General features: G+C 68.2%; 40 protein-coding genes (1 of these 40 running past the window's edge). 11 read left to right on the top strand and 29 right to left on the bottom strand.

The annotated features are described in order from the left end of the window. The 8 genes in view from ABN028_RS26405 to ABN028_RS26370 are tightly spaced (at most 55 nt apart) and all read right to left on the bottom strand, a layout consistent with a single transcriptional unit that may run on beyond the window. Nucleotides 1–1,063 carry the 5' portion of a DUF7402 domain-containing protein gene (locus tag ABN028_RS26405; RefSeq protein WP_349698482.1) on the bottom strand. Its footprint begins 632 nt before the window's first position, so the window shows 1,063 of its 1,695 coding nt (coding positions 1–1,063); the start codon lies at nucleotides 1,061–1,063; its stop codon lies off the left edge, out of view. Between the two features lie 26 nt (nucleotides 1,064–1,089). Beyond that, nucleotides 1,090–5,880, bottom strand: coding sequence for a glycoside hydrolase domain-containing protein (locus ABN028_RS26400; RefSeq protein ID WP_349698481.1), 4,791 nt, complete (start codon nucleotides 5,878–5,880; stop codon nucleotides 1,090–1,092). Next, complete coding sequence (locus tag ABN028_RS26395) at nucleotides 5,877–9,707, bottom strand: glycoside hydrolase domain-containing protein (protein ID WP_349698480.1); 3,831 nt, start codon at nucleotides 9,705–9,707, stop codon at nucleotides 5,877–5,879. Before ABN028_RS26395 ends, ABN028_RS26400 begins: the two co-directional genes overlap by 4 nt. A 10-nt stretch (nucleotides 9,708–9,717) precedes the next feature. Further along, nucleotides 9,718–13,500 (bottom strand): glycoside hydrolase domain-containing protein, encoded by a 3,783-nt coding sequence (locus tag ABN028_RS26390; protein ID WP_349698479.1) that lies wholly within the window; start codon nucleotides 13,498–13,500, stop codon nucleotides 9,718–9,720. 55 nt (nucleotides 13,501–13,555) lie between these two features. After that, nucleotides 13,556–17,488 carry a glycoside hydrolase domain-containing protein gene (locus tag ABN028_RS26385; protein WP_349698478.1) on the bottom strand — a complete coding sequence of 1,311 codons (3,933 nt, stop codon included), beginning with the start codon at nucleotides 17,486–17,488 and terminating at the stop codon, nucleotides 13,556–13,558. 21 nt (nucleotides 17,489–17,509) lie between these two features. Beyond that, nucleotides 17,510–18,319 (bottom strand): carbohydrate ABC transporter permease, encoded by an 810-nt coding sequence (locus tag ABN028_RS26380; RefSeq protein WP_349330510.1) that lies wholly within the window; start codon nucleotides 18,317–18,319, stop codon nucleotides 17,510–17,512. Between the two features lie 11 nt (nucleotides 18,320–18,330). Continuing rightward, complete coding sequence (locus ABN028_RS26375; protein ID WP_349698477.1) at nucleotides 18,331–19,281, bottom strand: carbohydrate ABC transporter permease; 951 nt, start codon at nucleotides 19,279–19,281, stop codon at nucleotides 18,331–18,333. Between the two features lie 5 nt (nucleotides 19,282–19,286). Continuing rightward, nucleotides 19,287–20,585, bottom strand: coding sequence for an ABC transporter substrate-binding protein (locus ABN028_RS26370; protein ID WP_349330508.1), 1,299 nt, complete (start codon nucleotides 20,583–20,585; stop codon nucleotides 19,287–19,289). Nucleotides 20,586–20,889: 304 nt separating this feature from the next. Here ABN028_RS26370 and ABN028_RS26365 point away from each other — a divergent pair, with 304 nt between their 5' ends. From ABN028_RS26365 to ABN028_RS26355, 3 genes are read left to right on the top strand one after another with little or no spacing between them, the layout of a single operon-like run. After that, on the top strand, nucleotides 20,890–22,629 hold the full coding sequence (locus ABN028_RS26365) for a class I mannose-6-phosphate isomerase (protein ID WP_349698476.1): 1,740 nt from the start codon (nucleotides 20,890–20,892) through the stop codon (nucleotides 22,627–22,629). Continuing rightward, a complete protein-coding gene (locus ABN028_RS26360; protein ID WP_349330506.1) occupies nucleotides 22,626–23,564 on the top strand; it encodes an ROK family protein in 939 nt (312 codons plus the stop codon). The genes ABN028_RS26365 and ABN028_RS26360 overlap by 4 nt, the downstream gene beginning before the upstream one ends. Continuing rightward, nucleotides 23,561–24,583, top strand: coding sequence for a LacI family DNA-binding transcriptional regulator (locus ABN028_RS26355; RefSeq protein WP_349330505.1), 1,023 nt, complete (start codon nucleotides 23,561–23,563; stop codon nucleotides 24,581–24,583). The genes ABN028_RS26360 and ABN028_RS26355 overlap by 4 nt, the downstream gene beginning before the upstream one ends. Nucleotides 24,584–24,676: 93 nt before the next feature. Here the strand turns inward: ABN028_RS26355 and ABN028_RS26350 are convergent, their stop codons facing one another. After that, a complete protein-coding gene (locus tag ABN028_RS26350; protein ID WP_349698475.1) occupies nucleotides 24,677–25,906 on the bottom strand; it encodes an APC family permease in 1,230 nt (409 codons plus the stop codon). Then, nucleotides 25,906–26,289, bottom strand: a complete 384-nt coding sequence (locus ABN028_RS26345) for a VOC family protein (protein ID WP_349330503.1) — start codon at nucleotides 26,287–26,289, stop codon at nucleotides 25,906–25,908. The genes ABN028_RS26350 and ABN028_RS26345 overlap by 1 nt, the downstream gene beginning before the upstream one ends. A 61-nt stretch (nucleotides 26,290–26,350) precedes the next feature. Here ABN028_RS26345 and ABN028_RS26340 point away from each other — a divergent pair, with 61 nt between their 5' ends. Continuing rightward, nucleotides 26,351–27,142, top strand: coding sequence for an arsenate reductase/protein-tyrosine-phosphatase family protein (locus ABN028_RS26340; protein ID WP_349330502.1), 792 nt, complete (start codon nucleotides 26,351–26,353; stop codon nucleotides 27,140–27,142). A gap of 45 nt (nucleotides 27,143–27,187) precedes the next feature. After that, on the top strand, nucleotides 27,188–28,237 hold the full coding sequence (gene add / locus ABN028_RS26335; protein WP_349698474.1) for an adenosine deaminase: 1,050 nt from the start codon (nucleotides 27,188–27,190) through the stop codon (nucleotides 28,235–28,237). A 63-nt stretch (nucleotides 28,238–28,300) separates the two neighbouring features. Here add and ABN028_RS26330 read toward each other — a convergent pair whose 3' ends face one another. The 11 genes from ABN028_RS26330 to ABN028_RS26280 form a co-directional block, all read right to left on the bottom strand. Next, entirely contained in the window at nucleotides 28,301–29,224 is a 924-nt protein-coding gene (locus ABN028_RS26330) for a DUF3152 domain-containing protein (protein ID WP_349330500.1), read from the bottom strand. Nucleotides 29,225–29,594: 370 nt separating this feature from the next. Next, on the bottom strand, nucleotides 29,595–30,332 hold the full coding sequence (gene pyrH, locus ABN028_RS26325; RefSeq protein ID WP_349694113.1) for a UMP kinase: 738 nt from the start codon (nucleotides 30,330–30,332) through the stop codon (nucleotides 29,595–29,597). Between the two features lie 158 nt (nucleotides 30,333–30,490). Further along, nucleotides 30,491–30,919: an SHOCT-like domain-containing protein gene (locus ABN028_RS26320; protein WP_349330498.1), complete on the bottom strand. Its 429-nt coding sequence runs from the start codon at nucleotides 30,917–30,919 to the stop codon at nucleotides 30,491–30,493. Nucleotides 30,920–31,001: 82 nt separating this feature from the next. After that, on the bottom strand, nucleotides 31,002–31,262 hold the full coding sequence (locus tag ABN028_RS26315) for a hypothetical protein (RefSeq protein ID WP_349330497.1): 261 nt from the start codon (nucleotides 31,260–31,262) through the stop codon (nucleotides 31,002–31,004). Next, nucleotides 31,259–31,618 carry a DUF2089 domain-containing protein gene (locus ABN028_RS26310; protein ID WP_349330496.1) on the bottom strand — a complete coding sequence of 120 codons (360 nt, stop codon included), beginning with the start codon at nucleotides 31,616–31,618 and terminating at the stop codon, nucleotides 31,259–31,261. The genes ABN028_RS26315 and ABN028_RS26310 overlap by 4 nt, the downstream gene beginning before the upstream one ends. 229 nt (nucleotides 31,619–31,847) lie before the next feature. Continuing rightward, nucleotides 31,848–33,230, bottom strand: a complete 1,383-nt coding sequence (locus tag ABN028_RS26305) for a phosphotransferase (RefSeq protein ID WP_349698473.1) — start codon at nucleotides 33,228–33,230, stop codon at nucleotides 31,848–31,850. Further along, a complete protein-coding gene (locus ABN028_RS26300) occupies nucleotides 33,230–34,261 on the bottom strand; it encodes an RsmD family RNA methyltransferase (protein WP_349698472.1) in 1,032 nt (343 codons plus the stop codon). The genes ABN028_RS26305 and ABN028_RS26300 overlap by 1 nt, the downstream gene beginning before the upstream one ends. Before the next feature lie 95 nt (nucleotides 34,262–34,356). Continuing rightward, nucleotides 34,357–35,187, bottom strand: a complete 831-nt coding sequence (locus ABN028_RS26295; protein WP_349330493.1) for an ABC transporter ATP-binding protein — start codon at nucleotides 35,185–35,187, stop codon at nucleotides 34,357–34,359. After that, entirely contained in the window at nucleotides 35,187–38,204 is a 3,018-nt protein-coding gene (locus ABN028_RS26290; protein WP_349698471.1) for a hypothetical protein, read from the bottom strand. The genes ABN028_RS26295 and ABN028_RS26290 overlap by 1 nt, the downstream gene beginning before the upstream one ends. A gap of 8 nt (nucleotides 38,205–38,212) precedes the next feature. Next, entirely contained in the window at nucleotides 38,213–41,290 is a 3,078-nt protein-coding gene (locus ABN028_RS26285; RefSeq protein ID WP_349698470.1) for a hypothetical protein, read from the bottom strand. 9 nt (nucleotides 41,291–41,299) lie between these two features. Beyond that, nucleotides 41,300–42,019: an ATP-binding cassette domain-containing protein gene (locus tag ABN028_RS26280; protein WP_349330490.1), complete on the bottom strand. Its 720-nt coding sequence runs from the start codon at nucleotides 42,017–42,019 to the stop codon at nucleotides 41,300–41,302. A gap of 298 nt (nucleotides 42,020–42,317) precedes the next feature. Between ABN028_RS26280 and ABN028_RS26275 the strand changes: the two genes are divergently transcribed. After that, nucleotides 42,318–43,229 (top strand): hypothetical protein, encoded by a 912-nt coding sequence (locus ABN028_RS26275; RefSeq protein WP_349698469.1) that lies wholly within the window; start codon nucleotides 42,318–42,320, stop codon nucleotides 43,227–43,229. Nucleotides 43,230–43,370: 141 nt separating this feature from the next. On the opposite strand, the gene ABN028_RS26270 is transcribed toward ABN028_RS26275, so the two are convergent. After that, nucleotides 43,371–44,330 (bottom strand): ATP-dependent DNA ligase, encoded by a 960-nt coding sequence (locus ABN028_RS26270; protein ID WP_349330488.1) that lies wholly within the window; start codon nucleotides 44,328–44,330, stop codon nucleotides 43,371–43,373. 583 nt (nucleotides 44,331–44,913) lie between these two features. On the opposite strand from ABN028_RS26270, the gene ABN028_RS26265 reads away from it, so the two are divergent. Continuing rightward, nucleotides 44,914–45,960: a glucose 1-dehydrogenase gene (locus ABN028_RS26265; protein ID WP_349330487.1), complete on the top strand. Its 1,047-nt coding sequence runs from the start codon at nucleotides 44,914–44,916 to the stop codon at nucleotides 45,958–45,960. Nucleotides 45,961–46,014: 54 nt separating this feature from the next. On the opposite strand, the gene ABN028_RS26260 is transcribed toward ABN028_RS26265, so the two are convergent. The 3 genes from ABN028_RS26260 to ABN028_RS26250 all read right to left on the bottom strand — a co-directional run bounded on the left by ABN028_RS26260 (nucleotide 46,015) and on the right by ABN028_RS26250 (nucleotide 48,549). Beyond that, nucleotides 46,015–46,539, bottom strand: coding sequence for a Dps family protein (locus tag ABN028_RS26260; RefSeq protein ID WP_349330486.1), 525 nt, complete (start codon nucleotides 46,537–46,539; stop codon nucleotides 46,015–46,017). A 159-nt stretch (nucleotides 46,540–46,698) separates the two neighbouring features. Continuing rightward, on the bottom strand, nucleotides 46,699–47,853 hold the full coding sequence (locus ABN028_RS26255) for a phosphotransferase (protein ID WP_349330485.1): 1,155 nt from the start codon (nucleotides 47,851–47,853) through the stop codon (nucleotides 46,699–46,701). Nucleotides 47,854–48,129: 276 nt separating this feature from the next. Further along, the gene (locus tag ABN028_RS26250; RefSeq protein ID WP_349698468.1) at nucleotides 48,130–48,549 is read right to left on the bottom strand and encodes a YciI family protein; all 420 of its coding nucleotides are present in this window, start codon (nucleotides 48,547–48,549) and stop codon (nucleotides 48,130–48,132) included. Nucleotides 48,550–48,705: 156 nt separating this feature from the next. Here ABN028_RS26250 and ABN028_RS26245 point away from each other — a divergent pair, with 156 nt between their 5' ends. Together ABN028_RS26245 and ABN028_RS26240 are read left to right on the top strand one after the other, a co-directional pair. Then, nucleotides 48,706–49,182, top strand: a complete 477-nt coding sequence (locus tag ABN028_RS26245; protein WP_349330483.1) for a nitroreductase family deazaflavin-dependent oxidoreductase — start codon at nucleotides 48,706–48,708, stop codon at nucleotides 49,180–49,182. A gap of 53 nt (nucleotides 49,183–49,235) precedes the next feature. Next, nucleotides 49,236–50,249: a hypothetical protein gene (locus tag ABN028_RS26240; RefSeq protein WP_349698467.1), complete on the top strand. Its 1,014-nt coding sequence runs from the start codon at nucleotides 49,236–49,238 to the stop codon at nucleotides 50,247–50,249. Nucleotides 50,250–50,283: 34 nt separating this feature from the next. Here ABN028_RS26240 and ABN028_RS26235 read toward each other — a convergent pair whose 3' ends face one another. The 3 genes from ABN028_RS26235 to ABN028_RS26225 form a co-directional block, all read right to left on the bottom strand. Then, complete coding sequence (locus ABN028_RS26235) at nucleotides 50,284–51,126, bottom strand: sugar phosphate isomerase/epimerase family protein (protein ID WP_349698465.1); 843 nt, start codon at nucleotides 51,124–51,126, stop codon at nucleotides 50,284–50,286. Nucleotides 51,127–51,164: 38 nt separating this feature from the next. Next, the gene (locus ABN028_RS26230) at nucleotides 51,165–51,704 is read right to left on the bottom strand and encodes a P-loop nucleotide/nucleoside kinase family protein (RefSeq protein WP_349698464.1); all 540 of its coding nucleotides are present in this window, start codon (nucleotides 51,702–51,704) and stop codon (nucleotides 51,165–51,167) included. A 93-nt stretch (nucleotides 51,705–51,797) separates the two neighbouring features. Beyond that, nucleotides 51,798–52,841 (bottom strand): helix-turn-helix transcriptional regulator, encoded by a 1,044-nt coding sequence (locus ABN028_RS26225; protein WP_349698463.1) that lies wholly within the window; start codon nucleotides 52,839–52,841, stop codon nucleotides 51,798–51,800. 66 nt (nucleotides 52,842–52,907) lie between these two features. Between ABN028_RS26225 and ABN028_RS26220 the strand changes: the two genes are divergently transcribed. Further along, entirely contained in the window at nucleotides 52,908–54,746 is a 1,839-nt protein-coding gene (locus ABN028_RS26220; protein WP_349698462.1) for an ABC transporter ATP-binding protein, read from the top strand. After that, nucleotides 54,739–56,523, top strand: coding sequence for an ABC transporter ATP-binding protein (locus ABN028_RS26215; RefSeq protein ID WP_349698461.1), 1,785 nt, complete (start codon nucleotides 54,739–54,741; stop codon nucleotides 56,521–56,523). The genes ABN028_RS26220 and ABN028_RS26215 overlap by 8 nt, the downstream gene beginning before the upstream one ends. Before the next feature lie 41 nt (nucleotides 56,524–56,564). Here ABN028_RS26215 and ABN028_RS26210 read toward each other — a convergent pair whose 3' ends face one another. Further along, a complete protein-coding gene (locus ABN028_RS26210) occupies nucleotides 56,565–57,260 on the bottom strand; it encodes a class I SAM-dependent methyltransferase (RefSeq protein WP_349698460.1) in 696 nt (231 codons plus the stop codon). Nucleotides 57,261–57,671 lie beyond the last annotated feature (411 nt).

Here is a 57,671-nt window from a genome sequence, read left to right as displayed (position 1 = left end):
TGTTGTACGCCGACGACGCGGTCACGCTCGAGCCCGGCCACCGCGCGGCATTGCCACGAAGCAGCGCGGTGTCGAGGGCGATCTGCACCAGCACGCTGGCCTGTGCTCCGGCGCCGTCGGCCGCGGTGGCGGTGACCAGCACGTCACCGTCGCGATGGTTGACGGTCAGGATCCCGTCCTCGTCGATCGTCGCCTTGTCGGTCGGTGTGCCGTCGGGTTCGGTGACAGACCACACGACCTGATGGAGGGACCTCTCCGGCGTGAACGATGCCGTGAACGACACCGACGCGTAGGGTGCGTCGACGAGATCCGGGCCGTCGATGTCGATCGTTTCCACCTGCTGGCACCGGCCGAGGCCGCCGGCGCGCAGGGCATCCTCGACCGCACCAGCGACGAGGGCGTGCCCGGCATCGTTGGGGTGGACGCCGTCCACGGCGATATGTGCCTCGGACCACTCGGAGCGGACGTCCACCACGGTGACGTTCGTGAACTCCGCCGCGATGCTCTCCAGCTTCTGGGCGTAGGCGTCCGCGATCTCCTGGGTGCCCTTGTCGTACGGCGGATACTTCGCCCACGCGGCGTCCGCGATACCCGGATCGGCCACCAATACCACGGGGACTCGGCTACCCGTTTCCATGGCACGTACGAACGACACCATCTCGGTGAGGTGTTGGCCGTACCGATGCAGCAGATCCGCGTCCGGGCCGAACAGCCGGACGTCGTTGATGCCGGTCTCGATGACAACGACATCGCTGGGGCGGAGTGTGCTCGCCGCCATCAACAGCTGGTTCTCGGTCTCGGCGGAGAGATCCCCGGATCTTGCCTTGTTGACGAGCGGCCGGCACGTTCTGGCAGCGACGATCGATGGCCAGGCCTTGCTGGCCTTGGATGCGCCGAGTCCTGCGACATAGGAGTGCCCGAACGTGAGAACTCTCCCGGTCCCAGCTTCCTGGGGCGTCGACATGGCCTCGGCCGCGGCGGTGGGCGAGGCACCGCCCGCGCTGTGCCCAGCGAGCAGAAGTGCGATGCCCGCCACGAAGGGACCCACCCTGAATCGCCTCATGCGCTTCCTCTCGACCTCCGTACCGGTCATGACGGAACCACCGGGTCAGTTCGCGCGGACTCCGGTCCCGATCCGATGATGTTCGTGGCAGCGACGCTGAACTCGTACGCCTGACCGGCCGTGAGTCCTGGCACCATCACGCTGGTGACGCCGCCCGCATCGACGGCAACGGGGTCCAGCGCGACGCCTTCCTGGTAAGGCGTGACGACGTAACCGGTCACCGGCGCCCCGCCATCGAATGCCGGCGGGCTCCACGTCACCACGGCCCCACCCTCCTCAGGAGCGGCCGCCACGTCGGTCGGCGCCCGTGGCGCGGACGGCACGGCGTGGACCTCGAACTCCGCGAGGCCCACGTTCGGTCCCGATCCGCCCTCGACCTGGAATCGCACCCAGGTGAAGGCCCTCTCCTCGAAGGTCACCGTCTTCGCAGCACCGCCGGAAGGTATCCCGTCGACTCCCACACTGCTGCCGTCACTGAAGCTCAACGTGCCGCCCGTCGCATCGTCGACTCCCGGCCGGTCGTACAGCATGATCTTGTCCGCCCGGACGGGCTCGTTCCACTCCAGGCGTACCCACGGGTTCTGCTCTCCCGCGGATGCCCACTCACCGGACGATGCGCCGAACCCGTCATGCACCTTCGCCGGACGATAGTCGTCGTTGAACTGCGACGAGGCGGTCGCGCTCACGCCCGGCCAGCGGGAGGCATTGGACCGGAACAGGCTCGGGTCGAGCGCGAGGGTCACCGTCGTGCTCGCACTGACCTTCCCGGCGTCGGCGGCGGTCGCCGTGACAAGCACCGGACCGTCGCGATGGTTGACCGTGAGCACGCCGTCGTCGTTGATCCTCGCCTTGTCCGTCGGCGCACCGTCAGGTTCGGTCACCGACCACGTAGCCTTCTTCAGCGTCGTGTCGGCCGGCGTGAACTCCGCGTCGAACCGCACGGAACCGTAGGGTTCCACGACTTCCGATGGCCCCACGATGGTGATATCGGTCGCCAGGATGGGCTCCCCGCGTTCCGGACCGGTCCCGATGAGATTCCGCGCGGCCACCGTGAAGTCGTACGCCTCGGCCCCGGACAGGTTCCCGACCACCGCCTCCGTGGTGTTCTCGTCGACCTCGACCGTCGTCTCGGCCGCGCCGTCGCGATAGGCCGTCACGACGTAACCGGTCAGCGGCGCACCCCCGTCGAACGCCGGCGGCTCCCAGGACACGAGAGCCTCGGTACCCTCCCGGACCACGGAGACGTCCGTCGGGGCATCCGGTGCGGATGGCACGGCGTAGACCTCGAACTCCGACAGGCCCGGGTTGAGCCCGGTGCCCCCCTCGACCTGGAACCGCACCCGGTCGAAGGTCTTCATCGGGAAGGTCAACGTCTTCGCCGAACCGTTGCGCGGAAGGTCGGTCACATCGACGGTGCTGCCGTCGCTGAAGCTCAGCGTGCCACCGTTCGAGTCATCATCGCCGGGCCGGTCGTACAACGCGATCCGGTCGGCTTTGATCGGCTTTTCGAAGTCCAGCTGGACCCACGGCGCCCGCTCGCCACGGGAGGCCCAGTCACCGCCGTCCTTCGACCCGATCACCCCGTCGTGCACCTTGGCGGCGCGGTAGCCGTCGCTGTACTCCGACGACGCCGTAGCTGTCACCCCCGGCCAGCGGGCGGCATTCCCCCGCAACAGCGCGACGTCGAGGTCGAGCGTCACGGTCTTGCTCGCGCGCACCGTGGGACCGCTGTCGGAGTTCGTCGCCGTCACCACCACGTCACCGTCGCGCCGGTTGACCTTCAAAACGCCGTCGTCGTCGATGACCGCCTTGTCGGTCGGCGAGCCGTCCGGCTCCGTCACCGACCAGAACGCCCGCTGCCAGGTGGTGTTCTCCGGCGCGAACTCCGCCTCGAACCGCACGGAACCATAGGGCTCCTCCACCCGGTCGGGACCGTTGATGGCGATGTCGGTCGCGTAGACCGGCTGCCCACCCTCCGATGCCGACTCCGAGGGTGGCAACTCGCCGACTCCCCAACTCCGGTTGGGCTTGTCGCCCATCCACAGCTCCAGCGTGCCACCATCGGACAGCTGGTCGTGCCGGAACCACGACCGGTCCAGGGCCTTGCCGTCGAGGTTCGCCCGCTGAATGTACATGTTCTGCACGGAGTTGTTGTGCGTCACGATCCGGAACTGCTTGCCCGGGTAGTAGTCCTGGTTCAACGTGATGGTGATCTCGTCGAATATCGGCGACGTGATGTCCCAGACGGGACGCTCGTGACCGCCGCCGGTGACCTCGAAGAGTCCCATGGCCATCAGGGCACTGGTCGCCCCCATCTGGCCTTGGTCCTCGTCGTGGTGGCCGTATCCGTCGGTGGTCGAGATCGAGCCGTACGTCTTCTCCTTGACCTGGCGTACCCAGTACTGCGTCAACCATGGCTTGCCGACGTAGTTGAACAGGTGCGCGACCTGCAGGCCGGGCTGGTTGCCGTAGCTCACATAGCCCTGACCGTAGACGCCGATGAAGTTCGAGTCTTTCGCACGTTCGAACGCGTAGTTGAGCCGGTCGGCGTACGCGGCCTCCCCGCCCATCAGGTTGGCCAGTCCCATGACGTCGTGGGAGGTGAACCACGTGGCCTGCCAGGAGTTGGCCTCGACGAAGTCGCTCGGGCTCAACGGGTCGAAGTCCTCCAGGAACGTCCCGTCCGCATGCCTCGGTCGGATGAACCCGGTCGCCGGGTCGTAGAGGTTCCGCCAGTTGCGGGATCGGTCGCGTAGGTATCTCGCGGTGTTGGTGTCATCCCAGACCTCGATCTCGTTGAGCCCGACATTGGCCCCGGCGCCTCCGGTCGCCTCGAACCTGACCCAGGAGACGTCCTTGCTGCCGATATTGACGACTCTGTTCGTGCCGTCGGCGGGGATACCACTGACGTTGACCGAGGAGCCGTCGCTGAAGGTCAGCCGGCCGGAGTTGACGTTGGACGTCGGGTCGGCCCGGTCGCTCAGCACGATCTTCCTGATCGTCTTCTGCTCGTCCCAGCTGAGCGTGATCCACGGCTTCTGCTCACCCGCGGAAGCCCACTCGACGTCCTCACCGGCAACGCCGCCGGACCGGACCGGCCGGCCGTCGACGGCACGCTCCGCCGCCCACTGCGAGCCGCTCGCCTGGGACGACGCCTCCACGCGGGCGATCTGCGAGACGTTCATGCCTTCCTTGTCCAGCTCCCTGGCGAGCTGGGCGAGCGTCCAGTCCTGGAAGGCGTACTCGAGGGTCTGGCCGGCGGCGCCGTTGAGCCCGCCACCCGGCCGGTAGGCCACGTAGCCGTTGTCGAGATAGCTGCGGATCCCGCCGGCTCCGGTCCACCCCTTGTACTCCAGGGCTCCCTTGTCGAACAGGCCACCCACCGAGTGCGCGTCCAGCATCGCGTCGTAGGCGAGATCGGGATCGAAGTCGCGGATTCCCTTGTTCCACGCGCCGGTGATGAACGAGGTGACCGGCGATCCGGTCATGATCAGCGAGTCGTTTCCGGCGATCGGTCCGCGCGGGAGCAGACCGCCGTCTTCGTACATCTGCAGCTGCGACTGGACGAAACTGCTGTAGATTTCCGGGTACGCGAGGCCGAGCACGGAGTTGACGTTCCACTGGGTGAGCCAGAGCGCGTCGTAGTTGTACATCGCGAATCTCGGCTTGCCCTGCCTGTCCAGCGGGATCTGCTTGACCTGGTTGTGGTTCCACGTGTCGTCCATGTACTTGCCGTCGACGTCGCTGACGACACTGCGCCCGCACAACACGTGGAAGAGGTCGGTGTAGAACTTCACCTGCTGCTGGTGGGTTCCACCGCGCACGTCGATGCGTCCGAGCATGTCGTTCCAGTGGCGTTGCGAAGCCTCCTTCACCTCGTCGAACGACCAACCAGGCAGCTCGGCGTCGAGGTTCTTCCGCGCACCCTGTGTACCGGTCAGCGACAGGCCGACCTTCGTCTGCACCACTTCGCCGGCGTCGAGGTGGTTGTAGCGGACGTAGACGCCCATGTTGTCGCCGTCGAGGCCGTCGATCGCCGCGCCGCCGCGCGCCAGGCTGCCGTCGGCCCAGCCGTGCAAGGAACTGAAGGGCTTGTCGAACCGCATCACGAAGAAGAGCCTCGTGTCGTGGTCGGCGTAGGCGCCGCCGCGCTGGTTGACGTATCCCTCGATCTCCGTGCCGCTGACCTTCGTCACCTTGGCGTCCTTCATCACCGCCTCGCCAAGGGTCCCGCCGAGGTTGAGGATGATCTCGCTCTGTCCGGCGCGGCCGTAGGTGTAGCGATGGAGCCCGACGCGGTCGGTGACGGTCAGCTCCGCGGTGATGTCATAGCGGTCGAGGTGGACCTTGTGGTAGCCGGGTTCGGCGACCTCGCTGTCGTCGTGCTCCACGTGCGACTGCCACCCGGTGTCGCCCTCGGTCTTGGGGACGCTCGCTCCGGAGGTCGGCATCACCTGGATGCCCGAGAACTGCCATTCGTGAATGTGGCTGAACCCTTTGACGTTGTTCTCGGTCGTCCGGTAGCCCGTGCCCCCGCTGGAATGCGTAGACGTGTCGGGGCGCAGTTTCACGAAGCCGAACGGGTTGCTCGCCGACTGGAAGAAGAAGTAACGCGCGATGTCGGCTTCGACCCATGGGTTCACCAGGCTCACGTAGTCGCGCCCAGCACCGGGCTCGGCGGCCCGCGCCACCGTCGCCGTGGACCCACCGGGAATCACTCCGCCGATCAGGGTGGCGCCGATCATGGCGATCAGGGCCGCGGTCGTGACAAACAGCCGCCGCATTGTTGGCGATGTGGACTTCACGATGCCAGTCATCGGGGTCGAACCTCCAAGCTCGGTTGGCTTTCCGGACCCGCACCAGCCATGTTCTTCGCCGTGACGGTGAAGGTGTACGGCTCACCAGCGGTCAGGTCGCTGACCACGACGGATCTGGCGTCGCCGGCCACCTCGATCGGGTCGAGCGCGGTGCCGTTGTGGTAGGGCGTGATGACGTACGCAGTGATTGGCGCGCCGCCGTCGAAGGCAGGTGGTCTCCACGACACGGTCGCCGATCCGTCGCCGGCCTCAGCCGTCACCTCTTGTGCTGCCTCAGGGGCGGATGGCACGGCGTAGACCTCGAACTCCAGCAGGCCGTTGTTCCAACCGGTGCCGCCCTCGATCTGGAACCGGACCCACGTGAAGGTCTTCAGGTCGAAGGTCACGGTCTTGGGATCGGTGTCGGTCGGGATGTCACTGACCGGAATCGAGCTACCGTCGGAGAAGGTGAGAACGCCGCCGTTGACATTGTCGCCGCCGACCCGGTCGCGGAGCACGATCTTGTCTGCCTGGATCGGCTTGCTCCACTCCAATTGCATCCACGGATCAAGCTCGGCCTTGGAGGCCCAGTCGCGAGTGCCGCCGTCGCAGCCGTCGAAGACGTTCTCGACGAGATAGGCGTCGCTGAACTCCGACGACGCTGTGGCGGTGACGTCCGGCCAGCAGGCGGCGTTGCCCCGCAGCAAGCTGGCATCCGGCGCGATGGTGACGGTCTTGGAGGAAGCGACGCCACCACTGTCGGCAGCCGTCGCGGTGACCAGGACCTCGCCGGCCCGGTGGTTGATCGTCAGTACGCCGTCCTGGTCGATCGTGGCCTTCTCCGTCGGCGAGCCATCGGGCTCGGTCACGGACCAGAAGACCTCCTTGAGTGTCGTGTCGTCAGGAACGACCTCAGCGTCGTAGTCGACCGAGCCGTACGGCTCGACCGCCCGATCCGGGCCGGTGATAGCGATGTCGGTCGCGAAGACCGGATCGTTGCCGGCGGACTCGGACTCCGAAGGGGGAAGCTCGTCGACACCCCAACGCTTGTTGGGCTCCGGACCGAGCCAGAGTTCGAGCGTGCCACCGTCGGCGAATTGGTCGTGGTGGAACCAGGCGTTGTCCCAGTCGCGACCATCGAGCTCGGCCTTTTGGATGTAGGTGTTCTGCGCCGAGTTGTTGTGGGTGACGATCCGGAACTGCTTGCCGGAGTAGTAGTTCTGGTTAAGTTCAATGGTGATCTCGTCGAAGATCGGCGAGGTGATGTCGTACACCGGTCGTTCGAGCCCGGCGCCGGTGACCTCGAAGAGCCCGATCGCCATCAGGGCGCTGAGCGACCCCATCTGCCCCTGGTCCTCGTCGTGGCCGCCGTAGCCCTTGGTGGTCGACGTGCCGCCGTAGGTCTTCTCCTTCACCTGCCGGACCCAGTACTGACTCAGCCACGGATAGCCCACGTAGTTGAACAGGTGCGCCATCTGCAGGCCCGGCTGGTTGCCATAGTTGACGAACGCGTTCTCGTCGCCGTTCTGGCCGATTCCGGTGAACTCCGCGGGTTCAGAACGGACGAAGGCGTAGTTGAGCTTGTCGGCGTACGCCGTCTCGCCGCCCATCAGGTTGGCCAGGCCCATCACGTCGTGCGAGGTGAACCAGGTCGCCTGCCACGAGCTGGCCTCGACGAAGTCGTTTGGCGACAGCGGGTCGAACGGTTCCATCCACTGGCCGTCGGAGCCCTTGGGCCGGATGAAGCGGGTCTCGTCGTCGTAGAGCTTGCGCCAGTTGCGTGAACGCTCCATGAGGAAGTCGTACGTGTCGGTGTCGTCCCAGACCTCGATCTCGTTGAGCCCGACGTTGTCGCCCTCACCGCCGGTGACGGTGAAGCGCACTGAATCAACTTTGCGTGGCGGGAACCTGACGGTCTTGCTGCTGCCATCGGCCGGGATGTCCTCGACCGCGATCGAGCTGCCGTCACTGAACGACAACCGACCGGCTTGTGCGTTGGACGACGGACTGAGCCGGTCATTGAGCACGATCCGATGGAGGGTCTGCGGCTCGTCCCAGCTCATCTCGATCCAGGGATTCGGCTCGGCGGCCGATGCCCACTCGACGTTCTCGTTCGGTCGGATGCTCGACCGTGGTGGGCGCCCGTCGACAGCCCGGGCGCCGGCGTGGCTTTGGTTGTCGAGCTGCGACGACACCGTGACGTCGGCGAACTGGGCCGCATTGATACCCCGCTTGTCGAGCTGCCGTGCCAGCTGAGCCAGGGTCCAGTCCTGGAAGGCGTACTCCATCGTCTCGCCAGCGCCACGCGACCGCCATTCGTTGTGCAGGTCGTACGGCACGTAACCCTTGTCGAGGTAGGCGCGACCACCGCCATAGTTCTCGCCCCACGTCGCGTACTCGTACGGCGCCTTGTCGAACAACCCGCCGAGGGAGTGCGCGTCGAGCATCGCGTCGTAGGCGAGATCGACGTCGAAGTCGCGGATTCCCTTGTTGTAGGCGCCCGCGATGAACGACGTCGCAGGCGAGCTGGTCATCACGAACGAGTAGTTGCCGGCGACCGGCCCGCGGGGCAGGAGACCGCCATCGCGATACATCTGCAACTGTGATTTGACGAAACTGCTGTAGATCTCCGGATACGCCAGCCCGAGCAGGGTGTTGAGGTTCCACTGGGTCAGCCACAGCGCGTCGTAGTTGTACATCGCGAACGTCGGTTTGCCATTTCGGTCGAGCGGAATCTGGCCGATCTGCTCGCGGCCCCAGGTGTCGTCGAGGTATCGGCCGTCGACATCGCTCACGACGCTGCGGCCGCAGAGTGCGTGAAAGAGGTCGGTGTAGAACTTCACCTGCTGCTCGTGAGTGCCGCCCTGGACGTCGATCCGGCCGAGCAGGTCGCTCCACCGCTGCTGAGAGGCAGCCTTGACGGCATCGAAGTCCCAGCCGGGCAGCTCAGCCGCGAGATTGCGCCTGGCGCCGTCCACACTGGTGAACGACAGTCCGACCTTCATCGCAAGCCGCTCGCCAGCATCGACCTGGTTGTAACGGAGATAGACGCCGGCATTGTCTCCCTCGACCTGCTGGACCGCCGCTCCGCCGTCGACCAGCTCGCCGCCCGCCCAGCCGTGCATCGAGTCGAACGGCCGGTCCAAGTGGATCGTGAAGTAGAGCTCGGTGCGCTTGCCGTCGCTCTGGCCGTAGTAGTGGCCGTCGGCCAGCATGCCGGCCTGCACGACGTAGCCCTCGATCACCCGGTCGCTCACCCGCGTGATGTGAGCGTCCTTCATGGCCGCCTCGCCCAGCACGCCTCCGAGGTTGACGATGATCTCGCTGGGCCCGGACCGGTCGTAGGTGTAGCGGTGGAGTCCTACCCGGTCGGTGACGGTGAGCTCGGCATCGATGGCGTACCGGTCCAAATGCAGCTTGTGATAACCCGGCTCGACGATCTCGCTGTCGTCGTGCTCGACGTGCGACTGCCAGCCCGTGTCACCTCGCAGCTTTGGCACATCGGTGCCGGTCGTGGGCATCACCTGGACACCGGAGATCTGCCAGTCGTGAAGATGGCTGAAACCCTTCACGTTCGACTCACTCTTGCGATAACCCGTGCCCCAGACTGAGTTCGTGCTGGTGTCGGGACGCAGCTTGACCATGCCGAACGGATTGCTGGCCGACTGGAAGAAGAAGTACCTCCCGACGTCGGCCTCGATCCAGGGGTCGACGAGTGCGACGTAGTCGCGGTTCGTCGGAGGTGCCGCCGCCTGACTGGAGTGGCTGGCGCCTGCGACCAGCAGAGCGGCGACCAGACCGACGCACACGGGCAGGCCGAGGAAGCGCCGGAGAACGCGATAGGGCATGGCAGGCTCCTCAGTGTGGGGTGACCACGTTGCTTGGCGGGGATTCCGGCCCTGGTCCGGTCATGTTCTTTGCCGTGACGGTGAAGGTGTACGGCTGGCCGGCGGTCAGGTCGGGCACGACGAGTGACGTGACGTCCTCGTCGACGTTGATCGGATCGAGTGCCGTGCCGTCGCGGTACGGCGTGACGACGTAACCCGTGAGTGGCACGCCTCCGGTGAACTCCGGCGCTGTCCAGGACACCGCCACGGAGCCGTCCTCCGCCCTCGCCGTCACATCGCGCGGCACGCCGGGCGCTCGGGGAACGCCGTAGACCTCGAACTCGAGGAGGCCGACGTTGGGTCCAATGCCGCCCTCGACCTGGAAGCGCACCCACGCGAAGGTCTTGGGATCGAAGGTGACGGTCTTCGGATCGGTCGGCGGGATGCCGGTGACCTTGATCGAGCTGCCGTCGCTGAAGGTCAGCGTGCCGCTGTTGGCGTCATCGCGGCTGGTGCGGTCGTAAAGCACGATGCGATCGGCCTGGATCGGATCGGCCCAATCCAGCTGCACCCACGGATTCTGCTCACCGGCGGAGGCCCAGTCCCCCGTGCCGTCGCCGAAGCCGTCGTGCACGCGCACTACACCGAAAGCGTTGCTGAACTCCGACGACGCCGTCGCCGTGGCGTCTGGCCAGCGGGCGGCGTTGCTCCGGAGCAGGGTTGGATCGAGCTGGATGTCGACGGTGGCTGTCGCCCGCGCACCGCCGCTGTCGCCGGCCACGGCGGTGACGAGGACCTCGCCGTCGCGGTGGTTGACGGTGAGCACACCATCGTTGGTGATCGTGGCCTTCTTGGTTGGCGAGCCGTCGAGCTCGGTGACAGACCAGTACGCCTTCTTCAAGCTGGTGTCGTGGGGAACGAACTCGGCGCCCAGCCGGATCGAGCCGTACGGCTCCCGCACCTGGTTCGGTCCGCTGATGGTGATGTCGGTGGCGAGGACGGGCGTGTTGCCCGCGGATTCAGACTCTGACGGCGGGAGCTTCTCCGCACCCCATTGCTTGTTGGGCTCAGCACCGAGCCATAGTTCGAGGGTGCCGCCGTCGGCGAGTTGGTCGTGGTGGAACCAGGCGTTGTCCCAGTCACGGCCGTCGAGTTCGGCTCGCTGGATGTAGGCGTTCTGTGTCGAATTGTTCTGTGTGATGATGCGAAACTGCTTGCCTGAGTAGTAGTCCTGGTTCAGCTTGATGGTGATCTCGTCGAAGATCGGCGAGGTGATGTCGTACACCGGTCGTTCGAGCCCGCCGCCGGTCACCTCGAAAAGGCCCATCGCCATGAGCGCGCTGATCCCACCCATCTGACCCTGGTCCTCGTCATGGCGTCCGTAGCCGTCGGTCGTCGAGATCGAGCCGAAGGTCTTCTCCTTGACCTGACGGACCCGGTGCTGGGTCAACCAGGGGTAGCCGACGTAGTTGAACAGGTGCGCCACCTGGACGCCCGGCTGGTTGCCGTAGCTGACATATCCCTTGCCGTAGCTACCGATGAAGTTGTCAGGCTCGGCGCTGACGAAGGCGTAGTTGAGCCGGTCCTTGTACGCCGCCTCGCCTCCCATGAGGTTGGCGAGCCCCATCACGTCGTGGGAGGTGAACCAGGTCGACTGCCACGAGTTGGCCTCCACGAAGTCCTTCGGGGAGAGCGGGTCGAACGGTTCGAGCCAGGTGCCGTCGGCATTGCGTGGGCGGATGAAGCCCGTCTCCCGGTCGAACAGGTTGCGCCAGTTGCCGGACCGCTTCATCAGGTAGTCCGCGACATCGCGGTCGTCCCAGACCTCGACATCGTTGAGGCCGACGTTGGGCCCGGTGCCTCCGGTGACGTCGAATCTCACCCAGGTCACGGTCTTGGGTGCGAACCGCACGACCTTGGCCGTGCCGTTCACAGGAATGCCGCTCACATCGATGGTGGTGCCGTCGCTGAAGGTGAGGCGGCCGGAGTTCGCGTTGTCGACAAGGTTGGTGCGATCACGCACGACTACCTTGCGGATCTGCTGCGGCTCGTCCCACGTCAAGGTGATCCACGGATTTTGCTCGCCGGCCGACGCCCATTCGGTGGACGTAGGCGCCCGTTCGGGACGGCCGTCGATCGCCCGCGCGGCCGCATGGCCGGCATCGAACTGCGACGAGACGGCTACGTCGGCGAACTGGGCGATGTTGATCCCCCTCTTGTCGAGTCGCCGGGCCAGGTGGGCCAGTGCCCAGTCCTGATGGGCGTACTCCAGCGTCTGCCCGGCGCCCTGCCCGGTCGTGCCGGTCGGCACGTATCCGAGGTCGAGGTAGTCTCGGCCGCCGCCGGTCCCCCAGTTGGCGTAGTCGAACCACGCCTTGTCGAACAGGCCGCCGATCGAATGCGCGTCCAGCATGGCGTCATGGGCCAGGTCGATGTCGAAGTCGCGGATGCCCTTGTTGTAGGCACCGATGATGAACGACGTGATCGGCGAACCGGTCATCACCATCGAGTAGTTGCCGACGATCGGGCCTCGGGGCAGGATGCCGCCGTTGCGATACATCTGCAGGGCCGACCGGATGAACTCGCTCGAGATCTCTGGGTACGCGAGGCCGAAGACCGTGTTGATGTTCCACTGCGTCAACCAGAGTGCGTCATGGGTGTAGACCGCGAACTCCGGCTTGCCATGGTCGTCCAGTGGCACCTGCCTGACGCGACCTTGGTTCCAGGTGTCGTCGATGTAGGTCCCGTCGACGTCTGAAACCTTGCCCCGGCCGCAGAGAATGTGGAACAGGTCGGTGTAGAACTTCACCCGTTGCTGATGCGTGCCACCCTGGACGTCGATCCGGCCGAGCATGTCGTTCCACCGCTGCCGTGAGGCGGCCCTCACCGCGTTGAAATCCCATCCCGGCAGCTCCGCTTCGAGGTTGCTGCGCGCCCCCTCCAGCCCGGTCAGAGAGAGACCGACCTTCATCTGGACCTGGTCGCCGGCATCGATGTCGTGGTAGCGGACGTACACACCCATGTCGTCACCGACAACCTCATCGACCCCGGCACCGCCATCGACCAGGCTGCCGTCGGCCCAACCGTGGAACGAGTCGAACGGCCGGTCGAAGCGGATGGTGAAGTACAGCTTCGTGTCGTGGAAGGCGGCATAGCCGGCGCCGTACTGGACCACGTAGCCTTCGAGCTCCCGATCGCCCACCTTGGTGACATGGGAGTTCTTCATGGTCGCCTCGCCCAGGACGCCGCCCAGGTTGACGATGATCTCGCTCGGCCCGGACCGGTCGTAAGTGTAGCGGTGAAGCCCCACCCGATCCGTCGCCGTCAGCTCGGCTGTAATGCCGTACCGATCCAGGTGGAGCCGGTGATAGCCGGGTTCGGCGACCTCGCTGTCATCGTGCTCGACATACGACTGCCAGCCGGTGTCGCCTTCGAGCTTCGGCGCCGGATCGCCCGAAGTCGGCATCACCTGGATGCCGGAGAACTTCCAATCGTGCACATGGCTGAATCCCTTGACGAAGTGCTCGTTGCGCCGGTAGCCGGTGTCGAAGGGGCTGTGGGTGCTGGTGTCAGGTCGCAGCTTGACGAGGCTGAACGGGTTGCTGGCCGACTGAAAGAAATAGAACCGCGCGATGTCGGCCTCGACCCAAGGATTGACCAGACTCACGTAATCCGGCTCGGCCGGTGCCGCCTCAGCTGCTGCCTCGGCCGCCGGCACGGGACTGGCGGGTAAGCCAGCCCCGGCCAGCAGCGCTGCAACGAGGCCGGCGACGACCGGCACGGCGAGCAGGCAACGGATGCCTCGTCGGGACATGTGGGTCGCTCCTCGGGTCAGCCAGGCATGACCGCGTCGCCGGCCGTGGTACCTGTCATGACGGTCCCCGGATTCCGAAGGCGTCGTACACCATCCACGAGCCGCCCGTGCTGGTGATCGTGACGGTGTTCTCGCCTGCCGCAAGCTGGCTCGCGGGAAGCCTGACGTCGAGCACCGTGGGCCGGATGCTGCTGCCGCTGGTGGATCCGCCGTCGCCCCAGTGGTAGCCCTCACCGCCACCCCGAGGCAGCCCGAACGTCGTGGACGCTCCACCGTTGAGAGACAGCTGCAGGGTGGGAGGCCCGGCGTTGTGGGTGTCGATCAGCCAAAGGGTGAACGCCAGATCTCGGTCAGGCACGGCATCGAGGTCGAACCGCACCGTGAAGGTGTGCGACCTGGTGCCCGCCCATCCGTCGTTTGGACCCGGGTGGATGTAGCTCCAGTCAGTGGCCGGATCGTCGACGCCTACGGTGAAGTCGACGTCGTCGGGGAACGTCGACGGGTAGGCCCCGAATCGGTTCGGGGACAACGCGAACTCGGCTGTGCTCAGGTCGATGGCGCCGACCAGTGCCACCTTCGGGCTCACGTTCGCCTCGATCTCGCGGCTGGAGCTGCCCCAGTCGCCGCTGCTGTTGAGCGTGAGCGACGCCGTTCCTGACGCGTCGGCCGGCGGAGTGACCCTGAATGTCGTCGTGGTCGTCGCGCCCGCCGGCACGTCCACCGACCGGCTCGCGAGCTCGACCGTCCAGCCGTCCGGGGCCTGGACGCTGACCTCGGCGGCGTGGGCCTTGTCCGCGTCGTTGTTGGCCAGTCGCACCTGGAAGTCCGCAGGTGTTCCCTGCAGCAGACTCAGCCGTCCGGGTGCTGTGGTCGCCGACACCGCCGGCGCTACTCGTACGTACGCGATCGCCTCGGGTAGTCGGGTGCCGTTCGCGGTTTGCGCGGTGAACACGACGCGGTGGACACCCTCCGGCGTACCGTCGGGCACCCGGACTGTCACGTCTTGGGACGCCGAGCCGTTCGGCGCCACCTCGACGCTGCCGCTGCCAGGGCTGAACTGCAGCCCGCTCGTCGCCGTGGCCTGCCAGCCGACCGTCACCGGCTGGTCGGTGAGGTTCTGGGCACCAAGACTCACCGTGGTGCTACCGCCTGGATCGACTCGCGTGTTGTCGGGTGTGACGTACGGGACGGCCGGCGCCCGCGTGGACTCCGACGGTGGCAGTTGGTCGACGCCCCATTGCGTGTTGGGCTCAGGGCCCAACCAGAGCTCGAGGGTGCCGCCATCGACCAGTTGGTCGTGGTGGAACCAGGCGTTGTTCAGTGTGCGCCCGTCCAGCGTGGCGCGCTGGATGTAGGTGTTCTCCGCGGAGTTGTCGTGGGTGACGATGCGGAACTGCTTGCCAGAGTAGTAGTCCTGGTTCAGCTCGATGATGATCTCGTCGAAGATCGGCGACGTGATGTCCCAGACAGGGCGCTCCAGACCACCGCCGGTAACCTCGAAGAGTCCCATCGCCATGAGGGCGCTGATCGCGCCCATCTGGCCCTGGTCCTCGTCGTGGTGGCCGTAGCCGTCGGTGGTCGAGATCGAGCCGAAGGTCTTCTCCTTGACCTGGCGTACCCAGTACTGCGTCAACCACGGCTTGCCGACATAGTTGAACAGGTGCGCAACCTCCAGGCCCGGCTGGTTGCCGTAGCTGACATAGCCGTGGCCGTACTCGCCGATGAAGTTCGCGTCCACCGACTGCTCGAAGGCGTGGTTGAGCTTGTCGGCGTACGCGTCGGTGCCGCCGAGCACGTTGGCCAGCCCCATCACGTCGTGCACGGTGAACCACGTCGCCTGCCAGGAGTTGGCCTCGACGAAGTCGTTCGGCGCGAGGGGGTCGAACGGGTCACGCCAGCTGCCGTCGGCGTTGCGTGGGCGGATGAATCCGGTCTCCCGGTCGAACAGGTTGCGCCAGTTGCGCGAACGCTCGAGCAGGTAGCTGTCGGTGTCGGTGTCGTCCCACACCTCGATCTCGTTGAGGCCGACGTCCTGGCCCGAGCCGCCAGTCGCCTGGAACTTCACCCAGTCGACCCGACGCCACGGGAATGCCACGACCTTCTCAGCACCGGTTGTCGGAATGTTGTCGACGGTGATCCGACTGCCATCGCTGAACGTCAGAACGCCAGAGTTGACATTGGACGTGGAATCGACCCGGTCGCTCAGCACGACCTTGTGGATCCGTCGAGGCCGATCCCAGGACAGCTTGATCCAGGGGTTCTGCTCGCCAGACGACATCCATTCGTGCGGCGCCGGTGCTCTCAGCGGCCGCCCGTCGACAGCGCGCTCGCCGGACGAGCCCGTGTCGTTCAGCTGCGACGTCACCGAGACGTCGGCGAACTGTGAGGCGTTGAGACCGGCCTTGCCGAGCTGACGTGCCAGCTGGGCGAGCGCCCAGTCCTGGTTGGCGTACTCCAGCGTCTGGCCGGCGCCTTGAGCGGTGAGGTTGTTCGGGACGTAGCCGAGGTCGAGGTACTCGTGGTTGCCTCCCGTACCCCATCCGGCATAGTCGAACCACGCCTTGTCATAAAGGCCGCCCAGAGACTGGGCGTCGAGCATGGCGTCGTAGGCGAGATTGACGTCGAAGTCGCGGATGCCCTTGTTGTAGGCGCCAGTGATGAACGACGTGACGGGCGAACCGGTCATCACCATGGAGTAGTTGCCGGCGACCGGCCCACGCGGCAGGAGTCCACCGTCTTTGTACATCTGCAGCTGTGACTGCACGAAGCTCGAGTAGATCTCGGGATACGCCAAACCCAGAACGGAGTTGACGTTCCACTGGGTCAGCCACAGCGCGTCGTAGTTGTACATCGCGAACGTCGGCTTGCCGTCCTTTCCCAGCGGGATCTGCTTGACCTTGTTGTGGTTCCAGGTGTCGTCGATGTATTTCCCATCGACATCGCTGACCAAGCTCCGCCCGCAGAGCACATGGAACAGGTCGGTGTAGAACTTCACCTGCTGCTGGTGCGTCCCGCCGCGGACGTCGATCCGGCCGAGCATGTCGTTCCACCGCTGCTGCGACGCAGCCTTCACCGCGTCGAAGTCCCACCCAGGCAGCTCCGTCTCGAGGTTCTTGCGTGCACCGTCCAGGCTCGTGAGGGAGAGCCCGACCTTCATCTGCACCTGGTCGCCGGTGTCGACGTTGTCGTAGCGGACGTACGCGCCGCTGTTGTCGCCGGCTACCTTGCCGACCGCGGCCCCGCCGTCCACAAGCTCACCGTCGGCCCAGCCGTGCAGCGAGTCGAAGGGCCGGTCGAAGCGGATGTTGAAGAACAGCTTCGTCTCGTGCATGCCGCCGTAGCCCTCGCCGTGCTGGACGACGAAGCCCTCGAGCTCGCGATCGTTGACCCTGGTGACGTGGGCGTTCTCCATCTCGGCCTCGCCGAGCTTGCCGCCGAGGTTGACGATGATCTCGCTGGGCCCGGACCGGTCGTAGGTGTAGCGGTGGAGTCCTACCCGGTCGGTGACGGTGAGCTCGGCGTCGATGGCGTACCGGTCCAGATGCAGTTTGTGGTAGCCAGGCTGGGCGATCTCGCTGTCGTCGTGCTCGACGTGCGACTGCCAACCGGACGAGCCCTCCAGCTTCGACACGCTGTCACCCGAGGTCGGCATCACCTGGATGCCGGACAGCCGCCACTCGTGCAGATGGCTGAAACCTTGGACCATGTCTTCGTTCTTGCGGTAACCGGTGCCCCACGACGCGTGGGTGCTCGTGTCAGGACGCAGCTTGACGAAGCCGAACGGGTTGCTGGCCGACTGGAAGAAGAAGAACCGGCCGATGTCAGCCTCCACCCACGGGTTGACCAGGCTCACGTAGTCGCGACTGGTCTGGACGGCCGCGACGGCCGGACTGGACGTAGCCATCTGGCCGGCGCCGGCGAGCAGTCCGGCTACCAACCCGGCTGCTGTCAGCCCGGCCGCCATGCGCCGGAACGTCGAAGAGATCATGACCACACTCCAATTCCGCGGTCAGCCAACTGGTTTGAGACTGGAGACGAAGAATCGTTGGAACGCCAGGAAGAGCACGACCGTCGGCAGCGAGACGGCGAGCGCCGCGGCCAACACGATCGGCGGTCCGAGGCTGGAGTAGCCGCCGTTGAGCTCCGCGAGCGCGGCCATCACCGGGCGGATGTTGGGGCTTGTCGACAGGGTGATTCCGAACAGCAGGTCGTTCCACACCCACGTGAACTGGAAGATGAACGCGGCGAGCAACGACGACCGCGCGATCGGGAGATGGATCTGCAGGAACAGCCGGACCCATCCGGCGCCGTCGAGTTGGGCGGCCTCACTGATCTCGACCGCCACCGTCGTCAGGTAGTTGCGTACCACGAAGAACGCGAAGGGCACACACAGCGCCGCGTAGATGGCGATCATGCCGATCTGGGTGTCGTAGACCTTCACCCCGACGTACGCCTTGAACAGTGGAGCGAGAAAGATCTGCAGCGGCAGAAGCGTGCCGGCGTAGATGATCCAGAACCACAGGCCACGCCGGCGGGTCGGCATGACGATGACCGCGAACGACGCCATCGCAGCGGTGAGCACGGCGGCCCCCGCGGACAACGATGCGTATAGAAGGCTGTTGGCGATACCGAGCCCGAGGTCGGCGGCTGTCCACGCGCGGGCAAGGTTGTCGAAGAACCCGAACGCCTGCGGAAACCAGACCGGACTCCCGGCGTAGCGATCAGCGGGCACGAACGCGTTGACCACGAGGAGGTAGGTCGGAACGAGCCAGATCGCCGCGAGGACGACCAGCACAGCATGGCGGATGAACCTTGTCATGAAGCGCCTCCTCATCCGGCCCGGGGCATCTGCCGGCGCAGGTAGATCCACGAGACCGTGACCACGATGCCGGCGAGGACGACCGCCACCGCGGCGCCGAATCCGTAGTCGCTCACGACGAACGTCTGGCGGTACATCGTGACGGCGAGCGTCTCCGACACCCGGCCGGGACCGCCGCCGGTGAGCAGCCAGATCAGGTCGAAGACCCGCAGGCTGTTGGCGATGGAGATACCGACGACGACCACGGTCACGGCCCGCAGCTGCGGGAAGACGATGCTCCGGAAGAGCCGGAACCCACTCGCACCGTCCAGCGTGCCGGCCTCCACAGTCTCCGGCGGCACGGTCTGGAGGCCCACCACGAAGAGGATGACCGCGACACCAACGGCCTGCCAGGTGTTGGCGAGGATCATCATGAGCGTGTTCGTCGGCCACTCGAGCAGCCACGGTGTCTGGAGCGAGTCGAGCTGGACGAGTCCCAGCGCCTGGTTGAGCGCACCGTCGGTCCGCAGGACAAAGCCCCAGATCACCGCGGTCGCCGTGCCGGAGATGGCGTACGGAAGGACGAAGGCGTACCGCAGCCACGCCGCCCAGCCGGTCGTGTTCGTCAGGACCGCGATGAGCAGTCCCAACGCCACCGGCAGCAGCAGGGTCCCGACCGTCCACAGCACGGTGTTGAGCACCGAGGCGAGAAACGCCGGGTCCCGCAGCAGAGCGGCGTAGTTGCCTGGACCGATGAAGGTCGCCGGTCCGAGGCCGTCATAGCGGGTGAGGCTCTGATAGACGGTGATCGCGAACGGCACCAGCAGGAGCACGCAGACCAGGGCGACCGCAGGCGAGAGGAAGAAGGCTCCGCTTGCCTGCGTTGCCCAGTGCCGGTGCGGTTTCCGCGGACGCCGCGGGAGGTTGTCGTTCGCCCGCACCCGTGGTGTCGTCTGCGTCTCCCGCAGGGCTGTTGTGGGCATGGGATCTACTCCCGGCCCTTCCACTTCGCCCACTCGGTGTCGGCGCGGTCCTGCATCTTCTGCAGGGTGCCGTCGATGTTCGCGGGCGTCGGATCGACCATGAAGGCCGCGAGATCCTGCACGTTGCCTTCGATGAGAGCCGGCGGGCTCGCCTCCCAGTAGCGTTCGAGCTCGGTCGGCTTCGCCTCTCCCACCTGCTCGGTGACCGAGGTCAGCAACGGGTTCTCGATACCGACCGAGGGGTTCGCGGAGATGTCGTTGATCTTCTCCACCCAGGCCTTCTGCACTTCTGGGTTGAGCCACTCACCTAACGCCTTCTTGGCGGCGTCCTTGTTCGGTGCGTTCTTCGGGACCGCGAAGATGCCACTCTCGACGATGACGGACGGCTTCGTTCCCTCCTTGACCATCGGCAGGATGAAGGCGCCGTAGTCGTCTTCGGTCAGTCCGTTCTCCACGAAGATCGCGTTGCGCCAGGTGCCCATCGGCACCATGGCGACCTTGCCCTCCGCGAAGAGCGCGGGTTCGTTGTCCCAGGCGGTGTCAGGTGCGGTGAAGTAGCCACGGGCGTAGAGATCGGCCCAGACCTCCATTGCCTCGCGGGCGGTGGGATCGGTATAGCTCGCCTCGCCGTTCATCAGGCGTACGTAGAAGTCCGGGTCGAGCTTGCTCAGGATCTCGCCGAACCAGATGAACGACGTCCAGCCCGCCTCCTGCGTCGCGAACAGCGGAGTGATGCCGGCCTTCTTGATCTTCTCGGCATTGCCGAGGAACTCCTCCCAGGTCCCTGGCACCGACAGGCCCAGGTCCGCGTAGACCTGCTTGTTGTAGTAGATGACCCAGTAGGACTTGTACATCGGCATGGCGTAGACCTTGCCGTCGTAGGAGAAGCTGGCCTCGGTCTCAGGGTTGACCCAGCCCTTCTCGACGGCGGCGTCCCATTCGGCACTGAGGTCCTCGATGCCTCCGGTCTGGGCGAGGTCCTGCAGGCGGTAGCCGCTCCACCACTTGATCAGGTCGGTCGTGCTACTGGTCTGCAGCGACGAACGGATGACCTGCTGGTAGTTCTCCGTGCTCGGGACGTTGCGCGGCCTGATCCCGGAACCGGTGATCTCGGCGAGCTTCGCGCCTGCTGCTTCGTACGCCGGTACGAAGTCGGCGCGGTCGCCGTTGAGGGTCAGCGTCGCACCCGAGCCAGCGCCGGCGCCTGAACCGTCGTCCCCGCGAGTTTCCGTGCCCTGGGCACATGCGCCTAGCAGCACGGCACCAGCCGCGACCAACGCGGCCAAGAACCTTCGATGCTTCATGAGTTGCCTCTCCATCGCCGGTGAAGGGTTCGAGAGTGGAGCGGTGCGGGGGCTGGGGTCGACCGCAACGGGCGCCGGCCTCGAAGGTGAGGTATCGATAACATGTCTGTGTGGTCGATGACCGTACAAGACAGCCACCGCCTCACGGCACGTCGCGCCACGACTTCGACCGGAATCGGCCTTTTACAGCAGGCGCCTCGCTGATCTGCCCGACCTGGGGCGGCCAGGTACCCTTGCGCGGGCGGCCCGGCTACCGGCATGGTGTCGATACCACAGGCGGGATCGGAGTCGAGGAGGACAAGCGGTGACGGGGACAGTTGCGTACGAGGCCAACCCGGCCTATCCGCCGCTCGGCGACGCCCCCGGCGCCACCGTCCTGCGCGGCTGGCCCCACGCGGTCGCGACGCTGCCCTCCGCGCCGTTCGTCCTGGCGATCGACGGCCCGGCCATCCTCGACTGGTCAGCGCTCGTCACGGGTATCACCAAGGCGCTGTCGGGCGCTGGCACTTCCGCAGAGTGGCTCGACCTGCGGGCACACTTCGCACCGTGGGAGAAGATCGTCGCCGCCACGGAGTCGGCCGCGCTCCCGGAGGATCCAGACTTCGCCACCCTCGCCACGCACGAACTCGGCGACCTCTTCGAGGAGCTGCCGGAGCCCGATCCGACGGCCGATCCGACGGCCGGGCGTAGTGCCCTCGTCGTCTTCGGGCCGGGCGCAGCACTCGTCCACCACGACGTCCTGTGGTACGCCGACCTGCCCAAGCGGCACGCCGAGGCTGCCGTCGTCGACGGGACGGGCCGGAACCTCGGTCAGACCGACGACGCGGGCGCGGGCACGACGAAGCGGCTCTTCTACATCGACTGGCCGATTCTCGACCGGCACCGGGACGCGATCGCCGGGCGGATCGACCGGTGGATCGACACCCGGGACTCAGCCAACCCGAGCTCCCTCGACGGCGAAACGCTTCGGCGTACGGCGGCCGCTCTCGCGACGAGGCCCTTTCGTACCCGCCCGACGTTCAACACCTCCTCGTGGGGCGGCCACTGGGCGCAGCAGGAACTCGGCCACAACCCGGAGGCCCGCAACACGGCACTCGGCTACGAGCTCATCGCGCCGGAGAGCGGAGTACTCATCGGCCAGGCGACCGGCGCGCAGGTCGAGCTGCCGTTCCAGCTCGTCGTCAGCCAGCGTCCGGTCGAGATCCTGGGCGAGCGGGTCCACGCACAGTTCGGCACGTCGTTCCCGATCAGGTTCGACTACCTCGACACCGTGGGCGGCGGCAACCTCTCGGTCCACTGCCATCCCCAGTCCGACTACATGCGACGCGTCTTCGGCTGGCCCTACACCCAGCACGAGACCTACTACATCCTCCTCGGCGGTGAGGACCGGCAGGTCTTCCTCGGACTGAAGGACGGCACGGATCTGGAGGTCTTCCACCACCGGGCGCGGACCGCCGACGACCACGGCGTGCCGTTCGACATCGAGGAGTACGTCCAGACGTTTCCGGCGACTCCACACCAGCTGTTCCTGATCCCCGCCGGCACCCCGCACGGCAGCGGCGAGGGGAACGTCGTCCTCGAGGTCAGCGCGACGCCGTACCTCTACAGCCTGCGGTTCTACGACTGGTTGCGGCGCGACGAGAAGGAGCGCCAGCGACCTGTGCACGTGCGACATGCGTTCGCGAACCTGGACCGCCGGCGGAGGGGTCCGGCGGTCCGCGAGCAGCTGGTGCAGCAGCCGCGGGTCCTTCGCTCCGGAACCGGCTGGCACGAGGAGCTGCTCGGGTCGTCGCCGGAGATGTTCTTCGAGGTACGCCGCCTGGTCGTCGAGGCGGGCAGAGCCGCCCAGGACGACACCGACGGACGCTTCCATGTGCTCAACGTCGTCGAGGGAAACGGCGTCGCGGTCGAAACCGCGAGCGGGCACCGCCACGACCTCGCCTACGCGGAGACGATGGTCGTCCCCGCCTCGGTGGGTCCCTATCTCGTCCGCGCCCTCGGCCCTGACCGGGCCCGGATCGTCAAGTCGCTCGTGACGTCATGACCGTCCCCGCCTCCCTCCGCGTGCCCGTCCGCACTCTGGTTCCCGTGATGGACATCGGCGGTACGCATGTGACGGCCGCGCTCTTCGACCCGGCCGCGCAAGCTGTCCTTGACAGCGCGCGTCAGCGCCGCCACCGTCGCCCGCTCGACGCATCGGCCTCCGCGACCGATATCGTGCAGCGCCTCGTGCGATGCGCCAACGACGTCGCCGCACCACCGGACGCGGCCTGGGGTGTCGCCTTGCCGGGACCGTTCGACTACGAGGGCGGCATCGGATTGTACGAAGGCGTGGGGAAGTTCGATGCGCTGAAAGGTGTCGACCTTCGCCAGGCGTTTCTCGACGCTGTGAGACCGGCGCCGGCGGAGGTCCATTTCCTCAACGACGCCAACGCGTTCGCCGTCGGGGAATGGGTGTCGGGCGCGGCGGCTGGGCATGACAGGGCGCTCGCCCTCACCCTCGGCACCGGCGTCGGGTCGGCCTTTCTCGACCGTGGGCGGATCATCGAGGAAGGGCCTGCCGTACCACCCGAGGGTCGTGCCGACCTGCTCACCTTCAATGGCCAGCCGCTGGAGGAGACCGTCTCGCGGCGAGCCGTTCTGGCGAGATACTCAGCCATGACCAGACGCGACGACCCGCGGTTGGATGTCCACGACGTGGCACAACGGGCCCGGGACGGCGACATCCTTGCGGAAACGGTGCTGAGCGGGACGTTCCGCGCTCTGGGCGAGGCGCTACGGCCGTGGGTCAACCGGTTCGGCGCCACCGTGGTGGTGGTGGGTGGCTCGATGGCCGGGTCGTGGGATCTGATCGCCCGACCGCTGCGTACTGGCCTGGGTGGAACGTACGGTCCCGCGGTCGTCCATGCCCGGCACGGCGACGACGCCACCCTCATCGGGGCGGGAATCCACACGATCCGGCAGGGCCGGCGACCGTGACCGACGCACCGACCCCGCGACGGGCGCCGACGATGCGCGATGTGGCCGACCACGCGTCGGTCAGCCCGATGACCGTGTCCCGGGTGCTGCACGACGACCCACGCGTGTCCGGGCAGACGAGGGAACGCGTCCTCGCCTCCGTGGATGCGCTCGGCTATCGCCGCAACGAAGTGGCCCGCAACCTGCGGCTGGGACACACCAGCGGCCTCATCGGGCTCGTCGTCACCAACCTCGCCAACCCCTTCTATTCACAGCTCGCCCTCGGGGTGGAGTCGGTCGCGGGACAGAACGGCCTCAAGGTCGTCCTCACCAACACCGACGAGGACGTCGGGCGCGAACGCCGGCTGGTCGAGGAGCTCACCGCGCGCCGGGTCGACGGCATGATCGTCGTCCCCGCGGGCAGTGACCACTCCCACCTCGACCCGCAGACGCCCGGATCGGTCCCCGTCGTCCTCGGCGCGCGTCCACCCACCAACCTCGCGTTGGACTGCGTACTCGTCGACGACTTCGGCGGCGCCCGCGAAGCGACCGCCGGTCTGCTGGCAGCCGGCCACACCCGGGTCGGCTTCCTCGGCCTGCCGCCGTCGGTGTGGACCAGCTCGGAACGGTTCCGGGGTTTCTGCGTCGCACTCGAGGAGGCGGGCGTCGGCCTCGACGAGCGGTACGTCCGGCTGCAGCAGCGCACCATCCCGGCCGCCGAGGACGCGGCCCGCGAGCTGCTCCGCCTGCGGCGCCCGCCGACCGCGTTGTTCTGCGCCAACAGCCGCAACACGCTCGGCGCGTATCGCGCGGCCACCCGACTCGGCGTTGACGTCGAACTGGCAGGCTTCGACGACTTCGAGCTTGCCGACGTTTTGGGCGTGCCACTGATCGTGGCGTACGACCCGCGCGAGCTCGGCCGGCGGGCGGCGGAGTTGTTGATGGAACGCATGAGCCGTACGGACACCGAACCTGAGGTCCAGCCGCGGCGGATCGTCGTCCCCACCACCGTCGTCCGCTACGGCAACGCGACCCGCTGAGGTCCAGCTCGGTGGGGTCGAAGCCTCCCTGCATGGTTTATGCGTCACCATCGCCGGCTTCTCGGCCGCGGAGCAGGAACTCGTGACGCGTGATCACACAGCACGGCGCAGGGCGTAGACCGCGACGCCGACGACCAGTACCGCCGCCCCTGTGATCACCGACGACAGTGGCAGCGCGAACGCCAGGACCACGCAGCCGATCGCGCCGAGCACAGGGATGGGGCGCGGCGGCCGGCCCTCGTCGGGCCCCAGAGTCCACGCGCTGGCGTTGGCGATCGCGTAGTAGACAAGGACGCCGAACGACGAGAACCCGATGGCGGCCCGCACGTCCACCGTCGCCGCCAGGACCGCAACGACCGCGCCCACGACCAGCTCCGCACGGTGCGGAACCCTGAACCGAGGATGGACCGCGGCCAGCGCAGGTGGCAGGTGCCGGTCGCGTGCCATCGCCAGCGTCGTCCGCGACACGCCCAGCAGCAGGGCGAGCAGTGACCCCAGAGCCGCCACCCCGGCACCTACCCGCACCACGGGGGCCAACTCCGGAAGGCCGGCCGCACGTACCGCGTCGGCCAGCGGTGCCACCGCCTCGCCCAGGCCTCTACTTCCCAGCACGCTCAACACGCCGACGGCGACCGCCGCATAGACCACCAACGTGATGCCGAGCGCGAGCGGGATCGCCCGGGGAATCGTGCGTTCAGGATCGCGGACCTCTTCCCCCAGGGTGGCGATGCGCGCGTATCCCGCGAATGCGAAGAACAGCAGGCCCGCCGCCTGCAACACGCCGCCGACCGAAGCGTCCGCTCCGACGTCCAACCGCGCCGGTTCGGCCGCGCCGGAAGTGAAGCAGGAAACGACGACGGCGGCGAGTACGGCGAGGACCACGGCGACGATCGCCCTTGCCAGCCAGGCGGACTTCTCCACGCCGACGTAGTTCACGGCCGTCAACGCCACCACCACCGCGACCGCGACCGCGTGCGCCTGCGACGGCCATGCGTACAGCCCGACGGTCAGCGCCATCGCCGCACACGAGGCCGTCTTGCCGACCACGAAACTCCAGCCGGCGAGGTAACCCCAGAAGTCGCCGAGCCGTTCGCGGCCGTAGACGTACGTACCACCGGAGGCCGGATAGCGGGCGGCCAGGCGCGCCGATGACGTGGCGTTGCAGTACGCGACCACCGCGGCGACCGCCAGGCCGACCAGCAACCCGGAGCCCGCCGCATGGGCCGCCGGTGCGAGCGCGGCGAAGATGCCGGCGCCGATCACCGACCCGAGACCGATCACCACGGCGTCGCCGACGCCGAGCCGTCGCCGCAGCTGCGTCATCAGCGGAAGGACTCGAAGATCTCGACCGGATTGCCAGAGGGATCGTCGAGGAGAATCTGCTTGCCTCCGCGCCCGGTGACGATGGTGTTGCGGAACGACGTGCCGGCAGCGGTGAGGCGCTCGACCTCGGCTTCGAGATCTGGGACCTGGACGGTGATGCGGTTCCAGCCGCCTGGTTCCGGTACGCGCCCGTCGGGCATGGCCTGGCCACCGCCGCCCTCCCCGCCCGGTTGGGACAGGGCCAGCCGCAGAGCACCGTGCGCGAGAATCGCGAAGCCGGGTGCCGGATGGGCCTGGACGGTGAACCCGAGCTTGTTCACGTAGAAGTCGACGGCGGCCGAGACGTCATGGACGATGTAGCGCACGGTGGCGGTCTCAGTCATGACCCTTCTCCCATTCGCGACAGAGAGCTTCTATCAAACCACATTGATGTATCATCGGTCCATGGTGTCTGACCCGGATGTGGCGCCGCCGCCGTTCGTCCAACTGGCCGGCCACGAGCTGAGGTGGCGGCTCCTGCGGGAGCTGGCACAGAGTGATCGGCGGGTTCGAGAGCTCGTGACCGAGATCGACGAGCCGCAGAACCTCGTCTCCTACCATCTGGGCAAGCTGCGTTCCGCCGGGCTGGTCACCACGCGCCGCAGCAGCGCCGACGGTCGCGACATCTACTACCACCTCGACCTGGCCAGGTGCGCCGAGCTCCTCGCAGGGACCGGCGCGGCCCTGCACCCAGGGCTCGCCCACGCTCCTTCTCCCGCCCCACCGCGGCGCGCGTCAAGCCGCCGGGTCAGGGTGTTGTTCCTCTGCACCGGAAACACGGCCCGGTCCCCGATGGCCGCGGCGCTCCTTCGCCACCGGACGCACGGCAAGGTCGAGACCACGAGCGCCGGCAGCCATCCCAAGCCCCTGAGCCCCCATGCCGTACGCGCGTTACGGGAGTACGACGTCGACCTGTCCGACCATCGGCCACGGCACGTGGACGCCTTCACCAGTGAACGGTTCGACTACGTGATCAGCCTGTGCGACCGGGCACGGGAGGTGTGCCCCGACTTTGCCTACCATCCCAGGTTCGTGCACTGGAGTATTCCCGATCCCAACGCCGCAACGGCTTCCGACCCCGGCGGTACGGGATACCCGGCCTTTCGCCGGACGGCGGCCGAGCTCGACACCCGCATCCGCTTCCTGATTCCCGTACTCCAGCAACAGCCACGTGGCCAGCCGACCCGACGCCTCTGAACGTGCGGTCCGTTCCTCGCCCCACGCGATGAGAGACTGTTCGGCGTGGGGGACACGTCGGCTCGGGCGCATCGAGCGCCAGTACATCGACCAGATGGAGCCGGTCGCGACCTCACCTCGCTGCCGAAGGCACACCTGCACCTGCACCTGGCCGGAGCGATGCGACCGGCGACACTGCGGGAGCTCGCCGCCCGCTACGGCGTCCCGGCACCGGCGCACGACGGGCGCGGCGTCAAGGACTGGGCGGAGTTCCAGCAGCTGTACGACGCCGCGCGGGCGGTGATCCGTACTCCCGACGACATCGGTCGCGTGGTCGCCGAGGCCGCCGCCGACGACGCCGCGGACGGGTGCGGCTGGCTGGAGCTCCAGGTCGACCCGACGTCCTACGCGGAGACGATGGGAGGGGTCCGCGCGGCCCTCGAAGCGGTGCTCACCGCAGCCGCCTCGGCGCCGATCCCGGTAGGAGTCATGGTGGCGTCGAGCTGGGCCAGATCACCCGACCATGCCGAACGCCTTGCCCGGTTGGCAGCTGCGTACGCCGATGCGGGCGTGGTGGCGTTCGGACTGTCCAACGACGAGCGGCACGGTGAGGTGGCCGCTTTCGTACCCGCCTTCCGCCTGGTCGCGGACGCGGGGCTCCTCGCCAGCCCGCACTCGGGCTTCTACACCGCCGCTCCTCATGTCCGCGAGTGCGTCCACCTGCTCGACGCGGCGCGGATCGGCCACGGCACGTCCGCGGTGGGCGACCCCGAGACCCTCGCCTTGTTGGCCGAACGGCGCGTGACGCTGGAGGTCTGCCCCACGTCGTACCCGCCGTTCGGCGTCCACGCACTCGACGAGGTGCCGGTCCAGCGGTTGCTCGCCGCCGACGTGCCGGTGGCGCTCGGCAGCGACGATCCCCTGCTGTTCGGGGTCGGACTGGCCGGGCAGTACGCCATCTGTCGTGACCTGCTCGGCCTGTCCGACGACCAGCTCGCCACCCTGGCGGGCCACAGTATCGAAGGGTCAGCGGCACCACCGGAGGTCAAGCGCGATCTGCGCACCCGCCTGGACGACTGGCGCCGACCGGAGCGCTTTCAGGGGCCAGCTCGCTGAATCACTGGCCCCTCGAACATCCCTGCCGCTGAGCTTTCCGCCATCCTGTGCAACAGCGAGGATTTACTCCTCGACCGGTGCGGTGCTCGCGGGCCGCTCGAGTTCTGACGCCAGGGGCCACGCATTGGGTCGGCACTCGCCGATGGCCTCGCTCTGCGGCATCATCACCGGCGCGGGCACTCCGCCGCCCGCGCATGCCCCATGACTTTTGCCAAGCAGGTGACCGATCGCGTGGTTGAGGACGTAGTCGTGGAAGTTGTCGAGATCCGCGCCGAACGTCTCGGCCGGGGCTGCCCATGCTCGCGCATCGATCACGATGCGATCCTTCACGCGACAGGTCAGGTGGTCGTCACTTTCGGCCTCCCTGCACAACCGATCAGCCGTCATCGGTGTCGCGAGCAGGATGTGCAGATCGACCGGTCCACTGTCGACCCGCTCGAATGAGGCCCAGCCGCCGTATGCCCAGCCACGGTGATCACTCAACGTGTCGTGTACCGCCTGACCGACCTTGACCGGAGGAAACGGCAGGTCCCGCTCGACATCGACCTGGTAGCGGATCAGCTTGCCGATGCCGTTGCGTCCGGAACGTCCCAGGGCGACGGCGAAGTTACCCGAGCCCTTCTCGACAATCCTGACCGGCGGCCTCGGCCTCGTCGTCTGTGGGTGCTGCGGTGTTGCTGTCGCCGATGGCGTGGCGCTGCCGGTGGCCTCCACCGGGAACGGACCTCGGTCCTTGGCGCGCGGGTTCGCCCCGTTCTCCGTTGCCTTCTGGTCGTTCGTACCCCTCTGGGCCAACTGGGCGGTGGGCCGGTCGGAAAGGTCGGCGTTCGGAGCGACGACCTGGCCTGAAGGTACGGCGAACCCGAACCAGTCGGCGAGCGCGAACCCGATGACAACTGTCGAAAGAAGAGCGGCGGTGGCGATCCAGACCTTGCGCCGTGGAGTCCCGTGCGTACCTGTGTGACGTACCTTCCTGCGGGCGGTCATCGTCGGCGAGTCCCTCCCCTGGTTGATCCACTCACCGGGGCCACCCCTGGAGGTCTGGCGACGCTCTCGCCTGTCGCGCCGGCCTCCTGGAAGCCGACCGGCTCAGCCGCGAGTGATCCGATGCAGGGCAAGGTCGTGCTGCGTCCGCCGCATGGTCATACGCCGTGAGCCGGCCCTGTCGATCCGAACCGGGTTCTCGATCCGATCGCAGGCCCCATCGACAGTCCCCTACCCCGTGCTCGACCTCGGCTACCCGGCTTGCTGTGCGACCGTGTTCGATCCGCATACGTACGACCGAACCGCGGCGGCGCCTGAGGCGCCGTCCGCCACCTGCGACCCGTGACCTCGGCAACGACCGCGATGCGGCACCTCAGGACCAGCTGGTGGAGACGTCGCTGGCGATGTGGGTGCCGTGCGCTTCGCCGCGGCAGATTCCCGCCATCACGCCCGTGCGGTCGATGTCGAACACATGCAGCGGCAGCTTCTGGTCCCGGGCCAGGATGAACGCGGCCTGGTCCATCACGCGCAACCCCTGCCGAAGCACGTCGTCATAGGTGATGGACCGGTAGCGCCGCGCCGAGGGATTCCCCGCCGGGTCACTGTCGAAGACACCGTCCGCCCCGTGCTTCGCCACCAGGATCGCCTCCGCGCCGATCTCGGCTGCCCGCTGCACCGCGGGGTAGTCGGTGGTGACGAACGGCTGACCGATCCCCCCGGCGATGATGACGATCTTGCCCTTGTCGAGGTGGCTCATCGCCCGAAGTCTGATGAACGGTTCGGCGACCGAGCTGATCGGAATCGCCGTCATGACACGAATGTCGTGCTCGCCCAGGGCCGTCAGCTTGCCGCGCAACAGGATCGCGTTGATCACTGTGGCGAGCATGCCGATATTGTCCGCCTCCACTCGGTCGATACCCCACTCCTCAGCCGAGCTTCCGCGGAAGACGTTGCCGCCGCCGACGACGATCCCGACCTGGATACCGATGTCGCGCGCCTGCAGGACCTCGCGGGCAAGGTGGTCGAGTGCGCCCGCGTCGAAGCCAGACTGATGGGGCCCGGCAACGGCCTGACCGCTGAGCTTGATGAGGACGCGTTGGTATCGCGGCATGCATGCTCCCGTCGACGTGAATAGCCCGCCGCACTCTACTGCCCAGCGTGGCCGCCGCCACTGACCGGCGCCGGCCACGTCACAGGAGCGTTCTCGTGGCCCGCTACGCCACAGATCATGGAACTGAGGTGATGCAGAGGTTCGGCCGGGGCGCGGTGCTATTCGCAGAACACCCGGACCTTGGCATCGGGCTGGTCCACGTCGACCGTCACCTCGTCGAGCTGCTCGATCAGGTCTTCGATGTGTTCCGGCTTGAGCCGGCTCAGGTCGATCGGCATCCCTGAGTTGTGCATCTCCTCGTTGACCTGACCGAGTGCCTGCGGCGGAATCAGGGTGGTGAGCTGGACCCCTGCCCGCAGCAGTTGCAGCGGGATGCGCACGTTGACCCGGCCGGGCCCGTTGCCGTGGTCCGGCGTGTTCTCCACCAGGACCCGCAGGAACTTCGGCCGACGTTTCGCGCCCGGCTCCACTGCCGTTGATCGCTGGACGGGCCGGTCCCGCTCCAGCGCGGCGATCAGCTGCTCGGCCTCGTCCGCGGTGATCTGCCCTTCGGCCAGCATCTGCAGAATCTGCTTGCGGTCGTTCATGGTCGCCTTTCCTCCGCATTTTGGTATGGGTGGGGCTGTCTTGATGTGGTGAGCGTCAACGTCGTGAGGTGTCGTCAGTGGGCTATCTGAAGTGGAGGAGCAGTCCCATACGGGCCTGCTCGATCTCGATCCGAGTTCCGCCGAGGGCATACAGCAGCCGCCAGCCGACGCCGAACGCCCGAGTCGGGCTGATCCGGTAGACCAGGCAGGCGACAGTCCCCGCCACTGCGGCGAGGAGCAGCACCGGCGAGAACACCAGGGCCACGGGCAGGATCGGTACCCAGAACCGCACCCAACCGCCCTGTCGGCGACGGAATCTCACGGTCACCAGCTGCGGCATCATCGGGACGCCTCCAGCTCTTCCACCGCGTCCTGTGCGCTGATCTCGCCACGCCGCAGCCGGTCGAGGACGTCGGCTTTGGACGGAGCCGGGTCGGTGTCAACGAAGTCAAGACCGCTGGCGATCCGGTTCAGCCGGGACTTGATCGTCGGGTAGCTGACCCCGAAGATCCGCTCCATCTCCTTGATCGAGCCGTGGCACCGGACGAACGCGGTGACGAACACCTGGTCCTCGGCGCCCAGCGCGGCGAGCTGTGGCAACTCGAACTCGCCCTCGATCGCGACTCCGCTCGCCAGGCGTACCCGCTCGACCACGAACGCCTGGCCGCGCGTCAGGTTGGTCAGATCCTGCCAGTCCACTCTCGCCTCACCTCCGCCAATGAGTCGGGTTAATCGTGATCTCAGATTTTTTAAGTTATGAGCACCCTAGATCTTAATTTTTCCAATCTCAAGGCTTTGGCGTGGTGAATATCCGACATGGCCGGACCAGGAACCGGGCACCGGTGGCGGCACTCCGCTCGATGACCGGCCGACACCACGACCACATCGACGACTGTCCGCAGGACACGACACTGCAGCGCGCACACCGTCAGAGCAGGTGGGCGTAGCGGCGGACCGTTTCACACCACCAGTCGAGCTTGCCGCGGGAGAATCGGCGGTGAACCGGATCAGGGAAGTCGACCGCCGAACAGGTCAGCGCCGGTACCAGACCGGACGCCTGACCGAGAAGGCACAGCCCGAGCGCCCGCTCGTCGTGCCGGCCATCCCGAAGGGAACGCCACAACCCAAGGAGTTCGTCGGTACCGAATGCATAGAACTGCGCGAAGTTGGCAAGCCATGCCGCTTCGGCCTCGGGTGGGCCGGCCGTGGCCAGACTCCAGTCGAACAACACCAGCTCCGACCCGACAATCGCGGCGTTCGCGGGAATCGCGTCCCCGTGCAGGAATGCTGGCTCCAGCCCACCGGTGACACGAACCGGATCGGCGACGATTCCGCGTACGACGTCGACGACATCGGAGGGGACCACCTGGTCCAGCAGACCCCATCCTCGGGCGACTTCCTTGACGAACTGGTCGGGTTGGTTGTACTCCCGCTCCACCGCCGACGGCCACAGGAGCGCCCACCGCTGCTCGAGGCTGGCAAGGCAGTCGGGAACTCCGCTGCCCTTGAACGCGGCGTACATCGCATCGAGGGCAGAGACATAGCCGCGCATCTCCGCCAGCGAAAGGCGGCGACCGCGCAGCAGGTACGGCGTCAGGTCACGCGAGATGGTGACCCACATGTCGGCCCCGAACGGTTCGGCGGCAACGATCGGATGCGAGAGGCCGTCCGGTAGTCGATCGAGCCACCCCTGTGTCCACAGCGCTGCCTCGCGGCCGGTGTCCCCGGTCAGTCGGCCCTGCCAGTCCTGACCAGGTACGCACCACTTGACGAAGAAGGTCTCCCCGCCCGAGGTCTCCACTCGCTCGATCGGCGTTCCGCTGGCGCCCGGCTCGGCAGCGTCGCGTTTGACGGCTGACCCATACAACCCACGCAACACCGGGCCGGGCTCGCCCTCGGGACGCCGCTGCTCAGACCGCGGATGGTCCGAGACCACCAGGTGGCGATGGACGCCTTCCTCGCCCACATGGAGATAGTGCGTACGTCGATGCACGGTCCGCTGAGCGCGCTGATCCGCAGCGGAGGGAACGCGCCACTCCAGGTCCGCCACCACGCCGACGACCGAGCCCGCCTGGTCGGAGAAGACGCGGGACGACCTGTGCAGCAGCTCCCCCGGCTGCCCGTGCCAGCGTTCTAGGACGGCAAGCGCCCCGTCGCGCGAATGGGCGTGAACGACCTCCCCTGGCACGTACGCACCGAACTCCACCGACGGCGTGTAGCACCGACCAACGGCGGCACCGCCGTCCCCGAGCACGACCACCTCGTACAGCCCCGCAACGAAGCGATCAGCCCACTCGCGGCCCGACGTCATCAGGGGGTGCGCCTCAGCAGATAGAGGCACGGACGGTGGCCTTTGGCGAACACCTGGATGCGTTCGTCACCACGCCAGTCCGGGCTCGCTGACACAAGTGCGTCCATCAGCCGCAACTCCTGCGTCGCCACGATCATCGTCGCCCGCTCCGTCGCAAGCTCCGTAGAGCGACGCAGCAACGCGTTGTAGAGTTCGCGATTCTCCCGATGCGATCCATGCTTGTCGCCCCAGGGCGGGTCGGCGACCAGCAGGTCGAACGTCCCGACACCGTCAAGGGACTCACCGACCCGAATGTCGCTGGAGATCAGTTCCGCGCGCCCCGCCAGGCCGGCAGAACGCAGGTTCTCGACAGACGCGGCGATCGCCTCATCGCTGTGGTCGACGCCAACAGCGCGTCGCACGGGAGCCACCAGCAACCTCTCGACAAGGAGGGTCCCGGATCCGCACATCAGGTTGAGGAAACGGTCCCGCGGATCTGGCCGCGTCCACCGCACCATCGCCGCCGCGATCGTCGCGTTCAGGCCACCGGGGTAGGGCGCCGTACGCCACTCGCGCAGCGAAAGTGGCCGGGTGCTGAGGCGGACCAGAACCTCCCATCCGCCCCTCGCCCACGACGGACGGAACCTCAGATGGCAGTTTCCCTCGTCCTGGTCGCGCGGCAGTCCGGTCAGCGACTCCAGCTCGCGCGCGATCCTTGCGAACACCGCCGAGTCGGCGCCGGCGGCACCGATCCGGATGCCGCGCGGGGGCAGCGACCGATTCAGTGACCGGACCCGCGCGACGGCATCGGCGATCGCCGGAAGGTACTCCGAACTCAGCAGCGACCGCGGCCGCGGGACCGGAAAGCAGAGCACGAGGTACGCGGCCAGGACCGTCCGCAGACCGAACAGCCGTCGCGGCGATCCGCCGTAGGTGAAGGAGATCTCAGAGCGCCCGTCCGCCTCCCGCACCCGGGTCACGTCGCCGAGCTCCCCCAACTCCGAACGTACGAAGGAAGCCAGCCCAGGCAGGAAGGTGACCACCAGCTTCATCCCGAAGATCCTCGCGTACGCAGGCCGCGAGAGGCCACCGGATTAGCCGGCCCAGCGGCGGGAACCAGCGAACGGCTGGACGCTGGAACGAACGGCTACTGGGGCTCGGACTGCAGGCGTACCGACCCGTCGTCGTCATGGTCCACGACGAACAGCGTGCCGGGCGGAAACTCGCCGAGCACCTCGGGTGGCAACTGGACCGTGCCGTCGCCCGCGACCACCGCGAAGTCCTGCCCGTCGCGTCCTTCCGCACCGACCCGGCCGTCGCGGATGGTCACCACCCGGCCGAGCTGGGACCCGACCTCCGGGTCGTGGGTGACGACGACGATGGTCGTGTCCCGCTTGGCGTTGACCGCCTTCAGCGCGGCCAGTACCTCGTCGCGGCCGGCCGTGTCGAGTTGGCTGGTCGGCTCGTCGACGAGCAGCAGTCCCGGTCCGGCGGCGATGCCCACCGCCAACGCCGCACGCTGCTGCTGGCCGGCCGTCAGCTCGGCCGGCTTCGCCTTGCCCAGACCGGCGAGCCCCACCAGGTCGAGGATCTCGTCGGCCTCCGCGAGCTCGATCCCGCGGGTGCCAGCCGCCCGTCGCTGCGCCAGCCAGATGTTGCGGTGCAGGCTTGCGTACGGCAGCAGGTTGCGGCCGACCCCCTGCAGCACCACGCCGATCTCGGTACCACGCAGCCGGTTCAGCTCCGCGTCGCTCAGCTTGCCGATGTCGTAACCGCCGACACCGATCCGGCCCGCCGCCGGCCGCATCAACCCGGCCAGCAGCGAGATCAGGGTGGACTTGCCCGACCCGGACGGGCCGACCAGCGCGACCATCTCGCCCGAACTGATCGACAGGTCGACACCGGAGAGTGCCACCACGTCCGAGCCCTCGACCCGGTAAATGTGCACCACTCTCCGGCACACCACCGTCAGGCCCATCAGCCCACCTCCTGCTGTCGTCTGATCACGTGCCGCTGCCACCAGCCGCCGGCGGCTACCCCGGCGAAGAGGACGGCCACGACCAGCAGCTCCGCCACCGCAACAGGCGCCCATCGCGGCCAGTCCGTGAGCAGCGCCTCGTCCACACCGAGGGGCAGCCGCTCACCCGCGGCGAACCATGCCCCGGCGGCGGCGAGCATGCCCGTCACCGCGCTGGTCACCACGATGCCACCGTACGACCACAGCGCCGCCCCGGTCGTCGTCCGTTCTGCCGTCCCCTGCGCCCGCAGGGCGCGCATCCCCGGGCTCCACGTACGCCGGTCCACCACGACGATCAGGGCCAGCGCGCCGAGCCCGACCAGTACCGTCACGCCGGCACCGAGCTGGTAGGACTGCAACGCCAGCGCCGCCCCGGACCTGTCGATGGATGCCTGGATGCTGGCGACCGTCCGGTCACCGGTGATGACCAGGCCCTCCTCGCGGAGCCGGTCGACGACCGAGGCAGGAGCGTCCGCGGTCAACCAGACCTGGGGGTACCCGGCCAGCCCGGGATCCCGTGCGAGGCGCTCGGCGTACTCCAGATCGACGAGGGCGCCGGTCGTGCCGACGCCGGGGAGACCGTCGAGGTTCGCCTTGGCGTCGAACCTGACCGGCTGGTTGTCGACGTTCGTCAGGAGCTTGCCGGGCAGCTGGCCGGCGGTGACGGCGGGCAGCGGGTACGGCACGTCGACGGCCAGCAGCTCGTACTCCGTGTCGGGCCAGGGGTCGGGCTGGGACAGGAGCAGACCGTCGGCCGCGCCGTTGGCCCAGAGCTGCTCGGTGACGAGCGCTCCCTCCGGGGCACGCCACCGGCTGTCGTCGGCGAGCTGCTGGGACGTCAGGACATCACGGCCGTCCTGGCGTAGGGACCCGAGCGTGACGCCGAACCGTCGTACGTCCTCGTCGTTGGTGGTGGCGGTGACGCCGGTGAGCCGGCAGCCGTCCTCGCAGCCGGCGATCTCGTCGGTGTACTCCCGTTGGTCCGCGGTCACCGGCCCGAACGTGGCGACTTCCCGGTCACCTGACGGCGACAGGAGACGGACCGTGACGGTCAGGGACTCGTCCTTCGTGAACGGATCCGGCCGCAGGTCGGCGGTGAGGTCGCCGTCGCCGACCATGGTGGGATCCGGCGCGGGAGGGCGCAGCGACGCCGCGATCTTCGCAGGATCCACCGCGCCGTAGTGCTCGGACCACAGCGCCACGCGAGCGAGCCGGGTGGAGTCGACGGCCACCACGGGCGGGTCGTCGTCGGTGGTGCTGCGGGCGGGCACCACGGCCATCGCGTGGGTACCCTCCGGGTCGGCCGCGCGGACCGCCCGCAGGAAGTCCTGCCGGCCGACCTGCTGCAGCTCCAGCACCCGCGCCGCGCCGAGGAGTTGCTGGGCCTCGGCGAGCCGACCCTGTGCGGCCACGTCGGTCGCGGTGGCGGCGAACCCGAGCGTCCCGAAGACGAGGACGAGAACGACGAGCAGCCGTACGGATCCCGCCGGCCGCCTGGCGAGATAGAACGCCGCGACCGCGGGACCGATCCGGCCCCGCCGCAGCGACCATCGACCGGCGAGGTCGAGGAGCGGCTTGACCGCCAGCGACGCCAGCATCGCCACCGCGAGGATGATCAGGACGGGTGCGGCGACCATGACGCCGACCAGGTTGCCGTCGAGCGAGCGCAGCTCGACCACGACCACGATGCCGAGAGCGATGGCGAGGACCTCCACCGCCGCCACCGCGAGTCGCCGGGAGCGTGGCGGGACCTGCCGCAGCAGCGACCCGATCGGGCCGGCCAGTTCCCGCCGCAGGGCGAGCAGGCCGGCCGCGAGCGTCCCGGCGGCGGCCAGTCCGGCGGCCAGCAGCTGGGCGCGGTCGATCGGGACGGGTTCGCCTCCACCCGGCGCGATCAGCCAGACAAGCGGCGGCGTGAGCGCCAGACCCGCGGGTACACCGGCGAGTAGCGGAAGCAGGCTCTCCGCGGAGACGGTGGCGGCCCGCGTCGGCCACTTCGCCCCGCGCAGCACCACCGCGCCGATCTCCAGCCGCCGGCCCCAGATGCCGTGGCCGACGGCGAGGTGAATGACGAACCAGCACAGGGCGATCAGCGGCGCCGCGGCGATGGGGAGCAGCGCCCGGGCGTTCTCGCCGTGACCCTCGATGCGATCCAGCAGCCGCGGCAGGGTGGTGAGCGGCCCGGCGCTGAACGGGTCCTCCTGCATGAGCCGCTCCTCGACGGCATCAAGCTGGCGGCGGATCTGCGGGACGCGTTCCGGGGTGAGCCGGTCGGCCGGCAGGACCGAGTCGACCCAGATCGTCTCGTGTCCGTGGACGAGTGTCTGGAGCGTGGTCCGGTTGGTGAAGAGCTTGGGGGTGTCCAGCTTGCCCAGCGGGTCCTGGAGGACCCAGTACGGTGCCGCGGCGTCCTTCGGCTCGAACACCCCGACGAGAGTGATCGAGGCCGGTGGTCCGTCCGGCTGCAGGCCGTCCTGGGTACGCCGAACCGGTGTGAGCACGACCCCGTCGCCGGCGTGGAGCTTGAACTCGCGGGCGAGGTCGGCGGGGAGGGCGGCCTCCCGGTTGCCCACCGGACAGCGGCCCTCGGCGAACGTGACGTACGGACAGAACCCGTCCCTGGCGAGCAGGCTGTACGCCTCATTGGTCGGCTGGCCCGGTTCGAGCCCCTGCACCTGGATCTGGCCGGTCGTGACGGGGGTGAACCCGGCCAGCTTCGACCGCGCGTCCGCGTAGGCGGCGAGGTCCTCCGAGGCGGCCGTCGCGGCCCCGTCGTCGGAATCCGAGGAGTCCACCGACACCGGCGTCAGCGACACGACGAGCTCGATGTTCTCGGCGGTGGCGAGTTCGTTGTCGACCGCGGCCCGGTCGATCGCCACCGCGAAGGCCGGGACGCTCACGGCCGCGACGGTGGCCGCCATCGACAGGACGAACAGCGTCAGCGCCTGGCCCCATCGGGCGGCGAGCTGCGTGAACACGAGGCCTATCACGAGCGCTCCCGGGTCCGGCGGACCAGTGCGGCGCCGGCGGCGAACACAACCGCACCGAGCACCGCGGCCGTGGCGCCCGCGGCAGCCACGACCGGATACGGATGGAGGGAGACGGTGGGAAGGATGTCCCATCCGTCGACGAAACCGGGCGACAGGATCCGGCCGATCGCGGCACCGGCGAGCCCGGCGAGGACGCCGACCACGATCGCCGTGGCCACCACCGCCGCGAGACCGCCATAGCCCACGGCGCGGACGATGCGAAGGTTGACACCCTGTGCCCGCAGCGCGGCGAGTTCTGCCGCCCGCACCGGACGGTCCCGGGACGCGTCGACCAGCACCACGCCGGCGGCGAGCAACAGCCCGACCACCGCCACCGCGGCCTGGAACCGGCCGCTGACCGCGTTGCCCTGGGCATGCAGCTGGCTCAGTCGATCGGACAACGACTCCTCGCGCAGGGGCGTCAGTCCCACCTCGCGCAGGTCGTCCACGATCGAGGCCGGTGCGGTCGAGGACAGCCACACCTGCGAGGTACTGCCGCCGACGAGCGGGAACGGCACCAGCCGATCCGCGTAGGTGAGGTCGACCAGCGCACCGACCTTGCCGTGCCGCGGCACGAGAGACGCCGTACGGACGACCTCGGTCGGCACGGACGCCCCGGGCAGCGGAGGAAGGCGTACCTCCGCGGTCGAATCGGGCCGCCAGCCCGCGACGACCACCGGCAGGGGGGCGGGAGTGTCCGCGACGTACGCCCAGTCGGAGCGGTCGACCGGCACGCCCTTGGGAGGCTGCGACACGGTGAGGCGCAGGGCGTCCTCGCCTGCGGCAATGGCCGGTCCGAGGTCCCGGGGACCCACCGCGGGCCGCCACCGGGTCGGTTCGGACAGCAGTCGCGCCAACGTCGTCGCCGACTCCGCGCCGGTCGAGCCCGCGGGCGTCGGATACAGCTCGACCTGCGTACCGCCGCGCGGCGGGCCATGACCGACCGCGGCGGCATCGTCGGAGCGCGCGCTGATGGCGTCAGGTCGCTCCGGCCCGAGGATCTGGACACCGACCAGCCGGCATCCTGAGGCACACGCGGGGACCTCCGTGGCGTAGGTCTCGGGCTTGTCCCTCAAAGGGCCCACAACCGCGTCGACCGGCTCACCGGTCTTCAGCGCCCGCAGCCGGATCCGCAGATGTACGACGGTGGACCCGCCAGGGTGGGTGGCCGCCGCCTCGAGCCCGAACTGGTCCGCCCTGATCACGACCGGCTTCGGCTCGGCCGGGCGCAGGGCGGCGGCGACCTGGTGGACGTCGCCGCCGTACCCATCGCGCCAGCCGGCGACCACCCCCAACCGGCTGCTGTCCACCGCGAGGATCGACGGGTCGTAACTGATGCCCGGCTGGTCGACCACCGCCATCGCCTGGGTGCCGTCCGGGTCCACCGCCCGGACACCCTCCATCAGCTCCACCACGTCATCGGCGGCAACGGTGACCACCCGGTCGGCGCCGACCTCGAGGGCGGCCCGCTGCCACTGCGTACGTGCGCTCGTATCCCAACCCACGAAGGCCGTCGTCACCAGCGCGACCGCGACCACGACCAGCGCGAAGAGCCGGTGGGTCTCCGGCCGACGCGCCATCAACGCCGCGATCAGCGTCCCCGCCAGCCGGCCCGACTGGCGGGCGCGGACGGCCAGCCAGGTGGCAAGGGGCGGCACCGCCCAGGCGGTGATGAGAGCGATACCGAGGGCGGCGAGTGCGGGCGCCAGCAGCGGCAGCCCTTCGACGTCGCGCTGGATCACCAGGGCCTGCACGACGCCGTACGCGGCGAGCCCGATCAGCACCAGGTCGACCACGGAGCGGCGCCACCGCGGCCGGCGCATCGGAATCCGCCGCAACAGGTCCCGCACCGGCGTGAAGAGGGTGCCGACCTGCGCCGCGACCACCGCCACGAGGCCACCGGCGAGCGTGAGACCGACGAGAAGGAGCGAGAGGAGGAACGCTGTGCCGCCGGCGCCACCCTCCAGCGTCCCGGCCATGACCTGGCCGACGCCGAGCCCGACGGCGGCACCGACCACGGCGCCGGCCAGCAGGGGAACCACACTCTGGCCCAGCACCAGCATCCAACCGCGACCGGACGGCGCTCCCCGAAGTCGCCACCAGCCGACGTCGCCGCGGATCTGGACACCGCCCTCGCGGACCACGACGGCGAGGGCGAACCAGGTCAGCAACAGCAGCACGATGATGCCGACGCCGACCCCCGCGGTGACGTTGCGCCGGTCCCGGGCGATCCGGTCGATCAACCCGTCCAGCTCCATCGTGCTCGCGGAGTAGCCCTCCTCGCGCAGCTGCGACAGCCCGGTGTCGAGCCTGGTCGCCAGCTTCTCCATGTCCATGGTGGCGAACGCCCGGGGAGAGGCGAGCAGGTCGTAGGTGTAGGTGACCCGCTCCTGCCCCTGCAGGGTCGTACGTACGGTGAAGACGGTCGCCCGGTCGCTCGACGTGTCCGAGCCCCCGCTGATGAGGTCGCCGTCGCCCCAGTACGGCTCGCCCGGGTCGATCACCCGGTAGATACCCGAGACCCGTGCGGAGAATGGCTTGTCGTTCGTCGCCTCGATCTGCAGCCGGTCGCCCACCTCGAGCGCGAGCTCGCCCGCGAGGGTCGACGGAAGGGCCACGTCGCCCTTCCTGGTCGGGCAGTCCCCGGCCACCACGAGGTGCTCGCAGACGTCCTCGCGCACAGCGAGGTGCACCTCGGCGGGCTCTTTCTCCGACGCACCGGGGAGCAGCTCACCGGAGACGGAGCCACCGACGACCGACGTGAAGCCGGACGGTCTGAACTGTTCACGCGCCCCGTCGATCGCCACCGCGGACGTGGTGTCGCCGCTGCCGCGCCACCCGGCGAGCCAGGTGACCGAGATCAGCCGCTCCTCGACGGTGGCGCCGTTCACCGCCGACACCCCGGCCTGCTGGGTGGCTCTGACGGCGTACGACGGCGCGGCCGCCAGGGCGGCGCAGGCCAGCAACGCCACCAGCGCGACGATGACAGCCTGCCTGCGGCGAGCCGCGAGGACATTGCCCAACACCACCCACATGCAGGTGCCCTACCTGGCCGCAGGCTGGTTGACGGGTTGTCGCTCGCGTACGACGGACAGGGCCGCCGGGTCGAGCTCGGCCCTGACCAACTCGGCCCTTCCGTCGACCAGGTGGAGTTCGGCGTCGCAGACGGCGGCGGCCTCCGGGTCGTGCGTGGCGAACACGACCGCCGCCCCACGTTCGGCCTCCGCGCGCAGCAGATCCAGAACGGTCTGGCGGGAAACCGCGTCCAGTTCGCTGGTCACCTCGTCGGCCAGGAGGACGTCGCCGCGCAGCGCAAGGCCGCGGGCGATCGCGGTGCGCTGCTGCTGGCCGCCGGAGAGTTCCTCGACCAGCTGGTCACGCTGGCCCGCGAGGCCCAGCCGTTCCAGCGACTCGGCGGTGAGCCGGCGGGCCTCGGAGGGCTCGATCCCGTTGGCGAGCAACGCCACTTCGAGGTTCTCCCCCGCGGTGAGGAATGTGGCAAGGCCGTTGCCCTGCGGGACGAGGACGAGGCGCAGCGCCACCGCGTGGTCGCGGTCACGCAGGGACTCGCCGTCGACCGCGACTGTGCCCTTCGCCGGTTGCAGGAGTCCCGCCATGGTCGAGAGCAACGTCGTCTTGCCGGCGCCGGAGCGGCCACTGATCGCGACCACGCGTCCGGGCTCCGCGGTCAGTGTGACGTCCTGCAGGACCGGCGGCCGGCTGCCGTAGCTGACAGACACCTGGTCCACCGTCACAGTCCGCACAGCGGCCTCCCGTCCCGTTGTGCCCCTGGCTGAGGCGCGATGAGCATACCTGGACAAGGTCGACTCCGCGATGGTCCGACGTGGGCGTACGGACCCGCGAAACCGCCTCTGACCTGGGCCTTGACCAACCTGGTCACGGTGCGGCATAACCCACCGGGGTGGTCGGTACCAGGCACTCGGTGGACCTGTCGACGCGCCCTTCCACGGGTGTCGAATCCGGAAGTGGAGCGTCCGGAACAGGTCGTAGCGTGCGCAGTCGAAGACCGTCGAGGGTCGCGGTCGCTGGAGGAGGGCGAACATGACTGTGGAGGACTGGCTGCTCGACTCCGACCCGGCACTCCGGTGGCAGGTCATGCGCGACCTGACCGGTGCGTCCGAGGCGGACGTCGGTGCCGAACGGGCTCGGGTGGCGGGCGAGGGCTGGGGCGCTCGACTGCTGGCCCTGCAGGCACCGAACGGTCAGTGGGGCGGAGGAACGCTCTTTCCCGTCTGGACCTCCACCGCCTGGACCTTGATGCTCCTGTACCACTTCGGCCTCGACCCGGCCACCGCCCAGGCCCGCCGCGCTGTGGCCCTGGTCCGCGAGAACAGCCGCTGGGAGCATGCCGGTCAGCCGTTCTTCTCAGGCGAGGTGGAGCCGTGCATCAACGGCAGGACCGTGGCCATCGGCGCCTACTTCGGTGAGGATGTCGGCGCCATCGTCGACCGGCTCGCCGACGAGCAGATGGCCGATGGCGGCTGGAACTGCGAACAGGAGAACGGGTCGACGCGTGGTTCGTTCCACAGCACGATCTGTGTGCTCGAAGGGCTGCTGGAGTACGAGCGGGCCACCGGAGGCTCGCCGGCGGTGACGGCGGCGCGCGAGCGTGGGGAGGCGTACCTGCTCGACCGCCGGTTGCTCCGCCGGCTGTCCACCGGTGAGGTGACCGACCCGTCGTGGACCCGGTTCTCGTTCCCGCCGCGCTGGTTCTACGACGTACTCCGAGCCCTCGACCACCTGCGCGCCGCCGACGTCACACCCGACGACCGCATGTCCGAAGCCCTCGCGCTCGTGGAGTCCAAGCGCCGCCCCGACGGCCGATGGCTGCTGGAGAACACCCATCCCGGCGACGTGCACTTCGAGATGGACGACGGCCAGGGCAGGCCGAGCCGATGGAACACCCTGCGCGCCCTCCGCGTCCTGCGCTGGTCTGAGCGGAAGCGTCAGTGACCACCCACGACACCGACAGGCTGCAGTGCGAGCACAACGGCACCTTGGACTCCTCCTTGAGCCGGGCTACGACGTCGAGGGCGTCGCCGCTCACGACGGTCGCGTTCGACCAGTCGAGGGGGTCCTTCGAGTGTCGGCGGATCAAGCCTCGGCGTCGATGGGTGTCAGATCCTCCGGCCGCAAGTCTGGGCGTATCCGCAGGAACCGCACCGCGTGCCGCCACCGGCCGCCCTGATCCGTGGCGACGTCGACCAGGATCTCCACCACCTCGGTGGGTTCGACGCGAACGTAACGCACCGGGCCAGCCCGCCACGTCACTGTCATGGCCTCCGGCCAGGGATGATCAGGGCCCGCCAAGGTGAGGAGCGACGCCAGGGTCGCGGCGGCGGAGGGGCTGAGTGGGGTCGTCCGCCCGACGTAGCGCAACTCGCCGGCCTCCGTGGCGTACCGACCCAACAGCAGCGCCTCTGGGTGTTCGATACTGCCGGTCACGCCGCCGACGATCGCCTCGGTGGTCCTGTGCGCCTTGTACTTCAACCATTCGCGGCGTTCGGAGTAGCGGCTGTCCGCGGGCTTGATGATCAACCCCTCGACTCCGGAGGCGGGTAGTTCGTCGTACCAGAGCTGCGCCAACTCCGGATCGTCGGTCTGCATGCCCAGTGACAGATGGGAGCCGGAAGGCACCCGCGCGAGCAGCCGCTCCAGCACCTTCCGGCGCACCGTCAACGGCCGGCGTCGAAGGTCCCCGTCCGCCGCGGTCTCCAGGACGTCGAACACGACGAGATGCACCGGATCGGTCACCGCGAGATCCCTGGACCTGGCGCGTTGGGCGTAACGCCGTTGCAGCGCGTCGAAATCCAGCCGACCACCCACCCAGCGCACGATCTCTCCGTCGACGACTGTGCCCGGTGGAAGACCCGCGACGACCGCACCCGTCAACTCGGGAAATACCTGATCAAGGAGTACGCCACGCCGCGTATAAATGTGCACGACACCGTTGTCGTCAATGTGGGCCTGCGCGCGATATCCGTCCAGCTTCGGCTCATAAACCCACCCTCCCGTACGCGGCGCCGGTAGGCGATCGACACTCTTCGCCAACATCGGCTGAACTGGCCCCTGGATGTGCACACCGGCACACCTACCCGCGGGCACGCGTCCTAGGAGTAGCGCGACGGCGGCTGAATCCGCGACGTGGGCTTCCGCCGCTTCCCGCGTCCGAGCAGAACGGCACCGATCCGCTGTTTCTGGCCGGTTCCATTGCACCGGTGGCATGGCCGCAGTGAGTAGGTGAACAACGAGCCCGGGTGGCGGCCCAAACCCTTGCAGCGATCACATTTTGCATACGGATGAAGGAGTATTGACAACACGTAGCCAACAATCACGATCACGACCAGCATCCAAACCGGATCCATCGAGCCTCCCCCCATGTGGTCGTCGCTCATACGTACTCCTCTGTGCCGCCACTGTCCACTGAATTGCTGGTGGTTACTCAGCCATAAAAGTCTCATGAAGCCTGCCCGACGCCGCCCGGCACCGGGAGCCCCGCGTCGGCGCGCGTACCGCCGAAGGTCATGGTCGAAGAAATTCGAATGGCCCGGTCGTACACAAAGCTCGCCCTGATACCAGAGAAGGGACGGCACATGCTTTCGTACGGTCGTTTCCGCTGACGCCCCTTGGGGAGATCATGAAAGCAATTACGGTTGTTCCGGGCAAACCCGACGAGGTACGCGTCAGCGACGTCGACGAGCCGCCGGGCACACAGGGATCGATCCTGGTCGACGGCCGGCTGCTGGGAGTCTGCGGCAGCGACGTCGACATCGTCGAACAGGGATACGGATGGCCGCCTCCCGGGAAGGACCGCCTCCTGGTGGGACATGAGTCCCTCGGGGAGGTTCTGGAGGCACCCGGAGACAGCGGTTTCGAGCCCGGCGATCTTGTCGTCGGCATCGTGCGCCGGCCCGACCCGGTGCCGTGTGAGCCGTGCGCGCACGGCGAGATGGACTTCTGCCGCAACGGCCGGTACACCGAGCGTGGCATCAAGGAGCTCGACGGATTCGGCTCGCAGCGGTGGCGTATCGAACCGGAGTACGCGGTCAAGGTGGACCCGGACCTGCGGGACCTTGGCGTACTCGTCGAGCCGGCATCCGTTCTGGCCAAGGCCTGGGAGCAGACCGACCGCTTCGTCACTCGCTCCTGGTCGCGGCCCAAGGCTGCGCTGGTCACCGGCGCGGGCCCGATCGGACTGCTGGCCGCTCTGTTGGGGGTACAACGCGGCCTTGACGTGCACGTGCTCGACATCAACGACGCCGAACCGAAACCACAACTCGTCGCCGGCCTCGGTGCGACCTTCCACACCGGCAGCGTGACGGACATCGACGTCGAACCAGATGTCGTCATCGAGTGCACCGGTCACGGACCGCTGGTGTTCGATCTCCCCGACGTCGCTCCGCCCAATGCCGTGATCTGCCTCACTGGGCTCTCCGCAGGGACCCGCGAGGTCAGGGTGGCGCTGGACCAGGTCAACAAGGAGATGGTGCTGGAGAACACCGTGCTCTTCGGTTCCGTCAACGCCGCCCGCCGCAACTTCGAACAGGCCGCCGACGCACTCGCCAAGGCCGACCGGGGATGGTTGGAACGCTTCATCACCCGCCGGGTTCCGATGAACGGATTCTCCGACGCCCTTCACAAAGCTGCCGGAGACGTGAAGGTCGTCGTCGACCTCAGCGGCTGACCACCGCCAGGATGATCACCCGCCGACGAACGGTCCGCGCCGCCGGAACCAGGCTCAGACCGCGGTGACGACCTCGGCCAGGAACCAGGTGCGTCGTTCCGTCTCGTCGATCCAGGTCTCGATCAGGCTGGCCGTCGCCACGTCGTCAAACTTCTGACAGACCTCGTGCGTCGCCCGCAGGTAGTGCGTCAGCGCCCGGTTGTCGTCGCGTAGTTCCCGCATCATCTCGTCCGGGGGCATGAATTCGACGTCGTTGTCCACAAGACGTTGGTTCCTGGCAATGTCACCGACGGAACGAATGGTCGTGCCGCCGATCTTGCGCGCCCTCTCGGCAACGTCATCCGACATCGCGAAGATCTGTTCCGCCTGCTCGTCGAGCAGCAGGTGATAGTCACGGAAGTGCCGGCCGGTCATATGCCAGTGAAAGTTCTTCGTCTTGACATAGAGCGCGAAGACGTCGGCGAGGAGCTTTCGGAGCTCTCCCGAGATTTCCACGACACCTCCGTGGCTGAGGTCCGTGGGTACGTCGAGCGCACCGGGTTCGGCTCTGCTCGTGGGTTTGGCACCGCTCTCGGTCATTTCGTACTCCTCTCGGTTCCCAGCCTCCACCAAAAAGGAGATCTCTGGTCACGTCGGAATCCGACCGTCCGGAGGTCCATCACCCGTGGGCCGTTCGGCCCCCGGACCTCACGGCCCCGGGTCGAACGGCCACGGGCTTGAACTGCCAACGGGCCACGATCACGAGAGAGCCGCGGCGAGGCGCTGTTCGAGCCTGTCGGGAGAGGGCAGGCGCCCGGAAAGGAGATGTCGGACACTGCGGTCCGCCAGGCGTTGATCCTCGCCACCGTGGGCGTTCAGTGCTGTTTCGACCTGCTCGGCGATGTAGTTCGCGAGGCTGTTGAGCGCTCCGCGGAACATGGCCAGGCTCAGGGGCGGGAGCGATCCCGCGTGTGCCCGGTAGCCGTCGATCATCGCGCGGTGGCCGGACGCAGTGTGCACAAAATGCATCAGGGCGTCGCACAACTCCCAGCTTGGTGGCTGTCCACCGGCGTAGTCCCAGTCGACGACGATGAGGCGACCGCCCTCTCCGCGCCACACCTTGGCCGGGCCCAACGTGTTGTGGCACATCACCGGTGCCGGCACGGGGACGTCGGCACCGATGGTCTCCCACTCGACCATCGCCGGTGTGGCCTTGGCGAGGAGGGGCGCCCAGTCGACTCCCCTGGCCTGTGCCGCCGCAACCAGTCCAGGCCACTGCGCTCGGAACAGGAACCTGGCGTGCCACGGGCTGATGCGGTCCACGGGCATGGCGAGGCGGTGGACCTTGGCGAGGATCTCGCCCACCGCGTACGCGTCCTTCGAGCTCACCGGCCATGCGAGTGGTGGACCGGAGTTGACCCATTCGTAGACGCGCCAGCTGTGCCCACCGACCGACTCGACGATCGCGCCGGTCCGGCTGCGTACCGGCGCCGGGATCCGAATCCCCTCCGCGGCCGCCGCCTCCTGCAGGGCGACGTCGGTCTCCGCAGCGGTGATCGGGGTCCAGTTGTCCATCGTACGAACGGTCCAGCGGCCCTGCTCGGTCTCCAGCGACCATCGCTGCCCGATGTTGTCGGGCCGGGCCACAGAGCGCATCGGAGCGGTCACCTTGCCGAGCCCGTAGCGCGCTGCCACGGCTTCGGCCAGGGTCTTGTCGGCGACGTCTGCCTTGCCCCTGTTCCGGTCGACCTCTGCTTTGAGGTCGGTCCAGGTGCGGAACCCGTACTGCTTGGCCAACGCCGACTGTGCATCCGACAGGGATGTTCCCGGCTCAGACTCCCGCAGCCCGCCGAGAAGGTCCTTGGCCTGTCGACGAAGGTGGTCGAGGCTGGGGTTGTCGGGGAGCGTCCTCATGAAAAACACCTCGCTCTTCGCCCGGACCCGCACGGACGATTCAGAGCTTCGGGTGTCTGCCGCTCAAACCCAAGCGCAGCGAGGTGGCTTCAAGCCTTCCGGCGAGTCTCGGCGCGACCCCAACGCGCTGGCGCCACTTTAACCGGCGACGCCCGACAGTCAAGGCTCGGCCCGAGCCAACGATCACGCTGCGCCGAGGTCGTGGTGGATCCAGACGTTCGGTTCGACGTAGACGGCGTTGTCGCAGAACGCCGGGGTCCGACGCGACCCGATTGCCTACGCCAGGTGGTCGCCGGTCTCGCCCTGGAACGGGCGTACCTCCACCGGGAGCGTGGTCGCCGCGGCAAGCTTGCGACCCCACTCGAGGGCGGCGTCGAGATCGGCCGCCTTCACGATGGAGAGCCCGCCGACGTGCTCCTTGCCTTCGACGTACGGTCCGTCGGAGGTCAGCAGGTCCCCATCCTTCACCCGTACGACGGTGGCGGTGCTCGGTTCGTGTAGCCCGCCGGCGAAGACCCAGGCACCGGCGGCCCTGAGCTCTGCGTTGAAGGCGTCCACGTCGCGCATGATCGGCTCGAGGAACTCCGGCGGCGGCGGGCCGGCTCCGTCGGGCTGTTGGATGCTGAGCAGATAGTGCTTCATCTCGTACGCCTCCATGGGTGTGGTTCCTGCGGCGTTGTTCGGCCCGGCTCTCATCGTCTACACGATCGGCGCCCGCCCGGATCGACATTCGGGCGTCCTGATCTCTCGGTGGGCGCCCCCGCCTGCTCAGGAGCATCCGCGAGAGCTGTACTATGAATCTCGTATTATCTGGGTTGCGAACCACTGTGCGATCATCGTTCGGAGGAGACTGTGCGTACCTACCACCACTCGACGGGTCTGCGAATCGCCAACCGAGTCATGACGATCCTCATCAAGCTCGGCCTACCCGTCCGCGGGTCCGGTGTTCCCACGGCCCTGCTCACGGTCCCGGGCCGCAAGAGCGGACTGCCTCGTACCACTCCCATCGCTCTGCTCCCCGACAACGACGGCGAAGGCGAGGGTTGGCGGTTGATGGCGCCCTACGGAGTGGTGGACTGGGTGAAGAACCTCCGCGCCGCAGGCTCTGCCACCCTCACCTGGCGAGGGAGCACCTTCGACGTGACCGCCCACGAGCTGACGCCGGCGGAGGGAGCACCCCTCCTCCGCGACGCCGTGGCCAACGCGAGCCCCATGCTGCGCAAGGCGTTCGCGCCGTACTTCTCCACCTCACCCGATGCTCCCCTCGCGGACTGGGAGGCAGAGGCAGGCCACCACCCGGTGTTCAAGCTCCGGCGAGCCGCCCACTGACACGTATCCTGCTGCGGTCGTTCCTGCTCGTGCCCGTGTAGGAGGCTTGCCTCGTGCCGCAGATTTACGAACCAGCGCAGCATGTCGATCCCCGCCTGCTCGGGTGGAAGGAGCGGCTGGCCAGTCGATGCGCGGAGGCGGTCGAGGCATTGGCCGCGGTTCCCGGCGTCACCGGACTCGTCCTGGGCGGAAGCGTCGGCCGCGGCCAGCACTGGCCCATGTCCGACATCGACCTCATGGCCCTGTGCTCCGGACGCGACGTGCGGGAGGCAGCCGCCGACGTCGACCGGGCGGCGTACCAGCTGAGTGAGATGTGGGGCAGCAGCGGGATCTACACCGCGGTCGACGCCGGGCGGCTGACCTTCGACGAGGCCGAGGTACGGCAGACGGCTTCGGGTGGTCTCCCCGCCACGGTGGAACGCATGGACGACCCGCGCTGGCTGCACGGCATCGACAAGATCTACGGCGGTGTCGCGATCCACGACCCACACGACGTGGCGGCGGTCTTCCTGGACTGGTCGTCTCGGCACCGCTTCGACGCCGGTGTGGTCGCGAGGCGTCGCGAGTCCTGGTGCGACCTGGCCGAGCAACTACTCCGGGACACCGAGCGGTTGGTGCACAGCGGCGACACCGCGGGCGCCTGGATCAGTCTCCGAAAGGCCGGGGGCGCTCTCGCCGAGGTCGCCACCGAACGCTGGGGTCGACGGGCCGGTTCGCTCGGACGGTACTGGACGCTCTTCGAAGCGCGGGCGCGACGGCACGGTGATCCCGAGCTTGCCGCTCGCCTCATGACGGCAGCGCACGCGCACCCTCAGTGCGTCTCCGCCATGGTCGACGCTGTACCGGAGTGGCTCCAGGACCGGATCGCGCTGTCGTACTCCGCGCGCCGCCTGGTCGGCGAGGAGGTCACGCCGGCGCAGAACGCCCGGGACAACGTTCTCGCCTTTGCGCAGCTCTACCGTGGCCGGTTCCCGTCCGCGCAGCATGCCTGGATGCGGGCCGAGGACGGCGCGATCCCGCAGGACTCGATCGCCGCGCTCACGGAGCTGCTCTCACACCTGCGGTAATGAGCATGCCGGGGATGGCCCGCTTGGCCTCTGACTAACCGTCAAGCCAGTCGAGCAGGCTCGCCGCATCCTGCCGGAACGCTCCTGGGTCGTCATCGCGTACGAACTCCAGCAGGGCGAAGCGGGTCACCGCATCGCCTTCAGCCCGCGGCTCGGCCCCCTGCTCGCCTCGCAGATCGGCGAGTACGCCCTGCCACAGGTCCGCGCGGTCCGCGAGTGGCAGCCGGGCACCGTCGGCGCTCCAGGAGAAGACGTGGGCCGTCATGAGATGGCGGCCGAGCGCGCGCACTTCGTCGCGTGCCTGGGCCGGCGTCGGCGTACCACGTCCCGGCTGCCAGTAGGTCCACGCTGCCGGGCCAGACGTACCCAGCAGCACACGCACCTCGTCGAGCAACGCGAGCGTCGAGTCGACCGTGTCGGTCAGGGTGCCCGGATGGAACTCCAGCGCGACCTTCAGGTCATGCTCGGCCGCCTGCACGACTGCTTTCGCCAGCCCGTCGACGACGTCCGCACGCTGGCGTTCGGTTGCCTCCCCCGAACCGAGCCGCCCGGCCCACACCCTTACCGAGGGTGCGCCGAGTGCGACGGCGGTCTCGACGACGGGTACGAAGTCGGCGGCAGCGTCGGAACCCGGCCGGAAGTACGAGCCGTAACTCGCCACAGCCAAGTCGTGGCCGGCGCACAGTCCTCGTACGTGCTCAGCGGCCCGCAGGTTTCCCACGGGTACGTGGACATCGCCACCCCACTCGACCGCCCGCAGCCCGGCGTCGGCAGCTAGCTCGACGACCCTGGCCGGCGCGAGCTGGCGGAACGTCACCGACACAAGGCCGGGAACAACGGCTGGCCGCGGTCGTACGTCCGTCACGCCACTGTTCACGGGGTCGGGACCTCCTCGAGATTTCCGCGTACGTCCGATCATCCTGGCACGTGGTGTCGGCCACCGGCGAAGGCGACGATGCCGGGCAGGGCGGGCCGGTATCCGTTGGTCGTGTCGACGTGGAGCACGGGTGCGTCCATCGAGATCGGGTCGTACGCATACGGCCTGGGCTCCCCCGACCGCTGCGCCGATCTCATTCCATGGGCAGCGCGGCGGAGCGGATTCTCCTTCGCACGTTGCATGTTCCTCGCGTGGGCGATGTCCGGATCGACGATGCACTGGAGAACTCTGAGGTCCGCGAGCCTCGCCAGTCGTTCGAGGCCAGGGCGCCATACCGGGCCCTGGAAGGCCGCTTCGGCGACCACACTCACACCGGCACCCACCAGCATCGCGAGAACGTCGAAGAACAACGGAAACACCCGCTCCGTCAGCGGGTCACCGGGACCAGGCACGAAGCCGGGATTGGCATGCACCATGCCTTCCTTGATCTCGTCGCGACAGATCGCCGGGCAACCCACCGCGCGGGCGATCTCGTGCGCCAGCGTGGTCTTCCCGAATCCACCTGGCGGCCCACTCACCACGACCAGCGTCGGCAACGGCACTGCGACCCCTCTCCCCTCTCCAACGCATCGGCCAGCGACGCACCGCAGGCGCCGCACCAAGGCAGTCACTCACACGTCAGGGACGGCGTACGCCGGCTGCTGGGCGCCGCCGCCGATCCCGACGGAACGATCCCGAACAGGCGGTAGTGCGTAGGCGCTCACGAGGTTGCGCCCGATCCGCGCCAGCTCGTGTCGTACGGACGCTGGAGCGAGGACCCGGACCGCCTCGCCGAAGTAGATCAGCTCGAAGGCGGCATCGCCGACGGACGGGAAGCGGGCACGGAACCGCCGCGGCCCAGCTGACCCGTTCTCGCCGGGGTCGAGTGCCTGAACGTTGTTCCAGGGGCCCAGGACCCCGGTCACCTCGGGTACGGCGTCCGCTTCGACGGAGAACTCCACACTGATCTGGTCGGGCCAGTGGGGCAACTCGTGGTTGACCTCTTCCCAGGCGCGAGCCAGGTCGAAGTCGTCCGGGCGTTCGACCGGCTCGGCAGTGGCGGCGACGTCGGCCACCCGGGAAGCTCGGAACGTCCTCGGGCCGGCTTCCGTGCCCGCGAGGAGGTACCACACACCGCTCTTCGAGACCAACCCGTACGGATGGACCCGGCGTACGGACGCCTCGCGCCCTGGTTTGGCATAGGTCAGGTCCACCTGAAGGCCGGCGACGACGGCGGCGCGAAGGCTCGCCAGCATTCTCGGCGTCTCCTCGGCGAGCTGACCCCACCGGGTCGGGTCGACGTGGACAGCTCGGTGCGCCTTCGTGGCGTGGCTCCTTGTCTCCTTGGGCAGAGCGGCGAGCAGCTTGCGCAGGGCCGAGGACACGCCCTGTTCGATCCCGAGACCCGCGAGGAGTTCGGGACCGGTCGCGAGGAAGAGCGCCTGGGCCTCGTCGGCGGTCAGGCCCGAGAGGTTGACCTGGTAGCCGTCCGTCAGTGCCCACCCGCCACCCCGACCGCGCTGTGAGTACAACGGCAGCCCGGAGAGGAGCAGAGCATCGAGGTCACGACGGATCGTTCGTTCGGACACCTCGAGCCGGCTGGCCAACGCAGGGGCGGTCAGCTGTCCGTGAGCCTGGAGGAGCAGGACGATGGCCACCAGGCGGTCGGCACGCATGAAAGCACAAGATAGCGAGGAAACAGGACGCAGGGGTGGCCGGTTTTCCTCCGTATCGTGCCGCCGATGCTCACACTGATCGGTTACGCCTACCGGGTCGGCCGTACGCCGACGCTCCTCGCGTTCGGGCTCGCGGTCCTCTCGGCAGCACTCGGGGTCGCGATGACGTTGCTCGTCGGGCAGGTGGTGGGCGCCGTTCCTTCGGTGGTCGCTGACCGGCCGGGTGCCATGTCGTTGCCCGTCTTCGCCGCGTGGTTGACCTGCCTTCTGCTCGTCTTCGTGGTCGTGAGCGTCCTGCCGGCGTTCCGGCATCCCGCCCGCCAGGCGATGGTCAACCACGTCCGGCGGGACGTCACGGTCAGGCTCACCGACCCGTTGCTCGGTCCCAGCGGGATGGCCCACCTCGAGGATCCCGTCGTCCTGGACCAGGCCGCACGGGCGAGTGGGGACAACGATCATTTCGGCTTCCAGGTACGCACCGGGCTGGAGACGTTGCCGGATCTGGTGGCGAGTCGGTTGCTCCTGCTGGGGAGCGCCGGGCTGGTGGGGCTGACGTTCTCGTGGTGGGTCGCGGCGGGGTTGGCGGCGGCAACATTCTTCATGGAGTGGCACCAAGGTCGCCTGGTCAGTACGGAACTCGACTCGATGTTCGGCTACACCGAAAACGCCCGCAAGGCCGACTACGTCTTCGACCTCGGGATGAGGGATGCGCCCAAGGAGCTCAGGGTCTTCGGGCTGGGGCCGTGGCTGGTGGAGCGGCACACGACCGCGTTCCTCGCCAACTGGACGCCGATCTGGACGGCACGCCGACGCCGGCTCTGGAAGACCCTTCCGGTGAGCCTTGCGCACCTTGGCGTCCACGCCATGGCGATCCTCCTGGTGGGGCGGGCCGTACTGGCCGGGCAGCTGCCACTGACCGAGGTCGCCACCGTCGTGCCCGCGATCCTCGCGGTGGGGACGTCCCACAACGGGTGGGCCGCCATCCAGGCCAAACGGTCCGTCGCCGCCTTTCGCGCTTTGAGCGACCTGCCCGAACTGATCGCCAGCCGGCATCCCGTACGTACGATCCGCGCGAAGCAGCCCGCCCCGTCGGCGCCGACGACCCCGGCGATCGCGTCCCTGCCGCGGCACAGCATCCGCTTCGAGAACGTCTGTTTCCGCTATCCCAGCACGGATCTGGACGTGCTCCACGACCTGGACTTCGAGCTGCCTGCCGGCCAGGCGCTGGCACTGGTGGGGGTCAACGGCGCCGGCAAGTCGACGTTGGTCAAACTTCTCGCCGGCGTGTACGAACCGACGGCCGGCCGGATCACGGTGGACGGTATCGACCTGCGCGAGCTGGAGATCTCCGCCTGGCAGCGACAGGTGGCCACGATCGTCCAGGACTTCTGCCGCTTCCCGCTGTCGGCGCGCGACAACGTCGTGCTCGGTGCCGCGGAACACGCCCGCGACGTCCGGACCCTGCATCGGGTCGCGGCGCAGGCCGGCATCACCGAACCGATCGAGCAACTCGCGGACGGCTGGGACACGATCCTCGACAAGACCCACGACGGCGGGGTCGACCTGTCCGGCGGCGAGTGGCAGCGGGTCGCGCTGGCGCGTGCGTTGTTCGCGGTCGCCGCTGGTGCGTCGGTCCTGGTCCTGGACGAGCCGGCCGCGGCGTTGGACGTGCGCGCCGAGGCCGCGCTGGTCGAGCGCTACCTCGACCTCACGACGGGAGTGACGTCGCTGATCATCTCCCACCGGTTCTCCGTCGTACGAGATGCGCACCGGATCTGCGTGCTGGACGGCGGGCGGATTGCCGAGTCCGGCACCCACGACGAACTCATCGCCGCCGACGGTCGGTACGCATCGATGTTCCGGCTGCAGGCCGAGCGATACCTGTCCGGAGTGGGCGATGTCTGAGGCCTTCCGGGCGTTCCGGCTGTGTCTGACGACGGCGTTCGGTGCGGCCCCGTTTCTCGTCTTGGTGCAGTGCCTTGCTTCAGTCGCCGAGTCGGTGGCCGCGCCGGTTCAGGTGTACGGCGTGAAGCTCTTGGTGGACGGCCTGACGGCAGAGTCCAGCTCGGCGATCGCGTGGGGCATCGGCGTCCTTCTCGCCGGGTTCGGCGTGCTGTTCGTCGCGTCCGTGGTCACCGGCCAGGTGAAGGACACCACCGACGAGAAGGTCTTCGGGCGAGTGTTCCAGAACCTCCTGCGTACTACGACGTCGGTTCCCGGCATCAGGCACCACGAAGATCCCACCGTCGCGAACCGGATCGAGTACGTCCGCGAGCACTCCTGGAACCTTGGCTTCAGCTTCCAGATCCTGATGTACATGGCCGCCACGATGGCCAACACCATCGCCGTTCTGGTGCTGCTCGGTAGCGTCCACCCGGCGTTGCTGCTCCTGCCCCTGCTGGGCGTCGGCCGGGTCTGGGCCGCCTACGTGAGCACGCGGTGGAACACCAGCGCACACGAGGCGGGCATGCCGCAGGGCAGGGTAGTCAGTCGGCTGATCGACATCGTCAAGGACCCGAGGCATGCCCTCGAGCTGCGCGTCTTCGGTCTGCGTACCGTCCTGGTCGACCGGCTCACGCGGCTGCAGGAACACCGGGGCGCTCTCGAGACCCGTGCGGCGGTCCGTGGCGGGATGGTGGAGGCGTCGGCCCGCATCGGCTTCGGCGTCGCCTACGCCCTTGCCGTCCTGTGGGTGATCTCGCAGGCACGCAAGGGCCAGTTGACGGCCGGAGACGTCGCGCTCGTGATTCTGGTCGCGCCACAGATCGACCAGCTGACCGGCGGGATCGCCGGGCACTCCGCATGGCTCGCCGATATTCTTCGCACGTTCGTCCGGTACGACTGGATCCGGCGCTACGCCGACGAACACTCCTGGGGGGACACCGCGGAGCCCGCGCCGGCCCGGCTGCGGTCCGGCATCGAGCTCCGGTCGGTCGGCTTCTCCTATCCCGCCTCCGGCAGTCCCGCGGTTTCCGGGATCTCCCTGTCGTTGGCCGCCGGTTCGACCGTGGCCCTCGTCGGTGACAACGGGGCGGGCAAGACGACGCTGGTCAAGCTGCTGGCCAGGATGTACGACCCGACCGAGGGCGCCGTGCTGGTGGACGGCGCCGACCTGCGGAGCATCGATCCGACCCGGTGGCGGCAACGGATCTCGGCGGGGTTCCAGGACTTCGTGAACTTCGAGTTCCTCGCCGGTGAGGCGGTCGGGATCGGCGACGTCGACCGGATCGACGACCTCGCCGCGGTGGGGGCGGCACTGGACCGCGCCGACGCCCGGACCGTGGTCGAGTCGCTGCCCAGCGGCGTGCGGACCCAGCTCGGCAGCCGCTTCGCCGGTGGCATCGACCTCTCAGGCGGGCAGTGGCAGCGGGTGGCACTGGCGCGGGCGTTCATGCGAGAGCGGCCACTGCTGGTGCTACTGGACGAGCCAACGGCCGCGCTGGATCCCGAAGCCGAACACGCGTTGTTCGACCGGTTCGCAACGGCCTCGAAGGCGGCGTCGGCGGCGACCGGCGGGATCACCGTGCTGGTGTCCCACCGATTCTCGACCGTACGCATGGCCGATCGGATCGTGGTCCTCGACCACGGCCGGATCCTGCAAGCCGGTACGCACGAGGAGCTGGCGAAGGCCGGCGGCCGGTACGCGGAGCTGTTCGAGCTGCAGGCGCGGGCCTACCGCTGAGCGACCGAGTGCGAGTCCTGGCGCGCCCCGGCGGCGGAGCCTCACGCCGTCGTCCCTTGTTTGCGGGCCATGAGGAAGGCCTGCTGGGTCTTCTCAGGCCCGGAAGGCTCGCGGAGCGTCCGTGCGTACACGACGAACCCGGCCGCGGCCAACAACGCGGCGATCCGGTCGGGCGCCAACCGGTAGGCGTCGAGCTCGATCGCGTGGCCATAGGCATGCTCGAGGCGTACCCGCTCGTCACCGGCCTGGAAGGCGAGCAACACCTGGCCGTCCGCACGGAGGACCCGGTGGAACTCCGCGAAGATCCGCGGCAGGTCCTCCGGTGGCGTGTGGATGATGGAGTACCACGCGACGATGCCGCCGAGCACGCCGTCGGCCACGTCCAGATCGGCCAGCGAGCCTTCCTCGAAGCGCAGGTGGGGGTGCGCCTGCCGGGCCACCTCGATCATCGCCGGCGACAGGTCCACGCCGAACACGCGCAGGCCGAGACCGTCCAGATACGCCGTCACCCGGCCGGGTCCGCACCCGAGATCGGCGACCGGAGCCGCGCCCGCGGCGGCTGGGCCCGGCGCGCCGGCCGCACCGGCGCCGCCGGCCTGCACGAGTTCGGCGAACGCGGCCAGGAACGCCCGATCCAGCGGCTTCTCGCCAAGTTCGACCTCGAGGAGCTCGGCGTAGTCGACAGCAACGGTGTCGTAGGCGGCCCGGGTGGCCAGGAGATAGGACGGCTCAGTCATGCCGCGGACGGTACTGTCCGCCACCGACCACGATCCGAGCAGGCGGACCACCGGTGGCTGGTGCGGACCCTTCCTGAGCGAAGACCCCGGCGGGCTTCTGCCCGTCTCGGCGGACGGGCACAGGCTGCGTATGCTTGCACCGCTATTGGCGGGGATGCACAGCGACAGTGGCGGCGCCCAGGCCACACACAGTGGCGGCAGACGATCGGACGGTAACCATGTCCCCCAGTCACCGGGCTGAGAACCACGGCACACCGGTTGCCGAGCAGACCGGCTTACCCCGACTCGGCGGTCGGTATGACCTTGGCGAGGTGCTCGGTCACGGGGGTATGGCCGAGGTGCGTATCGGTATTGATCGGCGTCTTGGTCGGACGGTTGCGGTGAAGACGTTGCGGGCTGATCTGGCTTCTG

The sequence above is a fragment of the Actinopolymorpha sp. B17G11 genome (genome assembly GCF_040196095.1).
Classification (GTDB): Bacteria; Actinomycetota; Actinomycetes; order Propionibacteriales; family Actinopolymorphaceae; genus Thermasporomyces.
Note: the sequence above shows the minus strand (reverse complement) of the source record. Positions and strands in the feature narration are given on the sequence as shown.

What these genes read in the sequence shown, in the direction of transcription:
- ABN028_RS26400 (WP_349698481.1), bottom strand. Translation starts at nt 5,880, where the DNA reads ATGACTGGCATCGTGAAGTCCACATCGCCAACAATGCGGCGGCTGTTT.
- ABN028_RS26395 (WP_349698480.1), bottom strand. Translation starts at nt 9,707, where the DNA reads ATGCCCTATCGCGTTCTCCGGCGCTTCCTCGGCCTGCCCGTGTGCGTC.
- ABN028_RS26390 (WP_349698479.1), bottom strand. Translation starts at nt 13,500, where the DNA reads ATGTCCCGACGAGGCATCCGTTGCCTGCTCGCCGTGCCGGTCGTCGCC.
- ABN028_RS26385 (WP_349698478.1), bottom strand. Translation starts at nt 17,488, where the DNA reads ATGATCTCTTCGACGTTCCGGCGCATGGCGGCCGGGCTGACAGCAGCC.
- ABN028_RS26380 (WP_349330510.1), bottom strand. Translation starts at nt 18,319, where the DNA reads ATGACAAGGTTCATCCGCCATGCTGTGCTGGTCGTCCTCGCGGCGATC.
- ABN028_RS26375 (WP_349698477.1), bottom strand. Translation starts at nt 19,281, where the DNA reads ATGCCCACAACAGCCCTGCGGGAGACGCAGACGACACCACGGGTGCGG.
- ABN028_RS26370 (WP_349330508.1), bottom strand. Translation starts at nt 20,585, where the DNA reads ATGAAGCATCGAAGGTTCTTGGCCGCGTTGGTCGCGGCTGGTGCCGTG.
- ABN028_RS26360 (WP_349330506.1), top strand. Translation starts at nt 22,626, where the DNA reads ATGACCGTCCCCGCCTCCCTCCGCGTGCCCGTCCGCACTCTGGTTCCC.
- ABN028_RS26350 (WP_349698475.1), bottom strand. Translation starts at nt 25,906, where the DNA reads ATGACGCAGCTGCGGCGACGGCTCGGCGTCGGCGACGCCGTGGTGATC.
- ABN028_RS26345 (WP_349330503.1), bottom strand. Translation starts at nt 26,289, where the DNA reads ATGACTGAGACCGCCACCGTGCGCTACATCGTCCATGACGTCTCGGCC.
- ABN028_RS26340 (WP_349330502.1), top strand. Translation starts at nt 26,351, where the DNA reads ATGGTGTCTGACCCGGATGTGGCGCCGCCGCCGTTCGTCCAACTGGCC.
- ABN028_RS26330 (WP_349330500.1), bottom strand. Translation starts at nt 29,224, where the DNA reads ATGACCGCCCGCAGGAAGGTACGTCACACAGGTACGCACGGGACTCCA.
- pyrH (WP_349694113.1), bottom strand. Translation starts at nt 30,332, where the DNA reads ATGCCGCGATACCAACGCGTCCTCATCAAGCTCAGCGGTCAGGCCGTT.
- ABN028_RS26320 (WP_349330498.1), bottom strand. Translation starts at nt 30,919, where the DNA reads ATGAACGACCGCAAGCAGATTCTGCAGATGCTGGCCGAAGGGCAGATC.
- ABN028_RS26315 (WP_349330497.1), bottom strand. Translation starts at nt 31,262, where the DNA reads ATGATGCCGCAGCTGGTGACCGTGAGATTCCGTCGCCGACAGGGCGGT.
- ABN028_RS26305 (WP_349698473.1), bottom strand. Translation starts at nt 33,230, where the DNA reads ATGACGTCGGGCCGCGAGTGGGCTGATCGCTTCGTTGCGGGGCTGTAC.
- ABN028_RS26300 (WP_349698472.1), bottom strand. Translation starts at nt 34,261, where the DNA reads ATGAAGCTGGTGGTCACCTTCCTGCCTGGGCTGGCTTCCTTCGTACGT.
- ABN028_RS26295 (WP_349330493.1), bottom strand. Translation starts at nt 35,187, where the DNA reads ATGGGCCTGACGGTGGTGTGCCGGAGAGTGGTGCACATTTACCGGGTC.
- ABN028_RS26285 (WP_349698470.1), bottom strand. Translation starts at nt 41,290, where the DNA reads ATGTGGGTGGTGTTGGGCAATGTCCTCGCGGCTCGCCGCAGGCAGGCT.
- ABN028_RS26275 (WP_349698469.1), top strand. Translation starts at nt 42,318, where the DNA reads ATGACTGTGGAGGACTGGCTGCTCGACTCCGACCCGGCACTCCGGTGG.
- ABN028_RS26270 (WP_349330488.1), bottom strand. Translation starts at nt 44,330, where the DNA reads ATGTTGGCGAAGAGTGTCGATCGCCTACCGGCGCCGCGTACGGGAGGG.
- ABN028_RS26265 (WP_349330487.1), top strand. Translation starts at nt 44,914, where the DNA reads ATGAAAGCAATTACGGTTGTTCCGGGCAAACCCGACGAGGTACGCGTC.
- ABN028_RS26260 (WP_349330486.1), bottom strand. Translation starts at nt 46,539, where the DNA reads ATGACCGAGAGCGGTGCCAAACCCACGAGCAGAGCCGAACCCGGTGCG.
- ABN028_RS26255 (WP_349330485.1), bottom strand. Translation starts at nt 47,853, where the DNA reads ATGAGGACGCTCCCCGACAACCCCAGCCTCGACCACCTTCGTCGACAG.
- ABN028_RS26250 (WP_349698468.1), bottom strand. Translation starts at nt 48,549, where the DNA reads ATGAGAGCCGGGCCGAACAACGCCGCAGGAACCACACCCATGGAGGCG.
- ABN028_RS26225 (WP_349698463.1), bottom strand. Translation starts at nt 52,841, where the DNA reads ATGCGTGCCGACCGCCTGGTGGCCATCGTCCTGCTCCTCCAGGCTCAC.
- ABN028_RS26220 (WP_349698462.1), top strand. Translation starts at nt 52,908, where the DNA reads ATGCTCACACTGATCGGTTACGCCTACCGGGTCGGCCGTACGCCGACG.
- ABN028_RS26215 (WP_349698461.1), top strand. Translation starts at nt 54,739, where the DNA reads ATGTCTGAGGCCTTCCGGGCGTTCCGGCTGTGTCTGACGACGGCGTTC.
- ABN028_RS26210 (WP_349698460.1), bottom strand. Translation starts at nt 57,260, where the DNA reads ATGACTGAGCCGTCCTATCTCCTGGCCACCCGGGCCGCCTACGACACC.